This is a genomic window from Paenibacillus terrisolis, from assembly GCF_056171975.1.
In genome coordinates this window covers 1-52180 of the sequence record NZ_JBKFGG010000047.1, presented here as the reverse complement: position 1 = coordinate 52180, position 52180 = coordinate 1, and the positions used below count along the sequence as shown (strand labels likewise).

The window sequence follows — 52180 nt, the reverse complement described above, 5'->3', positions numbered from 1 at the left end:
CTCGGCCGCCCCATGCAGCGCGCGCCGCAGCTGCTGCAGCCGCTTCTCGCCGCCGCGCAGCCAGGCAAGCGGGAGCGTCGGCGTCAGCGTAGCTTCCAGCGAGCCAATCGTAATCACTTCCGCCGCCTTTCCCCTCTTCCCCATCGTAGACCACAGACGATACAATGAAGCCGGGACCTCACCCGCATTCTCCGGTTCCTGGCCTGCTTCCGCCTCGGCCGCTTGCCCGATTTCCGAAGCGCTCCCTGTCTCCGAACCCGCTCCCGGTTTCAAATCCGCCCTGCCTTTTTCTATCCTCGCCGAAGTTCCGCCCGCCGCCAATGCTTCAACCGCGCCTGTTCCGGACTTCGCGTCCAATCTTGATTTCAGTTCCGCCCTTGCCTGCTCCCCTTTCAAGCCTGCATCCATTTCTGCCTCCGCTTCTCCCAGTGGCTCCATAGATCGCGGCTCTGCCCCCATTTCTTTCCCTTCCATGGCCGCAAAGACAAACGAAGGTATCTCCCACGACGTGTCTTCCACGAGCGGCACGCCACGCCGGCCGCAAATCTCCAGCAGCGCCAGCAGCCGCTGCCGGTTCCAACGCCGGCCGGACGGATTGGAAAACTGCGGCGCCACCAGCACAAACGCAGGCTTATACAAGCCGGCCATTCGCCGCAGTTCGTCCGGCAGCATGCCATCCCGGTCGCAGGGCACCGAAACGAACCCGACGCCATGCCGTCGCATCAGCTCCAGCGCTTCGGGAGCGGCCGGCGTCTCCACCAGCACCGGTCCGCCGGCCTTGGTCATGGTCCGCAGCAGCAAATCCAGCGCTCCTTCGATGCTCTCCGTCAGCAGCAGGTTCTGCGGCTCTGTTTGCACCCCTTCGCAGACGCTGTAGGCTGCGGCAAGCCATTCCCGCAGCGGCAAATCCCAGCCTGCTTTCTGGTCTCCCGATCCGGTCTGGATCTCATCAACCCGCTCTCCTTCGGCCAACTTCAATCCTTCCCTAAGCTCGTTCTCCATAGCGGCCCAGCGCTCGCCGCCGTCCCCACGTCGTCCGGCAAGCGATATAATCGGATTTTCCTCAGATGCCCCTCCGGCATTTCCGGCTGTTCTGAGCGGCAATCTCCGAAAAGCCCTAACAAGCCAGTCCTCCATAGGCTCGCCTCTCCCTCTGATTTCTTCTTTACGGTGATTGTACCTTAGGACAAATTTCCCAAACAAGATGGAGGATAATCCCTCTTAACGCTGCAAATTTTGGCGTATTTTCACGAAATCTCTCATTTTTTGCGTGAAAAATGACGTCATGGTAGAATGAAAAATGGAAAAATGATAGGTTGAGGTGATTTTATGTCTTATTCTACGGAGCCTGTGAACGCTGCTGAAATGAAGCGCAACAGGAAAACGCGAAGGCCTTCCGTAGGCTTGATTGTGCTGATTTGGGTATTGCTGATCGGCGCCGGAACTACCGGGGCTCTCTTATATAGCAATCATCTGAAACAATCGATGCTGGACCAGCTTGATGCCAAATGGCAAACCCGCGCGGAAGCCATGCAGGCCGATTACACGTCCCAATTAAAGGCTTTATCCCAAGAAGTAGATGATCTGCAAAGCAAAGTCGATGCCTTTAATGAACTGCTTACTTTTACCAAGGACAACACCAGCCAAAAAACGGATAACAGCAACAAATTATATTCCCAATTAAACGATGTCAAGCAGCAGCTTGCCAAGCTGCAGAAGCAGATGGACTTATTGAAATGATGACTCCGGCTAAACGAATCAACCGTTTTTTTCTGCTGGCAACAGGTCCTTTGCTGGGTTTATGGATGGCCTTGCTCATCGCCGGTCCGCATATCGATTGGCAGGGCGGGCAGGGGAAGATCACGTCTGAAACGAATATCATGAGCCAAACCGCGACGATATCCAAAGGGCTGGATCAGGCGAAAAAAGACGCCGCCACGACGATTTCCTCAATACGCAAAACCGCCGAGTTGTACCATAATACAACTACGACCATGACTGCGATCGTCAAGACGGCGCAATCGGCGGCGACCCGCCCCGAAACGATTTATAACCGGAGAATTACCTCCCGGCTGGGCGCTCCGTTCCAGACGATCCAAAGCAGCAAAATCCGCATCGAGCTCTACAAAGTAAATCCCGGAACATATCACGGGTATGCGATGAAGGTTAAGCTGAAATCGCCCGATGCCATGAAGATGACGCTTGGCAAAGATAAACTTGGGGGCGCGGAGACGACCAAACACGCGGTTGACCGCACCGGAGCGATTGCCGGCATCAATGCCGGCGGATTCGCCGACTCGGGCAGCAAGCGGTATCCGCTGAGCACAACGATTTTGAACGGTAAGTATCTGACCGGATTTGAGCCGTCCTATAAAGATTTATTTTTCGTCGGCTTAAACAAAGCAGGCAAACTGATTGGAGGAAAGTTCCGGCAGGAATCCGATCTGGACAAGCTTCAGCCGAAATTTGGCGCCTCGTTCGTTCCGGTCCTGCTGCAAAACGGGCAGAAAACGACGATTCCGCTGAAATGGCAGCTGTCCCCGCTGCGAGCGCCGCGAACGGTTATCGGAAATTATAAAGACGACCAGTTGCTGATACTCGTCGTGGACGGCTCGGATGAAAACGGGCGCTCGGGCGCAACGCTCGCGGAGCTCCAAAGTAAACTATCCGTGATAGGCGTGCAGAATGCTTACAATCTGGATGGCGGCGGCTCCTCTTCCCTGGTGGTGAATGACCGCGTCGTTAATCATCCTTCCGATGGAGCGCTGCGTCCGGTCCCTACCCACTTTCTGTTCTTCGAATAATTTTTGTATCGTCTATGAAATATATCATAATAAAGATTTATTTTTGGCGTATAGGCGGGTATAATGAGAGCAGAAGTTCAGCGTGGAGGTGTTGGCCTTGTCTTTTTCCTTGACGTTTTGGATTATTGCGCTCGTGCTGGCGATGTTCCTTTGCGGAATCTTGACGGCAGCCTACAACGACGATAAAACCAAAGGCTTATGAATCAATGGCTTCCTCCCGGAAGCTTATTTCTTTATCTTGCATCCGCGCATCCGGGAATAACAAAAAGCATCCGTACACACGGATGCTTTTTGCCGGAAATCATCGGTCCTAGGACAGCTGATTCATTTCGATCAGGCATTGATTGCAAATGGAACGCTCCTTGAAGTCGCTTACGCCTTCCATGGAGCCACAGAATACGCATTTCGGGCGGTATCTTTCCAAAATGATATGGTCGCCCTGAACCAAGATCTCAACGGGGTCTCCCTCGTTCATTTGATATCTCTTTCTTAATGATTTTGGCAGGACGATTCTCCCCAATTGGTCCACCTTCCGGACCACACCAGCTGGCTTCATGCGATGTACACCTCTCCTGAAAATAGTTATGTAAAATAGAACCAAATACCTAATCTATTATAATTCGCTATCGTTTTCAGGATTCCTGCTAATTGCAGGTTTTAATTATTTATTTATTGGAATTTTCGGAATTTTCCCCCGCTTCAGTCTATTCCATCCCCGGGAAATCCAGCTGGCGCAACGCCTCGTACACGATAATGGCCGCGGAATTCGATAAATTCAAAGAGCGAACCTTATCGGTCATCGGCATTCGCATCACCGTTTCGGGATGAGCGCTTAGGATTTCCGGCGCTAGTCCTTTAGTCTCTTTGCCGAACACAAAGAAGTCCCCGTCCCGGAATTCAAAATCCGTATATCTCTTTTTAGCTTTGGTCGTCGCAAAAAAGAAGCGGCTCCCCTTGTACGTTTCTTCCACTTCCTGAAAGGAATCATGATATTCGATATGCACGGCGTACCAGTAATCCAGTCCCGCCCGTTTCATCGTCGCGTCATCCGTTCGAAACCCCAGCGGCCGTACCAAATGAAGATGAATACCCGTTGCTGCGCAGGTTCTTGCAATGTTTCCGGTATTGGCCGGGATTTCCGGCTCCACCAGCACGATATGTAATGCCATGTTGTTCAACACCTCGTTCAAAATGATGGCCTTGCCCTTTTCAAGGGACAGTGCTCTTGTTCCATTATAACAAATTCCCGGACGGGAAAAACGGAAGCTCAAGACATCAACATCATGTCCCGAGCTTCCGATGGAATGTAATCATGCGATTTTGCCTTCCAGTCTTATCCGTGCGTCTTCTGGAATTGGCTCATGAAATCCGTCAGCGCTTTGATGCTATCGTACGGAACGGCGTTGTAAATAGACGCGCGAAGCCCGCCGACGCTGCGATGGCCCTTCAGGCCTACGAAGCCTTCTTTCTCCGACTCTTTGACGAACTGTTTCTCCAAATCCTCGGAGCCCATGCGGAACGTTACGTTCATGATCGAACGGCTGTCCGGCTGGGTGCAGCCTCGGTAGAATCCGCCGCTCGCATCAATAACATTATAGAGGAGATCGGCTTTCTCCCGGTTTTGCTTTTCGATGCCTTCCAAAGCGCCCTGCTCTTCGATCCATTTCAATACCTCGTTCACCATATATATGGAGAAGGACGGAGGGGTGTTATACAGCGAATTGTTCTCGGCATGGGTATCATAACGCAAAATTGTCGGAACATGCTTAGGGGACTCCTTCAGCAGCTCTTCTCGGGCAATTACGACGGTCACGCCGGAAGGTCCCAGATTCTTCTGCGCTCCGGCGTACACGAGGCCAAACTGCGTCAAATCGAACGGACGGCACAGGATATCACTCGACATATCCGCAATCAGCGGTACGCTGCCCGTATCCGGGAACTCGCTGAACTGCGTCCCTTCGATCGTCTCATTGGACGTAAGGTGCAAATAAGCCGCATTTTCGGGAAGCTGCAGGCCGCTGACATCCGGAATCGACATATATTTGTCCGCTTCCGAAGACGATGCGACAAACGTCTCTCCGACGAGCTTGGCTTCTTTAATCGCTTTATTGGCCCAGCTTCCGGACTTCACATACCCCGCCGTTTTGCCTTCGGTCAAAAAGTTCAGCGGCACCATGGCGAATTGTGTCGATGCTCCGCCTTGCAGGAACAGCACTTGATACCCCGATGGACTGCCAAGCAGTTTCAGTAAACGGCTGGCCGCTTCATTGTGAACCCCTTCGTAAACGGCGCCTCGGTGAGACATTTCCATGATCGACATGCCTGTCCCGTGAAAATCGACGAACTCGGCCTGGGCGCGTTCCAGCACTTCCAGCGGAAGCGCAGCCGGACCGGCGTTAAAGTTATACGCTCTCTTACTCATAGTCCCTATCCTTCCCCTTCCATTCCATGTATGGTTCGAAGTTATAATTAGAGACTATCATACCAACTATTCTTTGGTGCATCAACCGATATTTCGCAAATAATTGCAGTTTTACAGAATTGACACATTAACGCTTCATCTTGGTGCAGAGAAAGAGTTTATTCGACAAAAAATTCATAGATCCTAGACCAGCTTTTTTGCTCGCCCGGGGCCAAAACGATTTCGATGAACATTTCCGGCGATATGACATGCCCCATTCCCCAGACCGCCGCAGAGGCGACCTGAAAGCGGCTGAGTTCGCGAACGCCCGCACCGCTGGGACGATGAGCAAGCTCCCATAACCAAGGCACCTGGCTGCCGTCAAATCCCGGGAGCCGGAAGTAGAAATCCCTTTCCGGCTTCCGTTCCCAGGTGACTTCCCGGCCCTCGAAAAGAATGCCTTTCATCGTGCTTTCCTCATCGCTCCAAGGAGAGAACTCAACAGGAAATTTCAATACATAGTCCAGGCCAACCGGTTGCTGATCAATGCCGAGAAAGTTATGGCAGTATTCATTCGTGCGGATTGGTTTGGTTCCCGTATTTTCAAGCCGGTAATCGATGATCAAACGGTTATCCGCGAGCGAAATTCTCTTGACGAGCTTTGCGGCGTATCCCCGGCAGTCCTCGGGTAATATGGTGAAGGAAAGGCTCCCCGGCCCTTCCTGCTCCACCTTGACCTCATACGGCTGCACTTCGTAATCTCCGTAGAAACGGTAATCCGCCTCATCAGGCCGCGTCAGCAGGCCTACGCCAAGCTTGGGGAACCGCTCGCCGATTCCCGCCTCTTCATAACCGATCGGGGCGTTGATTCCAAACTCATTGCATAGTCCCGAACCTCCGGTTCCTTGGCCCGGTACCAGACTTTCCGGAACGCAAAACGTATGATTTCCTTGATTTAGCTTGATTGCCGTGATAAAACCCGTCCAATCGAACCGTGTCCCCCGGTAAGCTTCCCCAATTCCCGCGATTTCTACAGTAAGCTGTTCGTTTTGCAAATTAAACGCCATTCCGCAATCCTCCTGTCAGTAGACCCCAAGGGTAACTTCAATCGTCCGGCTGTCTTCGCTTGGGAGCGAATCAAGAACGGAGCGGCGAAGCAAGCAGCCGTATCCTTTCGCTTCAAAAGCAACCGGTTGCCCATTCAGCGTAACGGAAGTTGCCCGGTATTGTCCATAATCGGCATGCTGCGGATTACGGTAAACGACGTTCAGCATATGTCCGGCAAACAAGGTTTCCACCGCCGCTTCTCCGGCATCGTCAAATTGCTCTCGCAACAGCTTCGGCTCGAGCTGAAGATCGCCGTAATGTCCCTTAACGCCGTACACTTCCGTCAACTCAGTCAACAGCAGCCAACTGGCCGACCCGGTCAAATAAGTATACATGCCCCGGCCCCGCTCATTGATGTACTCCGGAACACCCGGATACATCCGGCTCCGTTCAAAATCGGCGGACAAACGGTAGATCGAATCCATGACCTCGAAGCCTTCTCTGACAAAACCGCGTTTGTACAAAGCGTTGCCGTACATAACCGTCATGTGGCTAAACATAGCCCCGTTCTCTTTATGTCCAAAAGCAAAGCCAAACGCCCGGCCGAGGTTTTGTTGAATTTCGCCGAACCGCGAGTTCAGGCGGAAACCGATTTGGTCGTCTTTAAGATAGCGGTCAACCGCCTTCGTGATCTTGCCGACCTGTTCGTCCGTCGCGATGCCGCCCATGATGCTGAATACTTGGCCCGTCAGCGTCATCCGCACGCCGTTTGGATGGTCGCCTTCCACACGCTGCGCATCATTATTGTAGTAACCGTTGAACCATTCAAACCCTTCCTTGTTTTTGATCCATTCATTTTGGCGCAAATGCTCAAAGCACCAGTTCGCCTTCCGTCTGAGATCTTCGGCCACCTTGCGGATATCGAGCTTCAGCTTGCTGCCGCTGACGGAAGGAACAACGGATTCGTAATAACGGTCCAGCAGGGCCAGTTTATCCGGGATGCTGTCGTAAGATACCGGGGCCTGCAGCGAGTCGAAAAGAACCGCCATCTCTTCAGCAAGCTCCACCGTGTCTTGGCCCGCTGCCTCTTGCAAATAAAGCAGCAGTTCGGAGAGCTCCAGCAGGTTGCTGGCATAAAACGCCGTAAACGCCACACTTTCGCCGCGGGCGGACGCCAGATCCAGCGCGTCGTTCCAGTCCGCGCCTTCCATCCGAATGTTGCCGTGCTCGCCTACGTTAAAGAACGGCACGATATTTTGCAGCAAAATATGTTCCAAAATGGTTCCTTCATACACGCGTCCGTCCGATGTCAGCAGCTTGTTGCCCTGCTCCGGAGTCCAGGAGGTGTCCCTCTCGCGGCAGCGTTTGACGAAGACGTCGCGGAAATATTCCTGCTTCTTCAGCAAAAATTCCAAATCGCCGCTTTGATGGATGTACAGCAGCGTGGTCAGGAACGGCCAAGCGCCATGGTCCATCCAAACCCGCGGGATATTGTTGCGGTCCGCCACGAACTCGCCCGGTTTCGTGCCGATGATCGTTGCGTTGCTTCCATCCATACGCACGCCGGCATAGTTATTATGAAGCAGAAAACCGACTTCCTCAGGCTCCATCACCATGAGAGCCAGGCAGTCCTGCCACAAATCGCGCCACCCCCGGCCGCCGCGGCCGTAATCGTGATAAGGCAGGAACGAGTTACCGTAAAGACGGCGCAGAACCGGCTGCAGGGTAACCCATTTCAGCCACATATCCTGCTCTTTGCTTCCGGAATGGAATGAGATGGTGTCCAGCTTTTCACGCCAATATGCCTCGTTTTGCTTAAGCAGCGTCTCAAACCGCTCTTCGGATAAATACTCCGCAGCGTAGCGAGCGTTATCGATGCGGTCGTCCGAGATAATCATCGCGACGATGTAGGAGGCCGATTTCCCCGGCAATAATTCCGCATCGGCAAAGCGCAAAGCCCCAACCGCTTCATAGCCTTCCAGTTTCGCTTCGGCCCCGGTGCCTGCGGGCAGATTCTTCACTACCGCTTCCGGCCAATCAAACGTGCCGCCTTCACCGATAAAGTCTTCCGCAATCGGGAAAAATCCGGCCGGTGCCGTTCCGCTTCCTTCCGCACCGAGCACGCCGTAAGTCACTTTATTGATGCGATGTCCCCGTTCATCAAAAGACAGCGCAGGCTGCACTTCGATACCGTGCCCGGAGGTGAAAATCCGGTGCAGTAGCGAGGTAACGTGGCGGTGATCCCTCAAGTCGTCCGCCGAACGTCCATAGAGCGGAATTGCGGCGGTTGCCGTAAAGCGGATCGGTGTTGTACCCGTATTGGTCAGTCGTACTCTCATCAGCTCGATTTTGTCTTCGGTCGGAGGAACAAAGCTGACGGTTTCCGCGCGCAGCCCGATAGCTTCGTTTTCACGGGTCAGCGAATGCCATAAAAATCCCGCTTCCATAAAGGAGTGCTCCTTGGCATCGGCAAACAGCGCGGCGTTTTGCTTCGCGGAGTTGCCGCAGACCGACCAGGCGCCATACCCGTCGATGTTCACCCAGAAATTCCGCGATGCTTTGGAATTATGAAGGCTTTCGACGGAACCCGGTTCCAGCAGAAAGGTGTTGTGGTTGGAGGTAATGCTGCCGTGCAAATTCGGTGTAACGGCGGACATCATGCCCGCTTCATTCACCAGGGGAAAATACAAATAACTGTTCAGCTCAGGCTGCTCCAGCTTGAATTTCCCCTCTTCCCCATGAAACTTCCAGCCCTTTTGCGTCATTTTCTCTTCTTCCTCTCAGATTTATTGATTATATAAATTACGAAAGCGGTTTCGTTAATCACATTATCACATCAATTTTTCGGTTTGTAAAGGCGACAATCTTTCACTTTCCAGAGGGGAAATTTCATGACTTTTAGGACCGGTCGCAATCTTGAGACCCCTTCAAAACCCTGTGTAAATCCGAGGGTTTACGATGGTTTCTCACATTATCCAACATTGACGAACGGGATTAAACTCTTTAGAATAATTTACGAAAACAGTTTCGTGAATTTGGCATTTCCGATTTTAAGGAGGCTATTCCTTGGCAATTAATATCAAAACGATTGCGGAAATGGCCGGGGTATCCGTCTCGACCGTCTCCAAAATCATTAACAACTATAGCGAGATTTCCGAAGAAACCAAAGCGAAGGTTCTCGAAATCATGAAGCAGACCGGTTACGTGCCTTCCAATTCCGCGAAAACGCTGGCGACGAGAAAATCGAATCTGATCGGCGTGATTTTTGCCGGCAAGCTAAACATCGATTTTAACCATCCCTTTTTCGTAGAGGTGCTAAGCTCCTTCAAAAAGCAAATGGGCGTGCTCGGTTATGATCTCCTGTTCTTCTCCAACGAGAAGTTTCATGCGGCGGACGGGGATTACCTGGCTCGCTGCCTGCATTACCAAGTCGACGGATGCATTATCGTAACGGGCCAACAGGTAGAACCGTCCATTCGCGAGCTTGACCTCAGCGAAATCCCTTGTATCGGCGTAGACATCCAACTCAAGGGCCAAAACTCAGGATACGTCATGTCCGACAACACCAAGATGGCTTATAAGGTGGTCGAACACTTTTATTTGCAGGGCCATCGCGAGCTTGGGTATATCGGCAGCACTCAGGAGTCCGAAATCTCCAACATGCGGGAGAGCGGCTATAAGGCGGCCATTGAAAGCTTTGGCCTCCCCGTCAACGAGGATTGGTTCATCAACGGCGACAATTTCTTCGAGCCAAGCGGTTATGACGCCATGAACAATCTGATTCTGAACGGCAAGCTGCCGCGGGCGATCTTCGCCGCCTCCGATTCGCTGGCGATCGGAGCCATGCGCGCTTTGAAAGAGCATGAGTACCGGGTACCGCAGGATATCGCGATCATCGGATGCGACGATATCGAAGCGGCACGGTACATTACTCCGTCGCTTACGACAATTCGGCAGAACAAGGACAAAATCGGCAAATTGGCCGCTTCTCTATTGTACGACCTGATCCACGGCCAGTCGGCAACCAGCAGCGTTGTTGTCGAGCCCGAACTTGTCGTCAGAGATTCCTGCGGCAGCGCATAAAAAATAGGGTGCCCCAAAGCCAATTCTTCATTTGGCCAAGGGGCACCTTTTTTGACATTCCTAAATCTAAAAAGCCGGCACCGAAGGGTTTAATTCCTTTGGCACCGGCTCTTGTTTTATAAGTGCGACTTACAGATCGTAATAAAGTCCGAATTCGAACGGATGTACTCTTACGGCTACGGATCTTGCTTCGGCACGTTTGAATTCAACAAAATTTTGGATGAATTCTTCCGTAAATACGCCGCCTTGAGTCAGGAACGAATGATCGGCTTCCAGCGAGTTCAACGCTTCATCGAGCGATCCCGGAACGCTGCGGATTTCCGCTTTTTCTGCGGCGGACAATTCGTAGATGTTCGTATCGAAGGGTCCATATCCCAACTTGATTGGATCGATTTTGTTCTTGATGCCGTCGAGGCCGGCCATCAGCATGGCGGAGAAAGCAAGGTAAGGGTTCGCCGTGGAGTCCGGCGTACGGAACTCGATGCGGCATCCTTTTGGCGTAACGGCCGCTACCGGAATCCGGATCGCCGCCGAACGGTTGCCTTTGGAGAATACCAGGTTCACCGGAGCTTCGAAACCAGGCACCAGACGTTTAAACGAGTTCGTGCTTGGGTTCGTGAAAGCGATCAGCGACGGAGCATGATGCAAAATACCGCCGAGGTAATGCAGCGCGGTTTCGCTCAGGTTCGCATACGCGCCTTTTTCATAGAACAGCGGAGTGTCGCCGTTAAAGATCGATTGGTGAACATGCATCCCGCTGCCGTTGTCTCCGAAGAGCGGTTTTGGCATAAACGTTGCGGTTTTGCCAAATTGCAGTGCCGTGTTGTGCACGATATATTTATAGACCATCAGATTATCGGCCGTTTTCAGCAAAGTATCGAAACGGAAGTTGATTTCCGCTTGACCCGCCGTAGCAACTTCATGGTGATGACGTTCTACGCGAAGTCCGGCTTCTTCAAGCAAGCGGCACATTTCACTGCGGATATCTTGTTGTTTGTCGGTTGGAGCAACCGGAACATATCCGCCTTTGACAGGAACTTTATAGCCCAGGTTTCCGCCTTCTTCGCTGCGGCCCGTATTCCAGAACGCTTCCTCGGAATCAACCGAATAGGAAGTTGTGTTCATGCCGTTTTCGAAACGAACATCGTCAAAGATAAAGAATTCGGATTCAGGAGCAAAAAATGCAGCCGTTCCAACTCCGCTTTCCTTCAGGTATTCTTCGGCGCGAACCGCGATGCTGCGAGGGTCCCGTTCATAACGCTCGCCATCCGGCGTGTAGATGTCGCAAAAAACGTTGAGTGTCGGATGTGCCGTAAACGGATCAACAAACACGGAACCGTGATCAGGCATCATAACCATATCGGATTCTTCAATGCCGCGGAAACCCGGAATCGAAGAACCGTCGAATGCTACGCCGTTGACAAAAGTTTCCTCACTGACTTCTTTAGCTGGAACTGTAACATGATGCGCGCGTCCGGACAAATCAACAAAACGGAAGTCTACCCATTCGATTTGTTTTTCTTGGATTGTTTTTAACACGAATTCTGCTGACATTGCGCTTTCCTCCCCAAATCACGAACATTTAATCTCGTTATTGCGAGTAACGTTCATCCTTTAGTTATATTCTGTCGTCATTATAGAACCATGGGGAAAAGTCGTCAATACTTATGTAAGGTATTTTTATTTACTATGTAAGGTATTATCACGCTTAGTACAAATTTGTGGGCAAAAAGTATAAAGGCCTCCCCGCACAAAGGCGAAAGAGGCCGTTGCATACAGAATAAGCTGCCATAAGCTGCCATAAGGCAAACGGAAATCTGTGTCCAAATAGCGACTTTTATCCAGTAGGAATTAACGCTGCAGCGCAGCTTTCGGCGTATCGAAACGTTTCCCGACAAGCGGAGCCAGCTTCTCCAAGTCTTGGAGCAACGCGGCAAATTGATCCGGGAACAGCGACTGAACGCCGTCGCCCGTCATGGAATTGTCGGGATCGGTATGCATTTCGATGATAAGTCCGTCCGCTCCGGCCGCCACCGATGCCTTGGTCATTGGCTCGACCAATTCGCGCCGTCCTGTGCCATGGCTCGGGTCCGAGATAACGGGCAAATGGCTGAGGTTCTGAAGTACGGGAATCGCCGACAAATCGAGCGTGTTCCGCGTGTACGTCTCGAACGTGCGAATGCCTCTTTCGCAGAGCATGACGTTCGGGTTGCCGCCGGCAAGAATGTATTCCGCCGCGTTCAGGAACTCGTCGTAAGTCGCGCTGAATCCGCGTTTCAGCAGCACCGGCTTTTTGATCGTACCCAGCTTGCGCAAGAGATCGAAGTTTTGCATATTGCGCGTGCCGACCTGCAAAATATCCGCGTATTCGGCGCAGACATCCACGTACTCCGGCGTCATGACTTCCGTAATCGTCAGCAGGCCGTGCTTCTTGCCGGCTTCGGCCATCATGACAAGACCTTCGACGCCGATGCCCTGGAAGCTGTACGGGCCTGTACGGGGTTTAAACGCTCCGCCGCGCAGCACTTGGCCACCGGCAGCCTTAACCAGCCTTGCGATCTCGTCGATTTGCTCCGGGGACTCCACGGCGCAGGGACCGCCCATGACGACCAACTCTCCGCCGCCGATTTTGACATCGCCGACCGTAATAACCGTGTCCTCCGGGTGGAAATCGCGGCTGGCCAGCTTATACGATTTCGAAATTTTGATGACATTTTCGACGCCCTTCATTTGACGAAGATGCTCGGCGAGCTTCGGTTCGATATTCCCGATCAAACCGATTACCGTGTGGTCCTTTCCGCGGGATACATGGGTTTGAACGCCTTCTTTTTCAATTACGGCGATAATCTCCTGAACTCGTTCCTCAGGGGTGTGGTTAGAAGTAATAACGATCATTTTTATTCATCCTCTCATCTTTAACGGGTAAATGCTCCCGGCTGTTCAGATCCATTGTTATTTACTATTTCACTTGAACGCTTGTTCGCTTCTACGCTTTTAACCGATAAAGTAACTATATATTAAAACCGGGCTTACGTCAAGCCTAACTTATGTAATGTCTCATTCAAATCAGCCGCAAAATCAAACAAGGCCGCCCATAGGGCAGCCTCATTTTGTCTATGCTAAGCTCGCGGTTATCTTCCGACGAATTCCTGAGCCCAATAGCCGTTGTAATAACCGACACCGATCAGGGTGTAATTGGCATTCAATATATTCGCCCGATGACCTTCGCTGTTCATCCATGCGGTGACGACTTCTTGCGGAGTCTTTTGTCCCATCGCGATGTTTTCGCCTGCATAGCCGTATTTAATGCCGAATTTCGTCATCATATCAAACGGCGATCCATAGGTCGGTGAATTATGATCGAAGTAATTGTTTTGGCTCATGTCCTGGGCTTTGGCAAGCGCCATATTGTTCAGCGCGGAATCGCCAGTCAGCGGCTTGAGTCCTTGCTTAGCGCGTTCCTGGTTGACCAAAGTGATCACCTGGGTAGCAAACTGAGATTTGTCGGCAGCCGTATTGCCGGTACTTGGTTTAGCCGGTGTTGTAGTGCCGGTTTGCGGCTTGGCCGGTTGCGTTGGAGCTGGTTGCGGTTTGGCTGGTTGAGTCGGAACGGGTTGCGGTTTAACGATGGTTCCGCCCGTCGTTCCCGGATAAGTGATCTGAATCGGTTGCTGCGTAAAATACGTATTCCAAGGAATCGTATAATAGATCGTATTCCAGGAGGTCGTATAAGTTTTATATGTTGTCGTTGTATAAGACGCTGCTGAAGCCGATGCCGGCAAGACAAGAGCTGCAGCCAGAATGGCAGTAATTCCGCCGGTGATCAAGCGTTTTTTCATTCGAGGTGTGTTCATCTTGTCATCTCCTAGTTAGTAGTTTTAAATAGTTACAACAAGGTAACAAAACTGTAATCTTTATATTTGGAGTATAACATGAATCCGTTAAAAACGTGACCCCGCAAAAGTTGGAAATGCGAGAAAACCGCGCCACAAAAAGAAACCGCCCTATTCACGGTATCCTTTCGGCCGTTTCAAGAGCGGTTTCTCTTATTTAAGTTCATAGATTTAGTTGTAACTTTTATAGCTCGCGAACCTCGTTCTAAGCGTTTTTCGGTTCCGCTTTAACCTGCGGCAGCAGTTTTTTCATATTAACCGTACGGACAATCTCCCACGTGGCCGGATTTTCCGGGTCGTACTGCTCCAAGTAGGCGATAACTTCCTTCGTAATCGGCGTAGGCGTCGAAGCGCCCGATGTCACGGCCACTTTTCCGATACCCTGCAGCCATTCGCGCTTCAACTCCGTCACGTCGGCGATCCGGTATGCCTTGACGCCCGCAATCTCCTCGGAGACCTGGGCCAGCCGGCTGGAGTTGTTGCTGCGGGGATCCCCCACAACGATGACCAAATCCGCCTGGCTCGCCTGCTCGGCTACAGCCTCCTGACGCATTTGGGTTGCAAGGCAAATCTCGTTATGCACCTCGGCGCTTGGATATTTCTCAAGCAGTTTTTTCATAATATGCTTGATGTCCCATTGGCTCATTGTGGTTTGGTTGGTGATCACGATCTTGTCGGCATTCACCTTGAGATCGCCGATTTCTTCTTCTTTCTCGATCAAATGAACCTTGCCCGGAGCGACGCCAAGCGCGCCTTCCGGCTCAGGATGGCCCTTTTTGCCGATGTAGATAACCTCATAACCCTCCGCTGTTTTCTCACGGATAAGCACATGGGTCTTCGTCACGTCCGGGCAGGTCGCGTCAACTGTCGTAAGCCCCTTATCCCGGGCGATTTTCCGCACCTCGGGCGATACGCCGTGAGCGGTAAAAATCACGGTTCCGCTCTCGACCTGCTGCAAAATCTCCAGCCGATTCGCACCATCCAGCGTAATAATGCCTTCATCCTCGAAGGAATTCGTGACATGACTGTTATGGACAATCATGCCCAATATATAGATCGGCCGCGGCAAATCCAGGTTTTTGGCGGCCTGTCTGGCAAGCACCATCGCATCCACCACACCGTAGCAGTAGCCCCGCGGCGAGATTTTGATCACTTCCATGGTTTTATCCCTGCTTTCTCTTCTCCCATGTACTGTAATGCATTAGGGAAGCCAATTTGGAACAACTTCTATTATAGCTTATTCCGGCAGGGCGTTAAAGACAGCGGGAAGCCAGATAAGAAACGTAGTGCCTTCTCCCAGCTTGGTCATCACTTCCACGGATCCGCCGTGCTCGTCGATGATCCATTTGGCGATGGAAAGCCCAAGCCCGGTGCCCGGCTTCACGCCGCGGGAAAGATCGGCCCGGTAGAAGCGGTCGAATATATGCGGAACCTCACTGCGATCCATCCCGATCCCCGTGTCGGCAATACGAATCCCGATTTGTCCTCCGACCCGGATGGCATCGATCGTTACGCTGCCTTGATCCGTGTATTTGAAGGCATTTTCAATGAAAATAAACAACATTTGCTGCAAATAATCCTTGCTCCCCGTAACACAGGCATTTTGAAGCGCCGTCATATCACCCTGAACCCACTCTGCCTTGCGCGGAAGGAATTGAGCGCGCCGAATGACTTCCTCAACCACCGGCTGCAGCATGACCGGTTCCATAACGATCGTTTGGCCTGCGTCGGCCCGGGCCAAAGACAACATATCGTTCACCAGCCGGCTCATCCGCTCCGACTCGTCGGCAATGTCGTTCACCGCTTCGAGCGAGAACGTCCGCAGTTGACCCTCGCCAAGGTTTTTGGCCGCTTCCCCTTCCGCTTCCGGAATCCACATTTTTTTCAGCAAATCGATGTTGCCCCGAATCGTAGTGAGTGGAGTTCTAAGCTCATGCGAAGCGTCCGATACGAAACGCCGCTGGGTGGAATAAGCTTCATCCAGCCCTTTATAGAAGCCTTCCGTCCTTTCCAGCATGCTGTTGACGGTGCCGATCAATTGTCCGATCTCATCGTTCGGACCGTCATAATCAATGCGCACGCTAAGATCGTTCTCCGTTTGAATGCCGTTGGCCGCTTCGATGACTTTGCCGATCGGCGCTATAGATTTGCGGGCCAGGAATAAGCCGAGCGAACTGGCAACGATAATCGTGAACACGGAGCCGAACAGCAAAACCGTTTTCATTTGATTCATCAGACGGTCTTCAGCCCCGGTATATGCCGCAAGCTGGAGGAGTCCAACCAGCTGCCCTTCAATTGCGACTGGCGCTTGATACATTAAGAAATTATTGCCGCTTAACTTGATCGATTGAAATCCATTCGTTTTCTCCACTGACTTGATGTCCGGAATCGGAAACTCCATTTTCCGGTCCAGCAGGTTTTGCGAATAACGGGTGTGATTGTTCGTGTAATTATGAATCTGCACGAATAACTGCGCGTCCTCCAGCCGATCCGCCTGTGCGGAATCGAGATACAAATCGAGCCCTTGCTGAAGCGTATAACTTTGCAAAGCGTTGATTCGAACCGCTTGATCTTTCAGACGATGCTTAACTTCCTCAAACGTATTGTACCGGACAAGCCCGTAAATCGATGCGCTGAACAAAATCAAGGTGATGGCCAAAATCCCCGTATACCATACGGTTAGCCGCAGTCTGATCGACATGTTAGGCGTCTCCCCTCAGGATATAACCTGCGCCGCGAATCGTTTGGATGACACGCTTGCCGCCGCGATCTTCCGTTTTCTGCCGGAGCATGGCGATATATACCTCAAGCACATTGGACTCGCCGCTGTAATCATAGCCCCAGATTTTATCCATAATCAGGTCGCGGGTCAAGAGACGTTTCGGATTCTGCATAAACAAGTGAAGCAGCTCGAATTCCTTGGCGGTGAGCTCCACGCGTTCCCCCGACCGCAGCACTTCCCGCGATTCGAGATCCATTACAATATCCTCATAAATTAGCCGCTGGTTTTCCGCTTCCCCAGCCGATTCCTTGCGCCGCAAAAGCGCCCGTACCCGGGCCAGTAATTCCTCGAGGGCAAAGGGTTTCACTAGATAATCGTCGGCTCCCGTATCCAGCCCCTTGACGCGGTTCTCAACTTCGTCTTTGGCCGTCAGCATCAGCACCGGCACGGTGCTGCCGCCTTCACGCAGCCTGCGGCAGACCTCAAAGCCGTCAATCTTGGGCATCATGACGTCCAGGATAATGAGATCCGGATCGGCACTCATAATCATGGACAAGCCTTCCGCGCCGTTATGCGCCGTAAATACGTCATATCCTTCAAAAGCCAGGCCGCGCCGCAGCATGGATGTAATTTTCTCATCATCATCAATGACTAATATTCCCGATCTCACAGGAACCTCTCCTTTAATCAACCGAATCAATCTTTCTTACGGAACATTTCTCACTCTTGCCAAAATATTATCTTTATTGTACCAAAGAAGAGGCTTCTTTCGTCATTATATACAAAAGAGGCGACAGGCTTAAGTCCCTGTCGCCTCTCCTTCAACGGGGCGAAGCTCTGGTTATTGCTGAAGATCGCTGAAGTCGTTCTTGTCGCCGATGGTCACTTTCAGATCGATGTTCTTGTTGTCGCGCACCACATTCAAGGTCACCTGAGTGCCCACTTTTTGTTTTTGGATGAACTCGATCAATTTCTCCTTCGTCGCATATTTCGTGCCGTTGGCACCTACGATGATATCGTATGGACGAAGATCGGCGTTATAGGCCGGGGATTTGAAGACGATATCGGAAACGATGGATCCTTCCGTAATGGTCGTACCCATTTGTTTGGCTACTTCCTCGGTCATGGTCATCAGCGTTGCTCCGATGAAAGGCACCGGTTTTTGCGGAATTTTTTCGTTGTTTTTCAGTTTGTCGAGCACATCGCTAATCGTGCTGGTCGGAATTGCAAAGCCGATGCCTTGGGAATCCGCGCTGACGGCCACGTTGATGCCGATGACTTCGCCGTTCAGGTTAAGCAGCGGACCGCCGGAGTTCCCGGGGTTGATCGAAGCGTCGGTTTGCAGCAAGTGTTCGTATTGACGGTCTTTTTCGCCGTTTTCCCCTGGAATCGTGATGCCGCGTTCCTTGGCGCTGAGCACCCCTGCCGTTACGGTATGGTCAAAACCTTGCGGGTTCCCGATTGCCACGAGCCATTGGCCAACTTCCGCATTATCGGAATTGCCAAGCGGGATCGAAGGAAAATTATTGCTGCCTTCGATTTTCAGCACGGCCAAATCCAAATCATAGCTTGTGCCGAGCACTTTGGCTTCATATGGTTTATCCGTCCCTTGCACGGTGACTTGAACGACGTCGGCGTCATGGACCACGTGTTCATTGGTCAGGATATAGCCGGTTTTGTCAAAAATAAATCCAGATCCAAGGCCCGTAGGCACCAGCTGACCCGAATTCGGGGAGCTTTGGTTGCCGCTATTCCCGCCATTTCCACCGTTTCCGCCGCCAATACCACCGTCGCCAAAGAAGTAATTATAGAAAGGATCGTCGCTGAAAGGACTGTTGCTGCCGCCATTGCTTTGCTGCTTGCTGGAGTTCACCAGCGTTTCGATTTTGACCACCGCGGGACCGGCCTGCTTGACAACGTTAGTAACGTCTCCATCGTTCGTGATAGGATACAAGGCAGGTGAAGCTTTGGAAGCCGAACCGCTATCACCGCTCGAATTGCCGGAAGCCGAACCCGAAACTGCCACCGATGCTTGATCCGGCGTAAACAGGTTCGCGCGATCCGCGAATACCATGGCTCCGGTCACGATCAGCATCCCGGCGAGAACACCGGCAATCACCGATTTGAAGGATGATTTCTTCGGTTTGCTGTACTGCCAATTACCGCCGTTTCTTGCGACCGGAACGTTCCGGTTGTCTCCGTTCGATCCGAATGTTTCGTTTGCCGCAGGACGAACATCGTACGAAGAAGGGATCGGTCTCACCGGCTCAGGTCTCGTAATTTCCACTTCTTCCGGCTCCCGGCGTTCATAAGTATTTTCACTTGCGGGTTCCTCGTTATTTTTGCCGTAGGATTGAAAAGGTCCGTAAGAATAATAGTATGAAGAGCCTGTCTCCGGAGATTGCTCGGGTCTTTCGCCGCCGTTTTCCCCAAAATTTTGGCCTGGTTTGTTTTTTTGATCGTCCATTATGTTTACCCTCCTTCCCCTGTTTGCTTCAGGGGTACTTGTTTGCTTGATCCTATTGTGTACTACGAACCTTAAACAAACATTAAAAACAATTAAAAAGGAGATAAAACTGGAAAACTATCATTAATATAGACCAAAACTAAGATAAATATAAATAGGAGCGGTTTTTCTATCAAAAAAAATCAGGAACGGGATACCCAGCCCTGACGATGAGCGTAAATTGCCAATTGCGTGCGGTCTTCCAGCTCGCATTTCATCAGCAGGTTGCTGACATGGGTTTTGACGGTCTTGATGCTGATATGCAGTTCTTCGCCGATTTCCTTATTGCTCTTTCCTTCGGCAATCAGCAGGAGAACTTCTTTCTCGCGCTCCGTCATTCCCGAATCATGGGCTTGCGCCGTCCGCTGCCGCAAACCGCGGGTTAAAGCCTGGGCCACGTCTCCGGTCATGACCGGCATGCCGCGGTAAGCTCCCTGCAGCGCATAGATCAGTTCTTCCGCCGATACCGTTTTCAGCACGTAGCTGACGGCTCCCGCTTCAACGGCTTGAACGACAAGATCGTCTTCCAGGAAGCTCGTCAAAATAACGATCTTCAGTCCCGGGTGCCGGCTTAACACCGCCTTGGTCGCTTCGGCGCCGTTCATGACGGGCATCATCAAATCCATTAGAATCAGATCCGGAAAGCCTCCGGGCATTTCCCCGTCCAGCATTTTGACCGCCGCCTGGCCGTCCGAAGCTTCCGCCACGACCTCAAAGCTGGGGTCGAGCATCAAATATGTTTTAAGTCCCATGCGCACCATGTCGTGATCGTCAACAATCATCACCTTGATCTTGTTATCCAACCGACTCACCCTCTTTTTTATCCTCGAACTTCGGAATATGTACCCGAATGGTTGTCCCGGCACCCGGCTTACTGATGATTTCAACTTGGCCTCCGAGCTTTTCCGCCCGTTCCCGCATCGTGGTCAACCCGTACGAGCCCTGTTTCTGCACCGTATTGCTGAATCCTTGTCCATCATCGCTGATGCTGAGCACGACCTGCCGCGGGCCTTCGCGGAGCGAAAGGCTGACCATCTGCGCTCCGGCATGCTTGACGATATTCGCCATTGCCTCCTGAATAATCAGGAACAACTGATGTTCCTTTGCTTCCGACAGGTCTCCCTGCAAATCAAGATCCTTGATTCCTTTTAACCCGTTTTGCCGGCAGTAATCCGGGAACCATTGATCCAGCCCTTCGGCCAGCGTTTTGTTCACCAGTTCCATCGGACGCAGCTGCGCGATGAGCGCCCGCATTTGCTTCTGCGCGGTGTTGGACATAAGGATGAGCTGATCCAGAACGATTTTAGCCTGGGCTTCATTCATTTCCAGGACCTTGGGCAGCGAAGAGGCCGCCATATGGATCGCAAACAACTGCTGACTCACCGTATCATGCAAATCGCGGGCAAGCCGCCGCCGCTCTTCAAGCACCGCCTTTTCCGACGCCTGCTCCTTTTCTATAACCTCCTGCTCGCCAAGCTGCTGCAGCAGCTGCATTTTCTTCTCGACCGCATCCGTCATATTGTTGAATTCCCGATAAAGACCGGCAAAGGTCTGATCAACGGTATCCGGCATGCGCACCGCCAAATTGCCCTTGGCCACCTGAAGCATATTTAAATGCAGCAAATCGATTTTACCCTGAATCCGGCGCCCGGCGATGTATCCAATGATCAGCGTTAAAATGACGACACCCGCGATATCGACAAACCAAATCCGGGGATCATGATCTTTCACCACGATAACCCCGGAATTGACTCCGATATATAGGGCAACCGCCGCCAAACTGCCCGTAAGCAGAAAATAGAGGAGAAGCTCCCATTTGGTGTTTTTTAAGATTCGCTGCACATTCATTTATCAACCCACCATATTCACTTTCACGTCGCCAATAAAGACGCTGACAACAAGCTTGACTCTCTTGCTCGCCTCGTTGTAGTAAGGAGTCTGAGCTTCAACATTGCTCATGAATCCTCCCTGCTGCTGCGTAAGCACCTTCAAGTCTCCGATAAAAGCGCTGGAAGAAGCGATAATGCCGACATCCATATCGTTCGGAACGAACACTTTGACGTCGCCGATAAAGGCAGATACATTAATCTTTGTTTCTCCGTAAGGAATCTGCGCTTTGGTCAAGTCAATGATGGTATCGCCGATAAAGTGGGAAATATTCATGGGATGCAGTTGAAAATAATCCTGCCCTACATGAACGTCGCCGATAAACCCCGCTTTATTGACGACTTCAGGTTTAAGTTCGTTCATATTTCCCGAATTGTAGCCTGAACCCGCATACTTATTGGAGTTAGGTTTTCCTTCCGATTGAGGGCCTTTCTTCTCCATCGAGCCGAAAATCGAATCCAGCGGGGACTCCATTTCGGGATGATACATCGGCGGAACCGGAGGTTCCATCGGCGGGCGAGGAGGAGGCGGTGGCGGAGGAGGCGGGAAATCGTTCATGTCCCTATGATGGTTTCTGGGCTTAAACAGAACGCAAAGCCCTCCGACGATGAGCATGACCGGAATGAAATATTTAAAAAACTCTCCCGGTGACAGCCAGATCATATCCAGGTTCCTTCCCTGGAAGTAAACGCCGACCAGGATTAATACGAGCCCCCAGATAAAGCCCGACCGATGCCCGTTCGCCAGATTGGCAAGGCCCCCAAAAATCAATAATACGGGCCAATAGGTCGAAAACAAATATCCGATGCTGACGTCGGTAATTCCCAACTGATTCAGCAGGAACAAGGCGCCGATGCCGATCAGCAGCAACCCTCCAAAAAATCTTCCCCAGATTCCGTGTCGCATTAGGTTAACCTCCACCCTTGAAAATTGACATAAGCTTTATTAATGCCAGTGTACAGCATCCTGCCATTCCCCAACAGCGGCGCGAGATGGAACCTTGTCTCCGTCTCGAGACCGAGGCGTATTCCAAATCATGGAAAAACTAAAAGAGCACCCGGTCTTCGGGCGCTCGCTAGGTTTCAAGAGAACTATTTTTGATTTTGAGTACTTACGCTCGTCGTTGCATTACGAGAAGCTTTCGCTTTCTGTGCAATCGTTGCGTTGTTTTCTTCGGCAAATTCGGCGCTATACTTCTCGTTTGGCGTTTTGAAGCCAGGAGAAGCCGCCTTTTTTTGGTTTGGCATGGATTTCACCTCCCTTTCGCATAACGCAAGGCATACATGGTATGCCGGCGTGATCGCATCACCCGTGATCACATCGCTTATTATGCGAATCGGCAAGGGAAAATATTCGAGAATTGTCAGACCGCCTTGTCCCAGAATTTCTCGGGAATATCTTTGCTGACTGCCATCGCTTTGCCCAGCTCGCGAATCATAGATTCCGTCAGCTTGCCGCTGCCTTTTCGAATAACCTGGACTTCAACTTCCTTTTTGCCCCACTCTTTGTACACCTGCTTTGTCGTTTTAAAATACAGGTCGATTTTTCTGCCTTTGATCGCCGAGCCTTTGTCCGCGACAATCCCATACCCGTAACCCGGAATGTACAGAATGGTGCCGATCGGAAACACCTTCAGATCGGCCGCGATCGTTGATACCGTATTTTTATCGCGGCGAACCTTAACACCGGAATACGTAATGCCATATTGCGGATGACTTGGCTTTTTACCCGTTGATTCATACCCCGCCGTGTATCCGGTAGCCATGACCTTCACGGTTTGCACCGGCTTGATCTTGCGTTCCGGCACCGTCGTTTTTTGAACCGGTGCCTTGAACGAATGGTTATATTGCGTAACGGCAAGCTTGGCTTTATCCAATTCGAATTGGGATTCAAGCCGGCTCGTCATATCTTGTGATTGCTGTTGTTTAACCAGGGCCTGGCCTGATTTCGCAAGAATCGTGTTGTCCGCAACCATCGACAAAATCAGAATCGCAGCGAGAACACAACTTGTACTGATTCTTTTCCATATAAAAATTTGGCGCATGAGAAAACCTCCCCCTTATTCCGAAGGTTTTCCACATACGCCAAATATTATACATCCCTTATATTAGATTGTATGGTTCCGAATTTCGTTTACGAGCAGGTCGGTCACTTCATTCAGCGGTTTTGCGCCGAGATCGCCCTCGCCGCGTTTGCGAACCGAAACCGTGCCGCTGCTTTGCTCGCTTTCCCCTACAACGAACATGTACGGCAGTTTTTCGAGCTGCGCTTCACGAATTTTATAACCGAGCTTTTCGTTGCGCAGATCGCTTTCCGCGCGAATACCGGCGGCCCGAAGCTTTTCCTCGACCTCGCGAGCGTATCCGTCGAAATTGCCGGAGACCGGTATAACCTTGGCTTGAACCGGGGATAGCCACAGCGGCAAATTGCCGGCGAAGTTTTCGAGCAGGAAGGCGGCGAAACGTTCCATAGTCCCGAGAATGCCGCGGTGCAACACGACCGGACGGTGTTTGGCGCCATCGTCGCCAACGTATTCCAGCTCAAAACGTTCCGGAAGAAGGAAATCGATCTGTACGGTCGACAGCGTTTCTTCCCGGCCCAATGCCGTCTTGATTTGAACGTCCAATTTAGGCCCGTAGAAAGCTGCTTCGCCTTCGGCTTCGAAGAACGGAAGACCCGCTTCTTCCACAACTTCTCGCAGCATCCGCTGCGCGGTATTCCACATCTCGTCGTTTTGGAAATATTTCTCCGTATCCTGAGGATCGCGATAGGAAAGACGGAAGCGGTATTCCTTGATCCCGAAATCATTATAGACCTGCTTGATCAAATCAAGCACGCGGGTAAACTCGCTTTTAATTTGATCCAGACGGCAGAAAATATGAGCGTCATTCAATGTCATCGACCGAACGCGATGCAGACCCGTCAATGCTCCCGACATTTCGTAACGGTGCTGCATGCCAAGTTCCGCGATCCGGATCGGCAAATCCCGGTAGCTTCTCATATCGCTCTTGTAAACCATCATATGGTGCGGGCAGTTCATCGGACGAAGCACGAATTCTTCGTTATCGATTTCCATTTTCGGGAACATGTCTTCCTGGTAATGCTCCCAGTGTCCTGAAGTTTTGTATAAATCCACATTCCCCAGAACCGGAGTATAAACATGCTGATAACCGAGGCGCTCTTCGATATCGACGATATACCGCTCCAGCGTCCGGCGCATCGTCGCACCCTTAGGAAGCCAGATCGGAAGACCTTGGCCCACCAAATTGTTGAACGTAAAAATGTTCAGTTCTTTGCCAAGTTTGCGGTGATCCCGTTTTTTAGCCTCTTCCAGCAAACGCAAGTGCTCATCCAGATCGGCTTTTTTATTGAAAGTCGTCCCGTAAATGCGCTGCAGCATTTTGTTATTGCTGTTGCCGCGCCAGTAAGCACCCGCTACGTTAAGCAGTTTAAAAACTTTGATTTTGCCGGTGGAAGGCACATGCGGCCCGCGGCACAAATCGAAGAATTCTCCTTGATCATAGATAGACAGCACGCTGTCTTCCGGCAGATCGCGAATCAACTCCAGCTTATACGGATCTCCGAGTTCCGTGAAGATCGCAATCGCTTCATCGCGGCTGACTTCGCGGCGGGTAATCGGCAGATTTTCACCGATGATGCGTTCCATTTCTTTTTCGATCTTTTGCAAATCCTCCGGATTCAGCGGATGCTCCAAATCCATGTCATAATAAAAGCCGTCCTCGATTACCGGACCGATGCCCAGCTTGACTTCCTTGTTGCCAAACAGCCGTTTGACCGCTTGAGCCATCAAATGGGCGCTGCTGTGACGCATGACTTCCAGACCGTCTTTGGAATCCCCCGTGATGATTTCCACGACCGCGCCATCTTTCAGCACGGTATTCAAATCCACGGCCACCCCATTGATTTTCCCTGCAAGCGCGTTTTTACGCAGACCGCTGCTGATGGATGCGGCCACATCCTCCAAAGTGCTTCCTTCCGCGTATTCCCGGACCGAACCGTCCGGCAACGAAATAGATACTGCCACCGTCTTTTCCTCCCTTTTGGAAATATGTTTGGTCACCGGAGGCGGACAAAATAAAAAGCCCGTCCCGGAAAGGGACGAGCGTTATATACCCGTGGTTCCACCCTCATTCGGCTGCCCTCAAGCGGTGTGGCATGAGGCAAGCCCTTAATTCGGCATTAGGTAACGGCAATGAACCGGCTATCCTTAATACCAGCAACATCCTGGGTTCGGGAAAGCAGCTACAAAGGGGTAAACCAAAAACCGAAACCGAAGGGAATTTCAGCCAACGTTCCCTCTCTCTGCACGGATCGACGTCTTTTGGTTCATGTCTTTGTCGACGCTTTTGACTTGAGTGTAATTATAATGCTATCGCAAATGATCGTCAAGAATTTGGTTCGCCCGACTTTTCAAGCTCCTTAGGTCCCTTGGTCAAGATGCCGCGCGCCTTGATGAAACGGCTGGCAGTGGGGACAATGCAGACAAAGCTCCACCCGATCGCCGAATATGCGGCGGATGGTCGTAATGACCTGAGCTTCGGGATCCCGGGTGTGGATCAAAATCCGGTCCGGAGAGAGCGAAATCAGCGTACTGACGATCACGTCTTCCATCTCCATCTCCTGATCCGCGATCCTCGCGATCACCCCGCCGGGAGGCGTAACATGAATCCTGGAAAACTGCTCGTTCAAGACGGCGAACTCATTTCCTTGCTTATGCATTAAATGGACAAGCGGCGTTAGCGGCTCCTGAAAATAAACAAAGGATTGCAGGAGTCCGATAAATTCCTCATACTGTCTATCCAGCAGATACTCATCCATGGCGTAATCAACCGTTTCGCGCAGCCTTGCCTCGTATTCCTTCAGGCGGAAAGCGATAAATCCGTCCAATTGTAGAAAGGAATCGGTCCGCAAATAATTCGTCAGCGTTTCATTCACTTGATGAACCCGGACTTCTTTCGGTTCCCGGCTGTTCTCAGGCGTTTCAAGAAGACGAAGACATATCTCTTTGACCTCCCGCATTTCCTCATCGGAAGCCAGATCATATTCCCGTTCAAGAATTCGGGTTACGATCTCTTCTTCTTTGTAATCCACGATGTAACGGGCTAGTCCGAGCGACAAACGAAGCAGTTGTAATTCCTGTTCCTCCTGCTCTTCCCGCGCTTCCACATGAATTTCCGCATCGCTGCCTCCATCCGAAGCCTGAACCAGGCTCATCCGGACACGATCATTATGTAAATCAGACATGGCATCCCGAATGCATGTTGTAAGCCGGTCTCCTGATTCTGCAGCATCCATTTTGACGCGAATGGTAAAAAGATCCATGAACCTGGCCCCCTTCCGCTTCCTTCTCCAAGTATATGGCGGGAAGGAAACGGATATACGGGAACGATCCATGGAATGAAAGGCAGGATTTCCATTATTGCGCTGGCTTGTTATTCTGGTTCGCTACAACCTGATATCGGTTCGGACCAAATAGTCCGCATGATTCCAGTCGTAGTCTTGATATTCTTACGCCTCACAGGCAGTTTCGGAGTCATGCTTTACAAGGTTTGAATCGTAATATTGGGGGAGCAGGCAAGGAATTGTTGTATTTCGTACAACAAATTGAAGCAGGAAGCCAGCAAAATAGTAAAGATATTGTATTTCATGCAACATTATTGGCCCCTAGCGACCATTTCAGGCCGATAAGCTCCATTGTGTTGCACTTTATATGCAACAAAATGGACGGCAAGCCAGCCACATGGTTATAATTTTGCACAATATGCAACAATCTCTACGGTATAAGTCAGTTGAGTAAGTCTACATTCACATTAGTTATGTTTAAATTGCACTGCTTAATTCTGCATGATGAAATCGCGTTCGATAGTGCTCTTCTCGTCAAATACGCGCAAAATATCATATTTCGTATTGCGCTGGGCCGGGATTTTTCCGGCGGAACGAATAATGGAAAGAATCGACTCGATATTGACTTTATGCGTGGCGCCGGCCGATGACACTACGTTCTCCTCGATCATCGTGCTGCCGAAGTCGTTGCAGCCATATTGCAGGGATAATCTGCCGACCTCCGGTCCCATCGTAACCCACGAAGACTGCAGGTTTTTGATATTATCCAAAACGATCCGGCTGATCGCTACGGTTTTCAAATAGGATTCAGGCGTTTGTCTTTCCTGCTTCAGATTCGTATTATCCGGCTGGAACGTCCATGGGATAAAGGCCAGGAAGCCCTCGGACGGATAGCCGTTTTCCAGACATTCGTCCTGCGCGTCACGCACCCGCATCAAATGGAGGGCACGTTCCTCCATCGATTCGCCGAAGCCGATAACCATGGTGGCCGTCGTGTTCATGCCGATTTTATGCGCCGTTTGCATGACGTCCATCCAGTCGCGCCAGGAGCCTTTAAGACGGCTGATTTTACTGCGCGTCCGGTCATCCAAAATTTCCGCGCCGCCGCCCGGTAGCGAATCAAGACCCGCCGCGTGAATTTGGCGAACCACTTCCTCCAGTGAAAGGCCATCCGAAACTTCTTTCATTTTCATGATTTCCGCAGGAGAGAACGAGTGCATCGTAATGTCCGGGAAACGTTCTTTAATGCCTTTGAGCAGATCAATATAATAGCTGAACGGCAAATTCGGATTCGTCCCGCCCTGCATCAAAATTTCCGTCCCGTCAACATCTATCGTTTCCTGAATTTTCTGAAAAATCGCTTCGTCCGGCAGGACATATCCTTCCTCCGAGCCGGGACGACGATAAAAGGCGCAAAACCGGCAATACACGTCGCAGACATTGGTGTAATTAATGTTGCGGCCGATGACAAAAGTCGTAATCGGCTCCGGGTGCTTCCGCTCCATCAGAATGTTGGCGGCATGGCCCATTTTCTCCACTTCATCCGACTCAAACAGCGTAACGGTTTCTTCAACATTCAGGCGCCCGCCCTGGAGCGCCTTGTCTAATATATGATCGATCGCAGACATTCCTCTGCCTCCTTAAACCTATAAATGATGAAATCCATAATTACTGAAAATTTAAGATGATAGACCAATCGTAACACAATCATAGGGAGAAAAACAGCACCCGGTCTTAAGGCGCGGTGATATAAGAATACAAACACGGATACAGTTATTGTAAACTTTATCCATGTTTGTTAGCATAAAAAATAGAATAGCAAGCATAGGAAGTGTGGCTACACATCCGAATAATACCTTTTGGAAACTTCCCAAGCCCTTATTCTTATTTCAATGTTGTGGCCACAAATTATCGGTAAGCAAAAGGACTAAAAGGTGAAATGAATTATCCTAAGCGTCTACTCGACACGGGAGACAGTTAGAGCAGTATGCGCAATCATGGAGCCACAAAGGCCGTGCAGGCTAGGCGAGGGCAGGCTTACGCAGTACGCGCAGGAAACCCCGACGCCCGAAGAGGTTATAGAGGACATCGCTCTATGGATAAGAACGCACCAATAAACATTGCGACATAGAGGAGATGGATGACATTGATCGGACGAGATGTAAGGGTGGGCGCGTGCCTATACGCCGACGACATGGACAGTATGGTTCGATTCTACAGAGATACATTGGGCTTTCATACTCAATGGAATGGCGGGGATTTTGCGGAGTTTGAGACGGCAAGCGGCGCGCTATCCTTGTTCATGTACAGCAGGAAAGCCTTCGCGCAGGCAATTGGGGAGAGCTACGTCCCTCCAAAGGGAATCAATCAAACGTTTGAAATTGCCCTCTGGTTACCCTGCTTTGCCGATGTAGATGCGGAATATGAGCAACTATCGAAGTTGGGCGTGCGATTTCCGACTGGAGAACCCATAACCTATCCCTTCGGCATCCGCAACTTTTATGTCGCCGACCCGGAGGGTAACCTGCTTGAAATCGGCAGCATGAGCGAAGTATAGCTTGGAAGTTCGAGCCATCACAAAGGCTCCATGTTTACGCATTCTATTCTAAATAATGCGAGTATTCGGCGTGGTCAGCTTTTCAAGCATTACTGTTAATTAAACATAAAACGGTGAGATTAAAACCCTCACCGTTTTATGTTTTTTATCTCACCGCCGCTTATGATCGCGTGCTTGCTTAATAAGGCGAATATGGAGCAAAAGCTCCCAAATGAGTACGTGAACTCTTACAGAAGATACCTTTTTCCTTCTCGATGCCCAACTAAGCTGTAAACCTCCTCCCATCCTTCACGAAGGGGGGATGCGATGAGCATGGGGCAGGTCAGCTGTGCTTGAGAGCTTGATCCAGATCGGCGATCAGATCCCCGATGTCCTCAAGGCCGACAGAGAAGCGTAGTAACCCGTCCGTAATGCCTCGTTCTTGCCGGACTTCGGCAGGCATGGAGGCATGGGACATCATCGCCGGATAGGAAAGGATGCTCTCGACCGCGCCGAGGCTGACGGCGACGAGCGGCAGCTTTACCGCGCTAAGCAGACGCTTTGCCCGCTCGCCGGAACCGGCGTCGAACGAGACGACCGCTCCGTATCCGGTCGATTGCTTCTCTTGAATCTCTCGTCCGGGATGATCCGGCAGGCCCGGATAATAGACCGCGGCAATATCGCTTCGCCCGCTCAGCCAGTCCGCCAATTTCCGCGCGCTGATCTCGCTGTGGGCCATCCGCGCGCCGAGCGTTTTCATGCCTCGCATCAAGAGCCAGGAATCTTGCACGCCAAGGACGCTGCCGAGGCCGTTTTGCAAAAATTTCAGCTGCCGTCCGAGTGATTCGGTTCGGGCAACGGTCAGGCCAGCAATCACATCGCTGTGCCCGCCGAGAAATTTGGTTGCACTGTGAACGACGATGTCGACGCCAAGCTCAATCGGCCGCTGATAATACGGAGTCATAAACGTATTGTCCACAATGCTGAGCAGATCGTTTTCCCGTGCCCAAGCCGCAATCTCCGAGATATCGGTAATTTTCAGCGTCGGGTTCGACGGCGTTTCCATAAATACCGCTTTGGTATTGGACTTAACTGCGGCCTTTACTTCTTCGATGTTCGTCATGTCCACAAAGGTCGTTTCAATTCTCATCCGGCTTAAAATATTCGTCAGCAGCCGGTACGTGCCCCCGTAAACATCCTCGGTCACGATAACGTGATCCCCTGCCGAAAGCAGCATAAACGTTGTGGAAATCGCCGCCATTCCGCTCGGAAACGCAAATCCTCGCACGCCTCCTTCAAGCAGCGCGATATAATCCTCCAGCGCCTGGCGCGTCGGGTTGCCGGAACGGCTGTAATCGTATTGCGGCGGATTGAAAATATCGTGATGGTGGAACGTAGATGCCTGGTACAGCGGAACGCTGGACGCCCCCGTCGCGCTGTCCACCTCATTCCCAAAATGAATCAATTTGGTCTCGAATTTCTTCTCGTTGCGACTTGAATCAGCCTCATGCCGGCTTTGATTTGTAGCCTCACTCATGACCTTGTCCCCCTTCCACTTCCGCTTTCGCCGCTTCCAATGCCTGAGCCAAATCCGCAATCAGATCATCATGGTGCTCGATCCCTACCGAGAATCGCAGCAGGCGATCATCGACTCCAACCGCCTCGCGGATCTCCGCTGGTATGTCAGCGTGAGTCTGCACCGCCGGATAGGTCATCAGCGACTCCACCCCGCCTAAGCTTTCCGCAAAAGCGATCAGCTTCAAATGACGGAGAATCGGCTCTACATACCGCGCGTCGGTCACTTTGAACGAGAAAATCCCCGTGTTTCCGCTCGATTGTTTATTTTGAATCTCATAACCCGGATGTTCCGACAGCGCAGGATAAAAGACCTCGGCCACCTGCGGATGCTCCCTCAGATATTCCGCGATCTTCAGCGCATTGCTCTGATGGCGCTCCATGCGCAGGGCCAGCGTTTTCATTCCGCGCATAAGCTGGTAGCTGTCCGTTGGCCCCAGCACCGCTCCGATCGAATTATGCAAAATGCCGACTTCGGCGGAAAGCTCCGAGCCTTTGGTTACGATCAGGCCGGCCAGCACGTCGTTATGTCCGCCCAGATACTTGGTCGCGCTATGTACGACGATGTCCGCTCCAAGCTCAAGGGGCCGCTGAAAATACGGGGTTAGCAGCGTGTTGTCCACAATCGTGAGGAGTCCGTGCTTACGGGCCCACCTGGATACCGCCTCAATATCCGTGATCATCATCAAAGGGTTGGTTGGCGTTTCTATAATGACCGCTTTGGTATTTGGTTTACGCACGTTTTCCAAAGCGTCGAGATCGTTCGTATCCACATACGAAGCCGTAACGCCGTATTTGGACAAAATCCGTTCGATCAAACGGTAAGTTCCGCCGTATAAATCCAAAGAAACGATGAGATGGTCGCCCTGCGAAAACAGGGTGAATACCGTCTGCAAGGCAGCCATCCCGGAGCTACAGGCAAACCCTGCATCCCCCGATTCCAAAGCCGCGGCCGCATCTTCCAGCACTTTCCGGGTCGGGCTTTTCGTCCGGGCGTAGTCGAAACCGGTACTTTTGCCAAGCTGTGGATGCCGAAAAGCGGTAGCCTGATAAATCGGGTAGTTAACCGCTCCGGTCACCGGTTCTTCCACGGATCCGATTTGCGCCAAAATACTTTCAATGTGCCATTTTTTCTCCGCCACCTTATATCCCTCCAATGGATATCTTCAATTGATGATTAGATTTCGTATACAAACTCTGCCAGTTGATCGATGTCATACGGCGTTTCTTGATACACATAGTAATTGAGCCAATTGGAAAATAATAAGTTTGCGTGCCCGCGCCAGGTCGACAATGGCTTCCGGGACGGGTCGTCGTTCGGGAAGTAGTTGACCGGCAGATCGATGTCCAGTCCTTTTGACACGTCGCGGTCGTATTCCCATTTCAAAGAAAACGGATCATATTCGGAATGGCCGGTGACGAATATCTGTTTGCCGTCATTCGTCGCTACGAGGTAAACGCCGGCTTGCTCGGACTCCGCCAGGATTTGCAGCTCCGGCACCTTTTCAATGTCCTCGCGAACGATGTCGGTATGGCGGGAATGCGGGACTTGAAACACTTCGTCGAAGCCGCGAACCAGTTTTACATGCGGATTGTTCACGGTATGAGAAAATACGCCGAAGCATTTTTGAGCCAGCGGGATCTTGCGGACGCCATAGTGATAATACAAACCTGCTTGGGAAGCCCAACAAATATGCATCGTCGATGTCACATGCGTTTTGCTCCATTTGAAGATATCCTTAAGCTCTTCCCAGTAATTCACGTCTTCAAAATCCAATTGTTCCACGGGAGCCCCCGTGACAATCATGCCGTCAAAGCGGAGATCCCTGATTTCATCGAAGGTTTTATAAAACATCTCCAGGTGCTCGGCTGATGTATTTTTGGAGGTGTGGGAAATGGGATGAAGCAGGACAATTTCGAGCTGCAGCGCCGTATTTCCGAGCAGCCGCAAAATTTGCGTTTCCGTCGTCTCCTTGGTAGGCATCAGATTAAGAATAGCGATCCGCAAAGGACGGATATCCTGGTGATAGGCTCTACTCTCATCCATTACGAAAATATTCTCATTCGTCAGGATTTCTTTGGCCGGCAAATGATCCGGAACTTTAATCGGCATAAATTCTTCACTCCTTTGACGGTAATAAGCAATCCTATCGCTTGAAAAGAAGCCCTGAAAATCAAGAAAGACCTTTCTCGGTATGGAGAAAGGTCATCATAAATTTCCTGTATGCGCCTCTCTCATCTGTCAGAAAGCATGAAGCCGCTTAGGCTTTACGTTTCTGCAAGAATTAGCACCGCTGCGATTAAAAATCGCCGGTTGCCGGGTTTCATCGGGCTAGTCCCTCCACCTGCTCTTGATAAGATTTCGCTTTATTCGGTTGTTTTTTAAATCAGTAAGCCGAAATGCCTCGCGGCTCTTAAAATCACTTTAATGGATGATACCCATTTCCGTCAAGAACTTAGGATAAAAATCACATTTTCTTTTGCACCATGAAAGTTCGTCTTTACATATGATACTTTTGGGTTGAAACATTTCAGCTTGCAGCGTTATACTAGACAAGTGTTTTAAAGACCCATCCCAAAAGAGGTGAAACCGAGAATGGAAGGCGACCCGAGTCCGCAGTGCTTGACCCTGGCAAGACAATCGCATAGGAAAACGATCAGCAGGGAGCTCGCGGCAAGTCACGGGCACTTTCGTTTCCCGGTGTTTTAAATAAACGCCTTATTTTGGCGTCACCGAAAAACAGCTGATCTCTTTCCTGTGCTCCAACCAAAGAGCATACCCGGCTTATCCTAAGGTCCGGGGAAAGGGAGGGAAGGCTTATGAAAATTCGTCACGTGCAAGAAGGCGTATTCACACCGGTTGAGGATCTGGAGCTGACGACGGTTGCCCCGGAGGAGGGCTTCTATTGGATCGACGCGGACGTGGACGATTTGGCCCTGCTGCAGCCGATCTTCCAGCTGCATGATCTGGCTGTGGAGGACTGCCTGACCGAAGAGGAACAGCGTCCGAAAATCGAAACGTATGACAACCACTATTTCATTGTAGTTAACAGCATTCGCTATGACGACGAAGAAATTTTCCTCCGGTCGCTGAATATTTTTCTCGGCCGGCATTATATCATCACCGTTACGAAGCAAAAAATTAACGAGTTGCGCGCCGTAAAGCCCATTCTGTGGGAACAGGAAGTCAGCGAACCCGACCGGTTTTTGTACCTGCTGATCGACCTTGTGGTCGACAACTACTTCAGCGTCGGCGACCGGATCGAAGCGAAAATCGAGAAGCTTGAGGAGGATATCCTCATTCATACCAAACGTTCGCATCTGGGCGAAATCATTGGCCTCCGAAGCGAAATTCTGTGGCTGAAAAAGGTGCTCGGCCCGCAAAAAGAAGTCATCAACATTTTAAACAAAAAGGATTTGCGTTTGATCGACGATCAACTGCAAAAATACTTTAGCGATATTTACGAAAACGCCGTTAAGATTTCCGAAAACTTTGACACGTTCCGCGAACTCGTCGGCAACTTACGAGAAGCTTATCAGTCGGCAATCGCCAACCGGGCCAACGAAATCATGCGCGTGTTTACCGCTATCACAACGATATTTATTCCGCTTACGTTGATTACCGGACTGTATGGCATGAATTTCGACAATATGCCGGAGCTTCATACGAAATATGGTTATTTCGTTGTTTTGGGCATTATGATCGCGCTGGGCGCCGGCATGTTTTATCTGTTCCGCAAGCGGGATTGGATATGAAGGAAAAAGTGCGTTGAAGCGTTTGGCAATTCCGAGAAATACTTGAGCCTTCGATCGCTGTTGCCATCCAATTGTATGATTTATTAACACCAAGAGGGGTTACAATTGGATGGCAAAGGCGAACGCTATCGCTTCTGCGGCTTCAAATTTTCTCTCCATTGCCTGCTTCTCCGTACTTTTTGGGAAGGTAAGTAAACACCGACGCGGATTGAAATTCCGCGTCGGCTTTTTGATTATGAGCGAAAACTGCATAATTGCAGTTTTTTTGGCTCCCGAAGACTCATGAGCAGCAAAACCTGCAATGGTACAGTTTTTGGGACCGATATAGAGCCATTTGGAGTGAATCCCTTTGAAATAACTGCATTTTTGCAGTTATTCATTCAAGCAGCGTTAAGTTCCATGGAAAACATGCACTTTTGCAGTTATTTAACATTTAAGGTGATGATTCGACATCGCTGGAGAGCAGCCGGACTGACGCCGCATGTGGTCGACCGATTGGCTGTCCTGCAACGAAACACTGCGTGCGGTGCAGAAAAGGATACCGCCGCTCCCCCCATCCCAACACGCAGCGGGGAAGAACATAACTTTGCGGGCAATTGCTTCATGGCACCCGACCCTTATCATCTGAAAAGGCGGGCCAGAAGATTATCCTCTGGCCCGCCTTTTTGGGGTTACCCCGCTTGCTGCACGCTTTCACGGTGCCGGCGATAACGAATGCGAATGAGGCGAAGCCGTTCATACAGCAGGTCGAGAGTGCCGCCGCTCTCGGCTTCGTCACCGTAGACCCGCTGAAGCACGGGCTTAAGCAAAGTATCGCCTAACTCTTCGTATGCCTCCCAAACCGCGGATTGCTCGCCTTCCGGCATTTCTTCGAGCTCGGAATCAAGCAGTCCGTCAACATTGTAGCCTTCTTTCTCCAACTGCTCGAGCAGTTCCACCGCTTCGCGGCGTTCAATACCGGCTTTGGTGCAAATGTCAGCCACCTTCAAGCCCTCCGCAAGCGATTCAAGCACAGCCCGGCGGGCGCTGTATCGCTCCATTTCGTTGCGGTATTTGACTTCCTTCTGCTTGTACAGCCAGGAGCGGAACGTTTCCTCGTCAATTTCGCGCTCCACCCAATCCAGCGGGAAGCTGCCGGTTCTTTCGGCCGCTTTCGTGATTTCAAGCAGTTCGGCTCCGTATTCCTTCGCTTTGTTCTCTCCCACCCCCGGAAGCTCAAGCAGTTCCTCCACCGTCTGGGGCAGAAAAACACTGATCAGACGCAATAAGCGATTGGTGCCGATGAGATAAGGGGCTTTTCGTTCAGCCGATGCCTTTTTCCTGCGCCAAGCGCTCAGCTCCGTATATACCGGCTCGTTCTCATGAAGCTCGCTGTAGCAAATGAGCCTCTGAGCGGTCATCCCTCTGCCGCGAAGAGCCTCCTTCTCGTCCCAGATCCCTTCGATGACCGGCCGAAAGCCTTCCCCCAGCTTCACGGCAAGGCGGTGACGATATATGTGGAGCATCTCCGACCAGGAAGCGCCCTCATACCAGACATGCTCTTCCTCCCCTTCTCCGGTTGATTCATTCCAGCCCATACGCCAGACACCTTCTTCTTCTCCGATCCAGACTTGAGCGTCTTTCATCATCGCATCGTCGTCCTTTTTCTCCAAACTGTTCAAAAATACTACTCTCATGCCCTATTCGCCTCCTCTTTGCTTCAGTTACGAGTGAAAGATCAACGCCGCAAGACGCAAAAAAACACCTCTCCTGCCTAATAGCAAGAGAGGTGCTTCCTCCAGACGTATACTGTTACTCCTTATCATACCATATTTACCGAATCTGTCAATAAGAGTAAGCATAATTGCGGTATGCCGCTGCATGACGAGGGCGTTCGATCGATCATTTTCCCGTTCCCCCCCGTTTTCCGGTTATAATGGCATTAAGAGATTCAAATTTTAAGGGGGACTTATTCATGAATGATCTGCATTCCCATGTTGAGCTGGACTTCTTATCCGACAGCACGGAAAGCACCTCTACCCGTTTTGTGACCTTCATCGGCGGCTCGCTGAAACGGTTTGATTTGGCCGTGACCACGACAAACCGATTTTACGGTAAAAAGCTCGTTACCGATTTGCAAAGCGGCAAAACCGCCATCCTTGGAACGGATGATTTGGAGGAAGAGGGTTACCTCGAGCATATCTACAGCCTCAGTGAGGATGAGGCGGCGGAAATGCGCGTTTTTTTGGTTCAGGTCGTCGGAGAAGCTTACTTTACCGATTAATAGTTTCAATTTTTCCGGGGGCCGCCATTATTCCGTCTTAGGCCCGAAAAAAGCGAGCAAACCAAAGGAGATCAGCACCATCAGCCCCGCCCAAATCCAGGCAATTCTCACCTCGCCGGATTCTACCGCCATATAAATGGCAGTGGGAAGGGTTTGGGTTTTGCCCGGGATATTGCCTGCCAGCATCAGCGTTGCGCCGAATTCGCCCAGGGCCCTTGTGAACCCAAGCACTAAAGCGGTAAAAAGCGAGCGTTTGGCCAGCGGAACGGTTACCCAGATCAGGAGCTGCCATTCGGAAGCCCCCAGCGACCGCCCGGCGGCTTGCAAATCCCGGTCGATCGAAGCAAAGCCGGTTTTTGCCGATTGATAGGCGAGCGGGAAAGCGACGACCGCGGCGGCCAACACCGCGGCTCCCCACGTGAATACGATGGGAAAGCCGGAAACAAGCTCAAACAGCTTGCCAACGATGCTGCGCCGTCCGAAGATCATCAGCAAAACAAAGCCGACAACCGTCGGAGGCAGCACCATAGGAAGCATAAACAGTGTTTCAACCAGCAGTTTGCCGCGAAATCTTTTGCCCGTTAATTTCCAGGCTGCAAAACCGGCAATGACGAAGGCGATGATTCCCGAGAAGAAAGCAACCTTAAGCGACAACGCCACCGGCTGCCACATTTCACCGAAGGACACCATAACCTATTTGGCTGCGCCGGTAAACCCGTGCTTCAAAAAAACATCCTGGGCTTCCTGGCTTTGCAAATAATCAAGGAAAACCTTGGCTTGATCGGAATAAGAAGTTGCGGTTACGATTCCCCCGGGGTAAACAATGGGATCGTGGTCGGCTTCGTCCACCTGCAGGGCAACCTTGACCTTTGTTGATCCTTGCGCGTCGCTGAGATAGACAAATCCTGCATCCACATTGCCCGTTTCTACATAGGTCAGTACTTGAGTAACGTCTTTGGACAGGACCACTTTGGACTGCAGGCTTTCCCACAACTTCTCGTGATCCAAAGCTTGCTTGGTGTATTGTCCGGCCGGAACGACATCGGGATCGCCTACCGCAATCTTCTTGACGGCAGTCTCTTTAAGATCATCCAATGATTTGGGAACCAGCTGCGCGTCCGTAGGCACGATCAGGACAAGCTGATTTTGCAGAAGCGGCACGCTTTGATCCGCTTGAACAAGCCCTTCTTTGATCAGGGCGTCCATTTGTTTCTGGCCCGCCGAAAGGAACAAATCGGCAGGAGCTCCTTGCTCAATTTGCTTCTGCAGCGAACCGGAAGCGCCTAAATTGAACTGCAGCTTGATGCCCGGATGGCTTTGCTCAAATGCGGTTTGAAGCTCTTTGAGACTGTCTCCAAGACTTGCCGCCGCCGATACGGTCAGTGTCACCGGCTTCTCCGTCGTCTCGGCTGCCTCGTTGGTATTTGCCCCCGCGGATTGGTTGGCATTTGTATCGCTGCCGGCATTTACGTTTGCACTGGCATTTACGTTTGCTCCGGCATTCGTGTCGTTGTTCGCACCGCCGCAAGAAGTCAACAGGCCAAGCAGCAGGGCGATTACGGCTATTGCTCCCCATTTTCGCATGTACGGCAATCGGGTTGTCATGTTTGATTCCTCCTATCCTGGATATCATTTTCAATAAATTATATTATATTTAACTCTATTTGAATATAATTAGATATAATTGATTATAATTAATTTTTCATGGGAGGCCCTATGAACGAAGTTTCCTATACGACCGAGGAAGTCGCCAAGCTGCTGAAAATATCCAAGTTAACCGTTTACGACCTGATCAAAAAGGGCGAGTTGCCCGCTTATCGGGTCGGCAAACAAATGCGGATTGACGCTCCCGATCTGGAATTATACAAGCAGAGAGCAAAAAGCGGAACTGCGCAGCCGCGGCTGAACACGCTCAAAAACACGCCGGAGAATCTCATTTCTCCTGCTTCCGTAAACGAATATACTGCTGACCATACTCATTTACCGAAAACGCTGGTGATCACGGGACAAGATCACAGCCTGGAGCTGCTGTCCCGCCATTTTGAACGAACGGCTCGGGCTTACCGTCCGCTCCGCTCGTATGAAGGCAGTCTCAACAGCCTGATCTCCATGTACCGCGGAGAAAGCGATATCGTCAGCACGCATTTGCTCGACGGAGATACCGGTGAGTATAATCTTCCTTATATCAACCGGATTTTGACCGGCCATTCGTATACGGTTGTCAATCTGGTGCAGCGCACCGCCGGCCTGTACGTCCGCTACGGCAATCCCAAACAGTTCAAAACATGGAGCGATCTCGGCGCAAACGGAATCAAGCTCGTCAACCGGGAAAAGGGTTCCGGCGCCCGGGTTCTGCTGGATGAACAGCTCAGATTACACGGGATGAAGCGGGACCAAATCGAAGGATACGAAAACGAAGAAACAACTCATATGGGGGTTGCCGGTATCATAGCGTCAGGAAAAGCCGATGTGGGGATCGGGATCGAAAACGCACTCTCTTTGATCGGCAACGTCGACTTCATCCCGTTGATCACCGAAAGAGTCGACTTGGTTGTTCTGAACAAGCCGCAAAACCGGGAATGGATAAACCTGCTGCTCCAAACGCTGCAATCCGCCGAATTTCGTCAGGAGCTTTCCGCTATTCGCGGCTATGACCTGTCGTTGACCGGGAAAATTATGTATCAAATCTAAACGAAAAATGGCTGCCGAGTGCATACCCGGTCAGCCATTTTTTTATGTTCACTTCGAGTTACGGAGTCGCGGCAAGTCCCATCCATGCGCTCATGCTTGCCATTTCGAGCTCGTCAAACTTGGAAACGACAAGCGCCGAGTTCATTTCGAACCGGCAGGTGTCCAATCCGCATTCCAGCTCCACGTCGCAGCGGATTTCGGCCAGCTGCCGCGACAGCTTCAGCATGTCCAGATCCGACTCGATTTTGGAACGGATCGATTTCGACAAAGCTTCCAGATTCGCCAAAATCCCTTCGACCGAGCCGTATTCCTGAACCAGCTTCATAGCGGTTTTCTCGCCGATCCCCCGGACTCCGGGGTAGTTGTCGCTCGTATCGCCCATGAGGCCTTTGAGGTCGACGATCTGACTTGGGGTCAGTTGCTTCTCCTCCATCAGCGATTCCGGCGTATATACCATATAGTTGCCATGGCCTTTTTTCATAATGACCACGTTCGTCCGTTCGGTGACCAGCTGCAGCATGTCATGATCACCCGTCAGGATCAAAACGTCCATGTCTTGCTGTCCGAAGCGCGAAGCCAGCGTTCCAATGCAATCGTCAGCTTCAAATCCCGGCGAACTGATGTTGGGAATCCCCAGACTATCCATGACCTCGCGGATCAGGCTGAACTGCGGGATCAGGTCAACCGGCGCGTCCGAGCGATTGCCTTTATAATCAGCAAACTGTTCGGTGCGGAACGTTTTGCTGCCCAAATCCCAGCAGCAGGCGATATGGGAAGGTCCAAACTTCTGAACGGCGTCCCAAAAATAACGCATAAATCCATAGACAGCATTGGTCGGAACCCCCGCTTTCGTCCGCCGGATATACCCGGTGGCCGCAGACGCGTAGTAGGCCCGAAACATAAGCGCCATCCCGTCCACCAGCAATATGCTTTCCTTACTGTTTTGCACAAAAGTCACTTGCCGCCTCACCTTTCTTTTCGATAAAATTTTATTTCGTCCATTCCTGCTCGAATTGCTCTTCCTTGTAGCCTATGGTCACCTTTTTCCCATCCGTTACGATCGGGCGTTTGACCAGCATGCCGTTTGACGAAAGCAGCGAAATTTGCTCCTCACGCGACAAATTCGGCAGCTTGTCCTTCAGGCCAAGCTCTTTATAAACCTCGCCGCTGGTATTGAAAAACTTTTTGAGTTCAAGACCGCTCAACTCAATCAGCTTTGCAAGCTCCTTTTCGCCGGGCGGCTCCTCTTTAAGATTGTGCAGTTCCACGTCTCTGCCTTTCGAACCTAAAGATTTTAACGCGTTTCGGCATGTGCCGCATTTCGGGTAATGATAAACCACGAGATCGCTCATTTTCTTATCCTCCTGCATGGATCGCTTTCACTTTAGTGAACTTCCGCCATTTTGCTCTGCAGCTGCTGCATATCGGGCGGCAACGAAGACGTAAACGTCAAAGGCTCCCCGCTTAACGGGTGACGAAAGCCCAGTTCAGATGCGTGCAGCGCCTGCCTTCCGATCCATTCGTCCATGGCCGTAACGCCCGTGTGACCGTTAGCCGCCTCACGCTCCGCCCCCACCTCCGGCAACCGGTACAGCTTGTCCCCGATGAGCGGATGGCCGATTGAAGTCATATGCACCCGGATTTGGTGTGTCCGGCCGCTGCCCAAGCGAATATCTACCCTTGAGCCAGGACCGATACGCTCCATCACCTTGTAAAAAGTAATGGCCGGATAACCCGTTTCCATCACGATCCGCCGATGCGGTTCTTCCGGATCGCGGTCGATGGGGCCGTCAATGACGCCTTCTTCCGGCTCCGGACAGCCGTACACCAAAGCGGTATACTTCTTCGTGACCTCACCGGCGATGAGCTGTTCGGAGATATGCTGGTGGACGTAGGCGTTTTTGGCAATGGCCAAGAGGCCGCTGGTCTCCTGATCCAAACGGTGTACCGGCCGAAAGCGGAACATCTCGCCCTTCTGCTGCCAATAATGAACTACGCCATTGGCCAGCGTATCCGTGTAATGCCCGTGCGTTGGATGAACGATCATCCCCGCCGCTTTATTGACAACGAGCAGCGCTTCGTCTTCGAAAACGATATCGAAAGCGATGGCTTGCGGCAGAATGTCTTCCGAGGTTTCTTTTTCCAGCGCGATCGCCACCGTGTCTCCCGTTTTGACGAATTCGCTGATATACACTCTGGTTCCGTTCAGCATTACGCCGCGTTCCGTCAGCTTGATTCTGGAAAGCAACTTGCGCGAAACGCCCAAACGGCGCTGAAGCACGGATTTGACCTGCCAGCCGTTCTCCTGCTCGGTAATTCGAAATTCTATCGGTGCGTAATATCCGGTCATGACTTGTTGCCAAACACCTTCCTGCCTCGCGCATATTCGACGTCCGGCATCTGCTGGCGCGCGTTGGCGGCGCGGGCGGCGGCAAAGAAATAATCCGACAGACGATTGAGATATTTCATCACATTCTGGTTGACATCCGTTCCGCGGCTGAGCGTAATCGCCCGGCGTTCGGCGCGGCGGCAAACGGTTCTGCAAATATGCAGCGCCGAAGAAAGCGGGGTTCCTCCCGGCAAAATGAATTTCTCCAGCGGGGGGTTCTCTTCCTCGAAGCGGTCGATCCAAGCCTCCAGCCGGCCTGACTTATCCTCCGTCATTTTGTAACGATTTTCCGACAACCGGACATAAGCCAGATCCGAGCCGCAGTCAAACAACTCTTGCTGAATCTCCAGCAATTGTTCCCTCAGATCATCAAACTCCTGCGAGACCGCCAGGGCCGCAGCTTGCCCGACAAAGCTGTTCAGCTCATCGATGGATCCGTAAGCCTCTATGCGAACATCATCCTTATACACTCTTCCGCCGATGATCGAGGTTTCCCCCTGATCGCCCGTACGCGTATAAATAGGCATTTTCATCTCTCCCTCTGACACCCAATTCAATCGCTTCTACGTACCATTTTACCACAAAAACGCTTTCCGTTTCCGTTCTGCCGGATGTCGGATCGGAAAAAGTGAACAGCAAAAAAGGGGCTCCCGAGGAAGCCCCCTTGCATTCCAGATTAACCAATACAATTCTATCTGTCCTTCTGGGCCGTTTTCATAAACTCGTTGATTTTCAAATCCAGCAAACTACTGATTTCAATAACGATGTCTGATGTAAACGATTTTTCCTGGAGGAAAAGCTTCTCCATTTTACTGCGAAGCAGATGAATCTCGTCCTCCAAGGTAACTGCTTGTGGTGAAGTCGCCCGCTTCCTTCCAACCATCCATTGCTTTGCATTATTGCCTTCAGCGATTAATAAACCTGTCATTTCGAATGGCAGATTATATTCACCACAGTGCAAGTTAATCCCTCCCTGAGCAACTAAAACCTTCCTTCCGAAACAAAATTATAACATGTCCCTTGGGAAATAATCAAACAAAAAATGAAATGGATTCTAAAATAGCCAATTTTCGACAGATAACTACAAACCCAGCTTTACTTTATGAACAAACTGTCCCATCCGGTGCAGCGCTTCATTGAGTTGATTAACGCCTGTCGCATAGGAACAGCGAAGAAAGCCTTCGCCTCCGGCTCCGAACACGTTGCCGGGAACGGCGGCAACCTTGGCTTCCAGCAACAGCCGCTGGGCAAATTGCTCCGAGGTCAAGCCGGTGGATTCAACGCTGGGGAACGCATAAAAAGCGCCTTCCGGCTCATGGCAGGATAATCCGATATCCCGCAGTCCCTGTACAACCAGTCTTCTGCGCTGATTATAAGAGGCGATCATATGGTCTTTTTCCTCCAGACCGTTTTTCAGCGCTTCCAGCGCGGCGACTTGCCCCATAACCGGAGCGCACATCACGGTGTATTGATGAATTTTGAGCATGGCATATATGAGATCCGGATGCCCGCAAGCATAACCCATACGCCAGCCTGTCATCGCAAACGCCTTGGAAAATCCGTTCACGAGGATCGTGCGATCCTTCATTCCGGGAATGGAGGCGAAGCTTACATGCTTCGAACCGTACGTCAATTCGGAATAAATTTCATCCGAAATGACAATAAGATCATGCTCCTCTACTACCTTCGCAATAGGCAGCCAATCCTCGTATGTCATGATTCCGCCCGTCGGGTTGCTCGGATAGTTCAGGATGAGCACCTTGGATTTTGGCGTAATGTTCGCTTTGAGATGCTCCGCCTGAAGCTTAAAATTGTTGCGGGCATAGGTCTCGATTTCGATCGGCACTCCTCCGCCGATAGATACGATTGGCGAGTAGGAAATATAGCAGGGAACCGGAATCAGAATCTCGTCCCCCGGTTCAATCAAAGCGCGCAGCGCGAGATCGATCGCTTCGCTCCCGCCGACCGTAACGAGAATTTCATCTTTGGGATTATATTTCACCGCATAGCTGTCATGCAAATACTCGGCAATCGCTTCCCGCAGCTCCGGCGTACCCGCATTGGACGTATAGCTTGTATATCCCCTTTCCAGCGAATACACGCAAGCTTCGCGCACATGCCAAGGGGTGATGAAATCGGGTTCGCCCACGCCCAGTGTAATGATATCTTTGCTCCCGCTGGCCAAATCGAAGAACCGGCGAATGCCGGAGGGTTGAATCTCGTTAACCCGGGGAGCCAAATATGAAGTCATCGTTTTGCCCGACTGCCCAGCCTGCTGTGAATTCACGCTCATAACATAACTTCCTTTACGGTGATATCAACAGACGGCGGTCCTCTTCGGGATCTTCGAAAATAACGCCGTCCTGCTTATATTTTTTCAGAATAAAGTGTGTTTTGGTGGATAAAACCGATTCCAGCGTCGATAATTTCTCGGAAACGAAGCTGGCTACTTCCTTCAGGTTCCGTCCCTCGACCTCTACAAGCAGATCGTATGCGCCGGACATCAGGTACACCGACTTGACCTGCGGAAACAAATATACCCGTTCCGCGATCGCTTCAAAACCGCGTCCCCGTTCCGGGGTGATCTGCACTTCGATCAGCGCCGTCACCTTCTCGTCATCCAGTTTGCTGGAATTAATAACGGTAGCGTATTTTACGATCACATGGTCTTCTTCCATCTCGGTAATCGCCGCCGCCACTTCTTCCGGAGACACGCCCAGCAGCGTCGCCAGTAAATTCGGATCCCGGCGGGCGTCCTCTTTCAGGAGATCCAGCACTTTCAGCTTCAGTTCGCTTAATTGATTCATACCTTCATCCTCCAGCGCTGTTTCCGACAAAGCACCGGTTTAACCGCTTTCCGGTGGTTTCGGAAATTAAATTTAATAACTATATTACATGAATTTCGGACTCCTGCAAAGAAGAACCGTCCATTCGGGGTAAGGTTTTCATGATCGGAAGATTCACCCGTTTGGGCTAGGGTCCTCTAAATTATTCAAGGAATATTATGTTCCCCTCCGTTAGGCGATATGTGGTTCCCCTTCTGGTTATAATGAGGTCATCCCATCATCTACAAATGGAGGAAAGGAACGATTAATCCCGAATGAAACTCCATACCGGAACCTATTATTGGCCGGGCACGATATCCCGAATTCCCGGATATCCTGCGCTGCACCAGGATCTGACCTGCGATTGTCTGATTATCGGCGGTGGAATTGGAGGTGCTCTGTGCGCCTACTTGCTCTCGCTTAGAGGAGTAAAGACGGTGTTGGCCGATCGCCGTGCCATTGCCGGCGGCAGCTCGATGGCCAGCACCGGGCTGATTCAGCAAGCAAGCGATAAAACGCTGTCCTCCTGCATTCACTCTTTCGGAGAAGAAGCGGCGGTCCATTTTTACCGGCTCTGTGAGCAGGCTTTGACACGACTGAGGGAGATTGATGAAAAGCTGGGTGGGGAGCCGGATTTTATCATGCGTCCAAGCTTATATTTGGCCAGCTCGGAAGAAGATTTGAAGATGCTCGGCGAGGAATGCGAAACCTTGCGGCGCTACGGGTTTGATGCAGTCTGGAGAAGCAGGGAAGAAATCGAGAAATATTTTCCGTTCAGCAAGCCCGGGGCCATATGGACAGAACGCGACGGGGAGATGAATCCCTTTTCTTTCATTCATAAGCTTGTCAAACAAGCTTCTATTCAAGGCGCCCAAATCTTGGAGCAGACGCCTATCGATGGGTTTGAGTTTGAGAAAACCCGGGTTGTATGCCGATCGGGTTCCCATCAAATATTCGCAAAACAGGTTATTATCGCCACCGGATACGAAACACAGCAATTCAAAAAGGACCGGGGGGCCAAATTAACCTGCACTTACGCTATTGTGACGGAACCGGCCGAGTCTTTGGATGATTGGTACGAGCAATGCCTGATATGGGAAACGGCAAGGCCTTATTTCTATATGAGAACAACGCCCGACAGAAGGCTAATGGCGGGAGGATTGGACGAACCGCTGCGGCGAGGCTTACTGGAAGAGGGGCGGCATCTGCACCAGGGGCAAAAGTTGCTCGCGGAGGTTCATCGGATGTTCCCCGGCTACGCTCAACTTTCGTCGGCTTTTTCCTGGGGAGCCGTGTTTGGAAACAGCCGGGACGGGCTCCCGTTTATCGGGCCTCACCCCAAATATCCGCGGTGCCTTTTTCTTGAAGGATATGGAGGGAACGGTACCTCATGCAGCATGTTCGCCGCCGACATGATCGCCGATCTCTTGACCGGGACGCCGCGGCCGGATATGGAAATTTTCTCATTGACGAGACCTTCAAAAACAATGCCGCCCCATTGATTAACATCAAATCATCAAACAGCCTTAACATTGTCTTTCAGCAATTTGCGCATAGCCAGCCAGGCCAATAACGGTGTTGCCCCCAGACCAAGCATCAGCCATGTAATCGTAACCATATGCGGGTATAGCGAAAACACAAAGATGAACAGCAGGGTTCCCAGGAGCCGTCCTACCGTAATGCTCAATTCGCGCAGGACAATCAGTTCTACGCGTTTTTCCACGCTTTCGCGGTTATTTCCGATGAGATCGAAAACGGAGGAGACGACTGGAATCAGATACAACGGCAGAAAAAGCGAAGTCCCCGTGCCAAAAATCATCAAGGTCGTGAAATTCACCTTCCACAGCAGAGGAATGATAACCAGGGTAATCAGAAAAGCCCCTGCAAGCATGCCCGCATAACGGAACTTGACCTTAAGCCATTTGCCTACGGCCCAGAAGCTTACCAAAGAGACCAGTGAAGTTACCAGGGAGAACTGGCCGATTCTCCATTCCGCCGAAGTACTGATAAAAATCAGCAAATTGATCAGAAAAGAAAAAACGCCCTCCCGAAGCCCATGCGCCGCCGAAGCGGGAGCCGCCTGACGCCAGGGGTTTCCTCGCCCGAGCTGCTTAACCGGCTCCAACCAGCGGTATGTGCTGCCCTGATCCCTTTTTTTCAAGAAAAAGCTCAGCAGCATACCTACGCCATATACCACAAGCGAGATAGTAAAAATCAGCCGATAGCCCCGTTCCCCATGGAGAGAAGAAATCAGCCAGCCTGACAGCAGCGGTCCGAATATGCCGATGGCCGAACCCAAAATGCCAACCCAGCCGTTGAAACGGTCCCGCGTCTCCAGATCCGTCACCTCGAAATAAACGACGTTGAAGGCAAGCCAAAACAGCCCGGATCCGAGGCCAAACAGCAAACCAAGCGGCCAGATGAAATCGACCGTATGCCTTCCCGTCCATAGCACAAGCAAATAAAAAACTCCGGAAATAATGATGCCAAGACGCAGAAAAATCATTTTGTCGCGCTCTTTTACCCATTTTCCGGCAATCCAGAAGGTTAATCCAAGCGCCAGCTGCTGGGCGAACGTAAACCATCCGATCAGGTCGAAATCCTGCTTAACCTTCCAGATATATACGTTCAAAAACGTCCCCGACAGTGCTCCGGCAAGCACAAACAATCCGTTAACCGCCAGAAGCAGGACGGATTGGCCGTTAAGTCGTTTGCTCATGAATTCGCTCCTCCTGGTTCATCGTTATCCCAGTAAGATGCCCAAAAACCGGTGAAGCATAACAAAAAACGAGGTCCCCCGCAAGGAGCCCCGTTTTTGCTCTGAAACCGAATTTTTCCTTATTTTCTTTCTTCCTGGCTTACGTTCCGAATCAGATGAATCCGATCTTCTTCGGACAAAAACGTGCTGACGTGAAAGCATGCCGAACAAACATAAACATTCACTTCAGCGGATTCGCGAACAATCGGATGTTTCAGCCCGGTCGGGATCATCGGTTCAAAACCGCCCGCCGCAAGAGGCCTTTTACCCGCGAACACCATGTATTCCCGGCAATGCGGGCATTCCGGCACTTCGTCCTGTCCGTCGAGCAGCTTCTCCACGCCGGTCTCATAAGCGAGCAAATCTCCGCCCTCGGCGGTGTATGCCTCAATTCGGCGAATTGCCCCCAGATGGGATGTTTCATCCTCTTCCCAAAAGCCGGAATTGTCGGAATTATCGGAATCCTCGTCCTCGTCATCCTCTTCTTCCTCAAAATCCTCCTCGTTGCCAAGCTGTATGTTTATGGTGCGATAGCCTTTGAGCTCATTATGGCAATGAGGGCATTCTTCTTCAGGTCCAAGCTCCTCATCCCATACAATTTCAGTCTGACACCATGGGCAAATCGTCGTTTCCATTTTTCGCCTTCCCTTCCTTTGCAATTAAACATTCGATAAATAAATGATGCCTGCGGCCAGAAACAGTATAGCGGCCGCAAACAAAATTCTGACCAGATTTTTCATGCAGCACCTACTCCTTTAGCCGATGCAGGCTCCGATTAAAAAGGATACCGATATGGATACCGCCATCGATATGAATCCCACGCTGAGATTCCCGGCGGCGATTTCCCGGTCGATATGAAAAACCGGCGTCAAAAATTCAAATAAAATGTAGGCTGCGAACAGCAGCACAGCGCCGATGAACGACCATATCATGAAATCGTAAATCATCGGCTCCTCAGCCGCATAGCGAATAATATTGCTAAGTCCGAATATTTTCCCCGCGGTGGCGAAAGAAGCCGCCAAATTGCCGTTTTTGATCTCCTGCCAGCACCGGTATCGCGATACCAGCTCAAAGCAGGACAAAAACACAATCAATTCCAGCACGGCCACGGAAAAATAACCGACCATCATCCCGTAAGGCATCTCAAGCAGAGGATCAATGTTTTCTTTCAAAATCGTCCTCTCCTCCCCGTTATTTCAGTTCGGCCACCGTAACTCCGGTTCCGCCCTCTCCGTAATTTCCGAGACGGTAACTCTTGATATGCTTGTGTCTGCGCAAATAATCCGAAATTCCGGTCCGCAAAATTCCTGTGCCTTTTCCATGTATGATGTAAACCTGGCCGAGATTGCCGAGATAAGCCTCGTCGATAAAGCGGTCGACCTCGATCAGAGCCTCCTCCAGATTCGAACCGCGCAAATCAAGCTCGCTGCGGACATTCTCGTCCCGGGTACGCTTGACGTTCGCGGCGGTTCGCTGCAGCGGTTTGCTGACCGGGGCGGCGTTCACAAGCTCCATGTCATCGAGGCTAACCTTCATCTTCATGATGCCCAACTGCACGACGGCTTCTTTGCCTGCGAGCTCCACCACGCTGCCTTTTTGATTCAAGCTGTAGACCATGACTTCATCGCCCGGCTCAATCTGCCGCGGCGGCTTCGCCGCCTTGCGTGCCGTTCCGGCCTTTTTGCGGCGTTGCGGCTCCGCTTCATCCAGCTGTTTGCGTGCCGCAATCAACTTGTGCTCCTTCACCGAAGCGCCTTCCTCCAGAGCAAGCTTACGCAAATCGTCAATGATCCGCTCCGCTTCGCTCCGGGCCTTGGCAATGATTGCAGCAGCCTCCTCTTCAGCCTTATCGATCCGCCGGTCCTTTTGCTGCTCCAGCTTTTCGAGTTCGGCCTCTTGCCGGCTTCGCAGCGCCTCGAGCTCGCGCCGCAGCTTTTCGGCCGTTTCCCGCTCCTGCTCCGCACCAAGCCGGTTTTGCTCCAGCGAAGCAATCATATTCTCCACGCGCATATCCTCTTCCGTGACTTCGCCGCGGGCATACTCGAGAATGCCTTCGGGCAAGCCCAGCCGCTCCGCAATGGCAAAAGCGTTGCTTCGGCCCGGAACGCCAACGAGCAGCCGATAAGTCGGACTCAGCGTATTCACATCGAACTCCATGCTCGCGTTGATCACGCCTTTGCGTTCGTAAGCGTAGGCTTTTAGCTCGCTATAGTGCGTTGTGGCCACCATCCGGCTGCCCATTGTGTGGATGTGCTCCAAGATAGCGATAGCCAGCGCCGAACCCTCGGCGGGATCGGTTCCTGCCCCAAGTTCATCGAGCAGGACAAGACTTTTCGGCGTCATTTTCGCCAGAATCGAAATAATGTTTGTCATGTGGCTGGAGAAAGTACTGAGGCTTTGCTCAATGCTCTGCTCGTCGCCGATATCGGCGTATATCGCGTCAAACACGCACAGCTGACTGCCTTCTTCGGCCGGAATAAACAAGCCTGACATTGCCATCAGGCTGAGAAGACCAATCGTTTTGAGCGTGACGGTTTTCCCGCCGGTATTCGGCCCCGTTACGATAATGGTCGTATACTGATTGCCCAGCTCGACGTCGATCGGAACAACCTGATCCGGGTTGATTAACGGATGGCGTCCTTTTTTCAGCTTCAGAAATCCGCGGTCGTTCATTCGCGGCAATGTTCCCTTTAATTCCCGGGCCAATCTTGCTTTAGCGAAAATAAAATCAAGCTGGGCGAGCACGTCGCTGTCGTACAATAGCAGCTCTGCCTGCTCACCAACCAAAGCGGTCAGCTTCTGCAAAATCACTTCGATTTCGCGTTCCTCCCGCATCCGGGTTTCCCTGAGCTTGTTATTCATCGCCACAATGGATTCCGGCTCGATGAACAAGGTTGCGCCCGATCCGGATTGGTCGTGCACGATGCCGCCAAAATGCGAGCGGTATTCCGCTTTGACGGGAATTACGAACCGATCGCCGCGAATCGTGATGAGCTGATCCTGCAGCATTTTGGATACCGTTGACGAACGGATCATCGCATCCAGCTTCTCGCGGATTCGCACTTCACCGCCACGCAGCTCGCGCCGAATTTGAGCCAGTTCCGCGCTGGCGGAGTCCATGACCTCGCTGCTCTCGTCAATGCAGCGTTTGATCGCGTCCTCGAGCGGCTTCTGCTCGCTAAGGCCGTCGCTGAGCGTAAAGAGAAGCTCAACCGGTTCATCCTCATGCATGGCGGAGATAAACCGCTTGATCCGGCGGCCGGCCTCAAGCGTCGTAGCCACGCCCAGCAGCTCGTGAGGATTCAGCGTCCCGCCGATCCGCGCCCGTTTGACGGCCGGCGTTATATCCACGATTCCCCCGAAGCTAGGCGCTCCTTTCAGCCGATCAACCTTAAACGATTCGTCCGTCGCCTGCAGCAGGCGTTTCACTTCATTCAGTTCGGTTACCGGAGAGAGCGATTCGGCCTCGCGTTTGCCGAGTGGCGTCTGGGAAAATTTCACCAGCTGATCTATAATTTTTTGATATTCCATTGTTTTTAAAATTTTTGCGTCCAAGAACTTTCACAACTCCCCTCGGGCTATGATCCCATTATAACGAAACCATTCATTTTTCGCCATTTCGCAAGCGATGCACATAAGAAGCAGCCATGTGGAACATGATAATTACGTATAGCCAAACGTACTTAATTTTTTAAAAGGAGGCTATGTAACCATGCATTTTCTGGGACACGTCGTACGATTCATCGTCTCCGCCATCGTCTTGATGGTCGTGGGATGGCTTGTACCCCAATTCAGTGTCGGCGGTTTCGGCAGCGCCCTGCTGCTGGCTCTCGTCATTGCCCTTCTCGGATGGGCCATTGAAGGCATTTTCGGGACGAGAGTCACCCCGTTTGGACGCGGAATCGTCGGTTTTCTAACGAGTGCGCTTGTGATCTGGCTGGCCCAGTTCATTATTTCAGGCGTATCCGTTTCCATCATCGGCGCTCTTCTCGCTGCTCTGGTGGTCGGGATCATCGACCTGTTTATCCCTGTGGCAACGCCGTTTGACGCGGCCAAAGACAAAGAAAAGTCTTCCCGTTAAAAGGCCGGGGAACAGCAAGAGGGTGTCCAAAAGTCATCTATGATGGCTTTGGGGCACCCTCTAAAACTTATCATTACAATAAAAAGCAGAAAAATACTGCCGGATCGCTACCAGGTGTATCAGATCGAATTCGAGAATTTGCATCGGCAAAAGTAGTTATAAATGGTCTGCTCTGGTCAACGACGTCCCCAAAACATCGCCGCATCCCTCCGCATTCATGCCCCCGGCACTTAAAATAGCGGTATTTTGTGGCCTTATTTCCACGGGAAAGGCTTCATCCTGAATGAATTGCGCCGATTTATGGCCTTATTCCTTCGGAAAAGTTTCTTTTTCCTCCCGATTTTGAACGCTTATCCGAAAATAACACCCTTTTGCGCCGCTATTATGAGGAAAATACGGTTTTGGAGTGAAATAAGGTCCTTTCGTATTATCAGGTTAGCCAGAATTTTTGGTTGGCCTTTTTTTATGGTCGTTTTACGATGGAAGTAGCCGGGAGAACGTAGCGGTCTTAGGGGGACTATACCCCGTCCATAAAACTGTTCTCCTACTACCTCCAATGACCATGTTTGAGCTGGTTGAGGCATTGGACCTCGAATCAC

The 52180-nt window shown here is 51.3% G+C and carries 47 protein-coding genes and 1 riboswitch; of the genes, 9 read left to right on the top strand and 38 right to left on the bottom strand.

Features of this window, described 5'->3' with window-relative positions; translation table 11 throughout:
- Positions 1–1137, bottom strand: a 1137-nt coding sequence (locus ACI48K_RS24170) for an aminotransferase class I/II-fold pyridoxal phosphate-dependent enzyme (protein ID WP_475030198.1), incomplete at its 3' end; no start/stop codon positions are given.
- Positions 1138–1329: 192 nt separating this feature from the next.
- Here ACI48K_RS24170 and ACI48K_RS24165 point away from each other — a divergent pair.
- A complete protein-coding gene (locus tag ACI48K_RS24165) occupies positions 1330–1740 on the top strand; it encodes a hypothetical protein (RefSeq protein WP_475030197.1) in 411 nt (136 codons plus the stop codon).
- Entirely contained in the window at positions 1737–2804 is a 1068-nt protein-coding gene (locus tag ACI48K_RS24160; protein WP_475030196.1) for a phosphodiester glycosidase family protein, read from the top strand. Before ACI48K_RS24165 ends, ACI48K_RS24160 begins: the two co-directional genes overlap by 4 nt.
- 310 nt (positions 2805–3114) lie before the next feature.
- On the opposite strand, the gene ACI48K_RS24155 is transcribed toward ACI48K_RS24160, so the two are convergent.
- From ACI48K_RS24155 to ACI48K_RS24135, 5 genes are all read right to left on the bottom strand, one after another.
- Positions 3115–3360 carry an AbrB/MazE/SpoVT family DNA-binding domain-containing protein gene (locus ACI48K_RS24155; protein ID WP_379320894.1) on the bottom strand — a complete coding sequence of 82 codons (246 nt, stop codon included), beginning with the start codon at positions 3358–3360 and terminating at the stop codon, positions 3115–3117.
- Positions 3361–3508: 148 nt separating this feature from the next.
- Complete coding sequence (gene trmL, locus ACI48K_RS24150; RefSeq protein WP_475030195.1) at positions 3509–3973, bottom strand: tRNA (uridine(34)/cytosine(34)/5-carboxymethylaminomethyluridine(34)-2'-O)-methyltransferase TrmL; 465 nt, start codon at positions 3971–3973, stop codon at positions 3509–3511.
- A gap of 164 nt (positions 3974–4137) precedes the next feature.
- Positions 4138–5226, bottom strand: coding sequence for a 3-phosphoserine/phosphohydroxythreonine transaminase (gene serC, locus ACI48K_RS24145; protein ID WP_475030194.1), 1089 nt, complete (start codon positions 5224–5226; stop codon positions 4138–4140).
- 158 nt (positions 5227–5384) lie between these two features.
- Positions 5385–6272 carry a hypothetical protein gene (locus ACI48K_RS24140; RefSeq protein WP_475030193.1) on the bottom strand — a complete coding sequence of 296 codons (888 nt, stop codon included), beginning with the start codon at positions 6270–6272 and terminating at the stop codon, positions 5385–5387.
- A 15-nt stretch (positions 6273–6287) separates the two neighbouring features.
- Complete coding sequence (locus ACI48K_RS24135; protein ID WP_475030192.1) at positions 6288–9017, bottom strand: GH36-type glycosyl hydrolase domain-containing protein; 2730 nt, start codon at positions 9015–9017, stop codon at positions 6288–6290.
- A 307-nt stretch (positions 9018–9324) separates the two neighbouring features.
- Between ACI48K_RS24135 and ACI48K_RS24130 the strand changes: the two genes are divergently transcribed.
- Complete coding sequence (locus tag ACI48K_RS24130; protein ID WP_475030201.1) at positions 9325–10335, top strand: LacI family DNA-binding transcriptional regulator; 1011 nt, start codon at positions 9325–9327, stop codon at positions 10333–10335.
- A gap of 129 nt (positions 10336–10464) precedes the next feature.
- Here ACI48K_RS24130 and glnA read toward each other — a convergent pair whose 3' ends face one another.
- From glnA to mqnC, 15 genes are all read right to left on the bottom strand, one after another.
- On the bottom strand, positions 10465–11889 hold the full coding sequence (gene glnA, locus ACI48K_RS24125) for a type I glutamate--ammonia ligase (RefSeq protein ID WP_475030191.1): 1425 nt from the start codon (positions 11887–11889) through the stop codon (positions 10465–10467).
- Positions 11890–12186: 297 nt separating this feature from the next.
- A complete protein-coding gene (gene aroF / locus ACI48K_RS24120; RefSeq protein WP_475030190.1) occupies positions 12187–13230 on the bottom strand; it encodes a 3-deoxy-7-phosphoheptulonate synthase in 1044 nt (347 codons plus the stop codon).
- A gap of 236 nt (positions 13231–13466) precedes the next feature.
- The gene (locus ACI48K_RS24115) at positions 13467–14189 is read right to left on the bottom strand and encodes a CAP domain-containing protein (protein ID WP_475030189.1); all 723 of its coding nucleotides are present in this window, start codon (positions 14187–14189) and stop codon (positions 13467–13469) included.
- A gap of 244 nt (positions 14190–14433) precedes the next feature.
- The gene (locus ACI48K_RS24110; protein WP_475030188.1) at positions 14434–15387 is read right to left on the bottom strand and encodes a 4-hydroxy-3-methylbut-2-enyl diphosphate reductase; all 954 of its coding nucleotides are present in this window, start codon (positions 15385–15387) and stop codon (positions 14434–14436) included.
- Between the two features lie 78 nt (positions 15388–15465).
- The gene (locus tag ACI48K_RS24105) at positions 15466–16929 is read right to left on the bottom strand and encodes a sensor histidine kinase (protein ID WP_475030187.1); all 1464 of its coding nucleotides are present in this window, start codon (positions 16927–16929) and stop codon (positions 15466–15468) included.
- 1 nt (position 16930) lies between these two features.
- Positions 16931–17620, bottom strand: a complete 690-nt coding sequence (locus ACI48K_RS24100) for a response regulator transcription factor (protein ID WP_475030186.1) — start codon at positions 17618–17620, stop codon at positions 16931–16933.
- Between the two features lie 171 nt (positions 17621–17791).
- Positions 17792–19417, bottom strand: coding sequence for a S1C family serine protease (locus tag ACI48K_RS24095; protein ID WP_475030185.1), 1626 nt, complete (start codon positions 19415–19417; stop codon positions 17792–17794).
- A 182-nt stretch (positions 19418–19599) separates the two neighbouring features.
- A complete protein-coding gene (locus ACI48K_RS24090) occupies positions 19600–20238 on the bottom strand; it encodes a response regulator (protein WP_475030200.1) in 639 nt (212 codons plus the stop codon).
- Positions 20239–20251: 13 nt separating this feature from the next.
- On the bottom strand, positions 20252–21304 hold the full coding sequence (locus tag ACI48K_RS24085; protein WP_475030184.1) for a sensor histidine kinase: 1053 nt from the start codon (positions 21302–21304) through the stop codon (positions 20252–20254).
- 3 nt (positions 21305–21307) lie between these two features.
- Positions 21308–22249 (bottom strand): cell wall-active antibiotics response protein LiaF, encoded by a 942-nt coding sequence (gene liaF, locus ACI48K_RS24080; RefSeq protein WP_475030183.1) that lies wholly within the window; start codon positions 22247–22249, stop codon positions 21308–21310.
- Between the two features lie 185 nt (positions 22250–22434).
- Positions 22435–22590 (bottom strand): hypothetical protein, encoded by a 156-nt coding sequence (locus tag ACI48K_RS24075; protein ID WP_475030182.1) that lies wholly within the window; start codon positions 22588–22590, stop codon positions 22435–22437.
- A gap of 116 nt (positions 22591–22706) precedes the next feature.
- On the bottom strand, positions 22707–23387 hold the full coding sequence (locus ACI48K_RS24070) for a 3D domain-containing protein (protein ID WP_475030181.1): 681 nt from the start codon (positions 23385–23387) through the stop codon (positions 22707–22709).
- A gap of 63 nt (positions 23388–23450) precedes the next feature.
- Entirely contained in the window at positions 23451–25388 is a 1938-nt protein-coding gene (gene thrS, locus ACI48K_RS24065) for a threonine--tRNA ligase (protein WP_475030180.1), read from the bottom strand.
- Between the two features lie 395 nt (positions 25389–25783).
- On the bottom strand, positions 25784–26686 hold the full coding sequence (locus ACI48K_RS24060) for a putative sporulation protein YtxC (RefSeq protein WP_475030179.1): 903 nt from the start codon (positions 26684–26686) through the stop codon (positions 25784–25786).
- Positions 26687–27198: 512 nt separating this feature from the next.
- The gene (gene mqnC, locus ACI48K_RS24055; RefSeq protein ID WP_475030178.1) at positions 27199–28335 is read right to left on the bottom strand and encodes a cyclic dehypoxanthinyl futalosine synthase; all 1137 of its coding nucleotides are present in this window, start codon (positions 28333–28335) and stop codon (positions 27199–27201) included.
- Between the two features lie 518 nt (positions 28336–28853).
- Between mqnC and ACI48K_RS24050 the strand changes: the two genes are divergently transcribed.
- The gene (locus ACI48K_RS24050; RefSeq protein WP_475030177.1) at positions 28854–29264 is read left to right on the top strand and encodes a VOC family protein; all 411 of its coding nucleotides are present in this window, start codon (positions 28854–28856) and stop codon (positions 29262–29264) included.
- A gap of 322 nt (positions 29265–29586) precedes the next feature.
- On the opposite strand, the gene ACI48K_RS24045 is transcribed toward ACI48K_RS24050, so the two are convergent.
- The 3 genes from ACI48K_RS24045 to metA are packed head-to-tail and all read right to left on the bottom strand — an operon-like array spanning position 29587 to position 32931.
- Positions 29587–30780: a trans-sulfuration enzyme family protein gene (locus ACI48K_RS24045; RefSeq protein ID WP_475030176.1), complete on the bottom strand. Its 1194-nt coding sequence runs from the start codon at positions 30778–30780 to the stop codon at positions 29587–29589.
- A complete protein-coding gene (locus tag ACI48K_RS24040; RefSeq protein WP_475030175.1) occupies positions 30773–31960 on the bottom strand; it encodes an aminotransferase class I/II-fold pyridoxal phosphate-dependent enzyme in 1188 nt (395 codons plus the stop codon). The genes ACI48K_RS24045 and ACI48K_RS24040 overlap by 8 nt, the downstream gene beginning before the upstream one ends.
- Before the next feature lie 35 nt (positions 31961–31995).
- Positions 31996–32931 (bottom strand): homoserine O-acetyltransferase MetA, encoded by a 936-nt coding sequence (gene metA, locus ACI48K_RS24035; protein WP_475030174.1) that lies wholly within the window; start codon positions 32929–32931, stop codon positions 31996–31998.
- A gap of 119 nt (positions 32932–33050) precedes the next feature.
- Positions 33051–33179, bottom strand: a riboswitch (SAM riboswitch).
- A gap of 459 nt (positions 33180–33638) precedes the next feature.
- Here metA and corA point away from each other — a divergent pair.
- Positions 33639–34574 carry a magnesium/cobalt transporter CorA gene (corA, locus tag ACI48K_RS24030; protein ID WP_475030173.1) on the top strand — a complete coding sequence of 312 codons (936 nt, stop codon included), beginning with the start codon at positions 33639–33641 and terminating at the stop codon, positions 34572–34574.
- Between the two features lie 671 nt (positions 34575–35245).
- Here the strand turns inward: corA and ACI48K_RS24025 are convergent.
- Positions 35246–36250 (bottom strand): HRDC domain-containing protein, encoded by a 1005-nt coding sequence (locus tag ACI48K_RS24025; protein ID WP_475030172.1) that lies wholly within the window; start codon positions 36248–36250, stop codon positions 35246–35248.
- Positions 36251–36528: 278 nt separating this feature from the next.
- Here ACI48K_RS24025 and ACI48K_RS24020 point away from each other — a divergent pair, with 278 nt between their 5' ends.
- Positions 36529–36837 carry a DUF3055 domain-containing protein gene (locus ACI48K_RS24020; protein ID WP_475030171.1) on the top strand — a complete coding sequence of 103 codons (309 nt, stop codon included), beginning with the start codon at positions 36529–36531 and terminating at the stop codon, positions 36835–36837.
- Between the two features lie 27 nt (positions 36838–36864).
- Here ACI48K_RS24020 and modB read toward each other — a convergent pair whose 3' ends face one another.
- Together modB and modA are read right to left on the bottom strand one after the other, a co-directional pair.
- A complete protein-coding gene (gene modB, locus ACI48K_RS24015; protein WP_475030170.1) occupies positions 36865–37509 on the bottom strand; it encodes a molybdate ABC transporter permease subunit in 645 nt (214 codons plus the stop codon).
- A 21-nt stretch (positions 37510–37530) separates the two neighbouring features.
- Entirely contained in the window at positions 37531–38442 is a 912-nt protein-coding gene (gene modA / locus ACI48K_RS24010) for a molybdate ABC transporter substrate-binding protein (RefSeq protein WP_475030169.1), read from the bottom strand.
- Between the two features lie 111 nt (positions 38443–38553).
- Between modA and ACI48K_RS24005 the strand changes: the two genes are divergently transcribed.
- A complete protein-coding gene (locus tag ACI48K_RS24005) occupies positions 38554–39528 on the top strand; it encodes a substrate-binding domain-containing protein (RefSeq protein WP_475030168.1) in 975 nt (324 codons plus the stop codon).
- A 58-nt stretch (positions 39529–39586) separates the two neighbouring features.
- On the opposite strand, the gene ACI48K_RS24000 is transcribed toward ACI48K_RS24005, so the two are convergent.
- The 7 genes from ACI48K_RS24000 to ACI48K_RS23970 form a co-directional block, all read right to left on the bottom strand.
- The gene (locus ACI48K_RS24000; protein WP_475030167.1) at positions 39587–40486 is read right to left on the bottom strand and encodes a 5'-3' exonuclease; all 900 of its coding nucleotides are present in this window, start codon (positions 40484–40486) and stop codon (positions 39587–39589) included.
- Between the two features lie 31 nt (positions 40487–40517).
- Positions 40518–40880, bottom strand: a complete 363-nt coding sequence (locus tag ACI48K_RS23995) for an arsenate reductase family protein (protein ID WP_475030166.1) — start codon at positions 40878–40880, stop codon at positions 40518–40520.
- A gap of 32 nt (positions 40881–40912) precedes the next feature.
- The gene (locus ACI48K_RS23990) at positions 40913–41878 is read right to left on the bottom strand and encodes an RluA family pseudouridine synthase (RefSeq protein WP_475030165.1); all 966 of its coding nucleotides are present in this window, start codon (positions 41876–41878) and stop codon (positions 40913–40915) included.
- Positions 41875–42444: a cob(I)yrinic acid a,c-diamide adenosyltransferase gene (locus ACI48K_RS23985; RefSeq protein WP_475030164.1), complete on the bottom strand. Its 570-nt coding sequence runs from the start codon at positions 42442–42444 to the stop codon at positions 41875–41877. Before ACI48K_RS23985 ends, ACI48K_RS23990 begins: the two co-directional genes overlap by 4 nt.
- Positions 42445–42608: 164 nt before the next feature.
- The gene (locus ACI48K_RS23980; protein WP_475030199.1) at positions 42609–42800 is read right to left on the bottom strand and encodes an aspartyl-phosphate phosphatase Spo0E family protein; all 192 of its coding nucleotides are present in this window, start codon (positions 42798–42800) and stop codon (positions 42609–42611) included.
- Positions 42801–42998: 198 nt separating this feature from the next.
- Entirely contained in the window at positions 42999–44210 is a 1212-nt protein-coding gene (locus tag ACI48K_RS23975; RefSeq protein WP_475030163.1) for an aminotransferase class I/II-fold pyridoxal phosphate-dependent enzyme, read from the bottom strand.
- Positions 44211–44223: 13 nt separating this feature from the next.
- Positions 44224–44724, bottom strand: coding sequence for an Lrp/AsnC family transcriptional regulator (locus tag ACI48K_RS23970; RefSeq protein WP_475030162.1), 501 nt, complete (start codon positions 44722–44724; stop codon positions 44224–44226).
- A 293-nt stretch (positions 44725–45017) separates the two neighbouring features.
- Between ACI48K_RS23970 and ACI48K_RS23965 the strand changes: the two genes are divergently transcribed.
- Positions 45018–46244, top strand: a complete 1227-nt coding sequence (locus ACI48K_RS23965) for an NAD(P)/FAD-dependent oxidoreductase (protein ID WP_475030161.1) — start codon at positions 45018–45020, stop codon at positions 46242–46244.
- A 14-nt stretch (positions 46245–46258) separates the two neighbouring features.
- Here the strand turns inward: ACI48K_RS23965 and ACI48K_RS23960 are convergent, their stop codons facing one another.
- The 4 genes from ACI48K_RS23960 to ACI48K_RS23945 all read right to left on the bottom strand — a co-directional run bounded on the left by ACI48K_RS23960 (position 46259) and on the right by ACI48K_RS23945 (position 51055).
- A complete protein-coding gene (locus tag ACI48K_RS23960) occupies positions 46259–47461 on the bottom strand; it encodes an MFS transporter (RefSeq protein WP_475030160.1) in 1203 nt (400 codons plus the stop codon).
- Positions 47462–47580: 119 nt separating this feature from the next.
- Positions 47581–48135: a hypothetical protein gene (locus tag ACI48K_RS23955; protein WP_475030159.1), complete on the bottom strand. Its 555-nt coding sequence runs from the start codon at positions 48133–48135 to the stop codon at positions 47581–47583.
- Positions 48136–48255: 120 nt separating this feature from the next.
- On the bottom strand, positions 48256–48672 hold the full coding sequence (locus ACI48K_RS23950) for a DUF350 domain-containing protein (RefSeq protein ID WP_475030158.1): 417 nt from the start codon (positions 48670–48672) through the stop codon (positions 48256–48258).
- A 19-nt stretch (positions 48673–48691) separates the two neighbouring features.
- Positions 48692–51055 carry an endonuclease MutS2 gene (locus ACI48K_RS23945; RefSeq protein WP_475030157.1) on the bottom strand — a complete coding sequence of 788 codons (2364 nt, stop codon included), beginning with the start codon at positions 51053–51055 and terminating at the stop codon, positions 48692–48694.
- 157 nt (positions 51056–51212) lie between these two features.
- On the opposite strand from ACI48K_RS23945, the gene ACI48K_RS23940 reads away from it, so the two are divergent.
- Complete coding sequence (locus ACI48K_RS23940) at positions 51213–51581, top strand: phage holin family protein (RefSeq protein WP_475030156.1); 369 nt, start codon at positions 51213–51215, stop codon at positions 51579–51581.
- Positions 51582–52180 lie beyond the last annotated feature (599 nt).

What these genes read in the sequence shown, in the direction of transcription:
- ACI48K_RS24155 (WP_379320894.1), bottom strand. Translation starts at nt 3,360, where the DNA reads ATGAAGCCAGCTGGTGTGGTCCGGAAGGTGGACCAATTGGGGAGAATC.
- ACI48K_RS24075 (WP_475030182.1), bottom strand. Translation starts at nt 22,590, where the DNA reads ATGCCAAACCAAAAAAAGGCGGCTTCTCCTGGCTTCAAAACGCCAAAC.
- ACI48K_RS23990 (WP_475030165.1), bottom strand. Translation starts at nt 41,878, where the DNA reads ATGACCGGATATTACGCACCGATAGAATTTCGAATTACCGAGCAGGAG.
- ACI48K_RS24070 (WP_475030181.1), bottom strand. Translation starts at nt 23,387, where the DNA reads ATGCGCCAAATTTTTATATGGAAAAGAATCAGTACAAGTTGTGTTCTC.
- ACI48K_RS24135 (WP_475030192.1), bottom strand. Translation starts at nt 9,017, where the DNA reads ATGACGCAAAAGGGCTGGAAGTTTCATGGGGAAGAGGGGAAATTCAAG.
- ACI48K_RS23980 (WP_475030199.1), bottom strand. Translation starts at nt 42,800, where the DNA reads ATGGTTGGAAGGAAGCGGGCGACTTCACCACAAGCAGTTACCTTGGAG.
- ACI48K_RS24140 (WP_475030193.1), bottom strand. Translation starts at nt 6,272, where the DNA reads ATGGCGTTTAATTTGCAAAACGAACAGCTTACTGTAGAAATCGCGGGA.
- aroF (WP_475030190.1), bottom strand. Translation starts at nt 13,230, where the DNA reads ATGATCGTTATTACTTCTAACCACACCCCTGAGGAACGAGTTCAGGAG.
- ACI48K_RS24095 (WP_475030185.1), bottom strand. Translation starts at nt 19,417, where the DNA reads ATGGACGATCAAAAAAACAAACCAGGCCAAAATTTTGGGGAAAACGGC.
- ACI48K_RS23970 (WP_475030162.1), bottom strand. Translation starts at nt 44,724, where the DNA reads ATGAATCAATTAAGCGAACTGAAGCTGAAAGTGCTGGATCTCCTGAAA.
- corA (WP_475030173.1), top strand. Translation starts at nt 33,639, where the DNA reads ATGAAAATTCGTCACGTGCAAGAAGGCGTATTCACACCGGTTGAGGAT.
- ACI48K_RS24085 (WP_475030184.1), bottom strand. Translation starts at nt 21,304, where the DNA reads ATGAATGTGCAGCGAATCTTAAAAAACACCAAATGGGAGCTTCTCCTC.
- ACI48K_RS24090 (WP_475030200.1), bottom strand. Translation starts at nt 20,238, where the DNA reads ATGATTGTTGACGATCACGACATGGTGCGCATGGGACTTAAAACATAT.
- ACI48K_RS24060 (WP_475030179.1), bottom strand. Translation starts at nt 26,686, where the DNA reads ATGGATCTTTTTACCATTCGCGTCAAAATGGATGCTGCAGAATCAGGA.
- ACI48K_RS23975 (WP_475030163.1), bottom strand. Translation starts at nt 44,210, where the DNA reads ATGAGCGTGAATTCACAGCAGGCTGGGCAGTCGGGCAAAACGATGACT.
- metA (WP_475030174.1), bottom strand. Translation starts at nt 32,931, where the DNA reads ATGCCGATTAAAGTTCCGGATCATTTGCCGGCCAAAGAAATCCTGACG.
- ACI48K_RS24020 (WP_475030171.1), top strand. Translation starts at nt 36,529, where the DNA reads ATGAATGATCTGCATTCCCATGTTGAGCTGGACTTCTTATCCGACAGC.
- ACI48K_RS23940 (WP_475030156.1), top strand. Translation starts at nt 51,213, where the DNA reads ATGCATTTTCTGGGACACGTCGTACGATTCATCGTCTCCGCCATCGTC.
- glnA (WP_475030191.1), bottom strand. Translation starts at nt 11,889, where the DNA reads ATGTCAGCAGAATTCGTGTTAAAAACAATCCAAGAAAAACAAATCGAA.
- ACI48K_RS24160 (WP_475030196.1), top strand. Translation starts at nt 1,737, where the DNA reads ATGATGACTCCGGCTAAACGAATCAACCGTTTTTTTCTGCTGGCAACA.
- ACI48K_RS24165 (WP_475030197.1), top strand. Translation starts at nt 1,330, where the DNA reads ATGTCTTATTCTACGGAGCCTGTGAACGCTGCTGAAATGAAGCGCAAC.
- ACI48K_RS24115 (WP_475030189.1), bottom strand. Translation starts at nt 14,189, where the DNA reads ATGAACACACCTCGAATGAAAAAACGCTTGATCACCGGCGGAATTACT.
- mqnC (WP_475030178.1), bottom strand. Translation starts at nt 28,335, where the DNA reads ATGTCTGCGATCGATCATATATTAGACAAGGCGCTCCAGGGCGGGCGC.
- ACI48K_RS24110 (WP_475030188.1), bottom strand. Translation starts at nt 15,387, where the DNA reads ATGGAAGTGATCAAAATCTCGCCGCGGGGCTACTGCTACGGTGTGGTG.
- ACI48K_RS24025 (WP_475030172.1), bottom strand. Translation starts at nt 36,250, where the DNA reads ATGAGAGTAGTATTTTTGAACAGTTTGGAGAAAAAGGACGACGATGCG.
- ACI48K_RS24005 (WP_475030168.1), top strand. Translation starts at nt 38,554, where the DNA reads ATGAACGAAGTTTCCTATACGACCGAGGAAGTCGCCAAGCTGCTGAAA.
- modA (WP_475030169.1), bottom strand. Translation starts at nt 38,442, where the DNA reads ATGACAACCCGATTGCCGTACATGCGAAAATGGGGAGCAATAGCCGTA.
- liaF (WP_475030183.1), bottom strand. Translation starts at nt 22,249, where the DNA reads ATGCGACACGGAATCTGGGGAAGATTTTTTGGAGGGTTGCTGCTGATC.
- ACI48K_RS23985 (WP_475030164.1), bottom strand. Translation starts at nt 42,444, where the DNA reads ATGCCTATTTATACGCGTACGGGCGATCAGGGGGAAACCTCGATCATC.
- ACI48K_RS23965 (WP_475030161.1), top strand. Translation starts at nt 45,018, where the DNA reads ATGAAACTCCATACCGGAACCTATTATTGGCCGGGCACGATATCCCGA.
- ACI48K_RS23960 (WP_475030160.1), bottom strand. Translation starts at nt 47,461, where the DNA reads ATGAGCAAACGACTTAACGGCCAATCCGTCCTGCTTCTGGCGGTTAAC.
- modB (WP_475030170.1), bottom strand. Translation starts at nt 37,509, where the DNA reads ATGTGGCAGCCGGTGGCGTTGTCGCTTAAGGTTGCTTTCTTCTCGGGA.
- trmL (WP_475030195.1), bottom strand. Translation starts at nt 3,973, where the DNA reads ATGGCATTACATATCGTGCTGGTGGAGCCGGAAATCCCGGCCAATACC.
- ACI48K_RS24045 (WP_475030176.1), bottom strand. Translation starts at nt 30,780, where the DNA reads ATGAGTGAGGCTACAAATCAAAGCCGGCATGAGGCTGATTCAAGTCGC.
- serC (WP_475030194.1), bottom strand. Translation starts at nt 5,226, where the DNA reads ATGAGTAAGAGAGCGTATAACTTTAACGCCGGTCCGGCTGCGCTTCCG.
- ACI48K_RS24105 (WP_475030187.1), bottom strand. Translation starts at nt 16,929, where the DNA reads ATGTCGATCAGACTGCGGCTAACCGTATGGTATACGGGGATTTTGGCC.
- ACI48K_RS23955 (WP_475030159.1), bottom strand. Translation starts at nt 48,135, where the DNA reads ATGGAAACGACGATTTGCCCATGGTGTCAGACTGAAATTGTATGGGAT.
- ACI48K_RS23995 (WP_475030166.1), bottom strand. Translation starts at nt 40,880, where the DNA reads ATGAGCGATCTCGTGGTTTATCATTACCCGAAATGCGGCACATGCCGA.